General features: G+C 32.7%; 57 protein-coding genes (2 of these 57 only partly in view). 54 read left to right on the top strand and 3 right to left on the bottom strand.

Annotated features, from left to right (window positions below):
• The 12 genes from fmt to CD035_RS11170 form a co-directional block, all read left to right on the top strand.
• Positions 1–629: the 3' portion of a methionyl-tRNA formyltransferase gene (gene fmt / locus CD035_RS11225; protein WP_048542489.1), read on the top strand. The gene continues 304 nt to the left of window position 1, outside the view; only the last 629 of its 933 coding nucleotides appear in the window; its start codon lies beyond the left edge, outside the window; the stop codon is at positions 627–629.
• Entirely contained in the window at positions 626–1936 is a 1311-nt protein-coding gene (gene rsmB, locus CD035_RS11220) for a 16S rRNA (cytosine(967)-C(5))-methyltransferase RsmB (protein ID WP_080964697.1), read from the top strand. The genes fmt and rsmB overlap by 4 nt, the downstream gene beginning before the upstream one ends.
• 1 nt (position 1937) lies before the next feature.
• Positions 1938–3029 carry a dual-specificity RNA methyltransferase RlmN gene (rlmN, locus tag CD035_RS11215; RefSeq protein ID WP_048542778.1) on the top strand — a complete coding sequence of 364 codons (1092 nt, stop codon included), beginning with the start codon at positions 1938–1940 and terminating at the stop codon, positions 3027–3029.
• Positions 3030–3032: 3 nt separating this feature from the next.
• Complete coding sequence (locus tag CD035_RS11210; RefSeq protein WP_025904563.1) at positions 3033–3779, top strand: Stp1/IreP family PP2C-type Ser/Thr phosphatase; 747 nt, start codon at positions 3033–3035, stop codon at positions 3777–3779.
• Positions 3776–5767 carry a Stk1 family PASTA domain-containing Ser/Thr kinase gene (gene pknB / locus CD035_RS11205; protein ID WP_048542492.1) on the top strand — a complete coding sequence of 664 codons (1992 nt, stop codon included), beginning with the start codon at positions 3776–3778 and terminating at the stop codon, positions 5765–5767. The genes CD035_RS11210 and pknB overlap by 4 nt, the downstream gene beginning before the upstream one ends.
• A gap of 130 nt (positions 5768–5897) precedes the next feature.
• Complete coding sequence (locus tag CD035_RS11200) at positions 5898–7094, top strand: hypothetical protein (RefSeq protein WP_048542494.1); 1197 nt, start codon at positions 5898–5900, stop codon at positions 7092–7094.
• Positions 7095–7169: 75 nt separating this feature from the next.
• A complete protein-coding gene (locus tag CD035_RS11195; protein ID WP_048542496.1) occupies positions 7170–8459 on the top strand; it encodes a cytochrome P450 in 1290 nt (429 codons plus the stop codon).
• Positions 8460–8583: 124 nt separating this feature from the next.
• Positions 8584–9264 (top strand): response regulator transcription factor, encoded by a 681-nt coding sequence (locus tag CD035_RS11190; protein ID WP_048542498.1) that lies wholly within the window; start codon positions 8584–8586, stop codon positions 9262–9264.
• Complete coding sequence (locus CD035_RS11185; RefSeq protein ID WP_048542504.1) at positions 9254–10639, top strand: sensor histidine kinase; 1386 nt, start codon at positions 9254–9256, stop codon at positions 10637–10639. The genes CD035_RS11190 and CD035_RS11185 overlap by 11 nt, the downstream gene beginning before the upstream one ends.
• A 58-nt stretch (positions 10640–10697) precedes the next feature.
• Positions 10698–11573, top strand: coding sequence for a ribosome small subunit-dependent GTPase A (gene rsgA, locus CD035_RS11180; protein ID WP_048542506.1), 876 nt, complete (start codon positions 10698–10700; stop codon positions 11571–11573).
• Positions 11573–12220 carry a ribulose-phosphate 3-epimerase gene (rpe, locus tag CD035_RS11175; RefSeq protein ID WP_048542508.1) on the top strand — a complete coding sequence of 216 codons (648 nt, stop codon included), beginning with the start codon at positions 11573–11575 and terminating at the stop codon, positions 12218–12220. The genes rsgA and rpe overlap by 1 nt, the downstream gene beginning before the upstream one ends.
• Before the next feature lie 2 nt (positions 12221–12222).
• Positions 12223–12867 (top strand): thiamine diphosphokinase, encoded by a 645-nt coding sequence (locus tag CD035_RS11170; protein WP_048542510.1) that lies wholly within the window; start codon positions 12223–12225, stop codon positions 12865–12867.
• A 54-nt stretch (positions 12868–12921) separates the two neighbouring features.
• On the opposite strand, the gene rpmB is transcribed toward CD035_RS11170, so the two are convergent.
• On the bottom strand, positions 12922–13110 hold the full coding sequence (rpmB, locus tag CD035_RS11165) for a 50S ribosomal protein L28 (protein ID WP_017000124.1): 189 nt from the start codon (positions 13108–13110) through the stop codon (positions 12922–12924).
• A 311-nt stretch (positions 13111–13421) separates the two neighbouring features.
• Between rpmB and CD035_RS11160 the strand changes: the two genes are divergently transcribed.
• The 23 genes from CD035_RS11160 (at position 13422) to rplS (ending at position 35648) form a co-directional block, all read left to right on the top strand.
• Complete coding sequence (locus tag CD035_RS11160; protein WP_016911554.1) at positions 13422–13796, top strand: Asp23/Gls24 family envelope stress response protein; 375 nt, start codon at positions 13422–13424, stop codon at positions 13794–13796.
• Between the two features lie 15 nt (positions 13797–13811).
• Positions 13812–15470, top strand: a complete 1659-nt coding sequence (gene fakA / locus CD035_RS11155; protein ID WP_048542513.1) for a fatty acid kinase catalytic subunit FakA — start codon at positions 13812–13814, stop codon at positions 15468–15470.
• Positions 15471–15597: 127 nt separating this feature from the next.
• Positions 15598–16263 carry an L-serine ammonia-lyase, iron-sulfur-dependent subunit beta gene (gene sdaAB, locus CD035_RS11150; RefSeq protein ID WP_025904553.1) on the top strand — a complete coding sequence of 222 codons (666 nt, stop codon included), beginning with the start codon at positions 15598–15600 and terminating at the stop codon, positions 16261–16263.
• A gap of 13 nt (positions 16264–16276) precedes the next feature.
• Positions 16277–17146 carry an L-serine ammonia-lyase, iron-sulfur-dependent, subunit alpha gene (gene sdaAA / locus CD035_RS11145; RefSeq protein ID WP_048542515.1) on the top strand — a complete coding sequence of 290 codons (870 nt, stop codon included), beginning with the start codon at positions 16277–16279 and terminating at the stop codon, positions 17144–17146.
• A gap of 143 nt (positions 17147–17289) precedes the next feature.
• Entirely contained in the window at positions 17290–19329 is a 2040-nt protein-coding gene (recG, locus tag CD035_RS11140; protein WP_048542517.1) for an ATP-dependent DNA helicase RecG, read from the top strand.
• 58 nt (positions 19330–19387) lie between these two features.
• Positions 19388–20008, top strand: coding sequence for a class A sortase (locus CD035_RS11135; protein WP_048542520.1), 621 nt, complete (start codon positions 19388–19390; stop codon positions 20006–20008).
• Between the two features lie 896 nt (positions 20009–20904).
• Entirely contained in the window at positions 20905–21474 is a 570-nt protein-coding gene (gene fapR / locus CD035_RS11130) for a transcription factor FapR (RefSeq protein ID WP_025905295.1), read from the top strand.
• Positions 21467–22453, top strand: a complete 987-nt coding sequence (gene plsX, locus CD035_RS11125; RefSeq protein ID WP_048542522.1) for a phosphate acyltransferase PlsX — start codon at positions 21467–21469, stop codon at positions 22451–22453. Before fapR ends, plsX begins: the two co-directional genes overlap by 8 nt.
• Positions 22446–23366 (top strand): ACP S-malonyltransferase, encoded by a 921-nt coding sequence (gene fabD, locus CD035_RS11120; RefSeq protein WP_048542524.1) that lies wholly within the window; start codon positions 22446–22448, stop codon positions 23364–23366. The genes plsX and fabD overlap by 8 nt, the downstream gene beginning before the upstream one ends.
• Positions 23366–24103, top strand: coding sequence for a 3-oxoacyl-[acyl-carrier-protein] reductase (gene fabG / locus CD035_RS11115; protein WP_048542526.1), 738 nt, complete (start codon positions 23366–23368; stop codon positions 24101–24103). Before fabD ends, fabG begins: the two co-directional genes overlap by 1 nt.
• Before the next feature lie 87 nt (positions 24104–24190).
• Positions 24191–24424 carry an acyl carrier protein gene (locus CD035_RS11110; RefSeq protein ID WP_017000113.1) on the top strand — a complete coding sequence of 78 codons (234 nt, stop codon included), beginning with the start codon at positions 24191–24193 and terminating at the stop codon, positions 24422–24424.
• A 319-nt stretch (positions 24425–24743) separates the two neighbouring features.
• Positions 24744–24974, top strand: coding sequence for a hypothetical protein (locus CD035_RS11105; RefSeq protein WP_048542528.1), 231 nt, complete (start codon positions 24744–24746; stop codon positions 24972–24974).
• Between the two features lie 241 nt (positions 24975–25215).
• Positions 25216–25839, top strand: coding sequence for a CHAP domain-containing protein (locus tag CD035_RS11100; RefSeq protein ID WP_048542530.1), 624 nt, complete (start codon positions 25216–25218; stop codon positions 25837–25839).
• Between the two features lie 167 nt (positions 25840–26006).
• Complete coding sequence (gene rnc, locus CD035_RS11095) at positions 26007–26726, top strand: ribonuclease III (protein ID WP_048542532.1); 720 nt, start codon at positions 26007–26009, stop codon at positions 26724–26726.
• A gap of 10 nt (positions 26727–26736) precedes the next feature.
• Positions 26737–30303, top strand: a complete 3567-nt coding sequence (gene smc, locus CD035_RS11090; RefSeq protein ID WP_048542534.1) for a chromosome segregation protein SMC — start codon at positions 26737–26739, stop codon at positions 30301–30303.
• A complete protein-coding gene (gene ftsY / locus CD035_RS11085; protein ID WP_048542538.1) occupies positions 30300–31472 on the top strand; it encodes a signal recognition particle-docking protein FtsY in 1173 nt (390 codons plus the stop codon). Before smc ends, ftsY begins: the two co-directional genes overlap by 4 nt.
• Positions 31459–31794: a putative DNA-binding protein gene (locus CD035_RS11080; protein ID WP_025905303.1), complete on the top strand. Its 336-nt coding sequence runs from the start codon at positions 31459–31461 to the stop codon at positions 31792–31794. Before ftsY ends, CD035_RS11080 begins: the two co-directional genes overlap by 14 nt.
• Before the next feature lie 12 nt (positions 31795–31806).
• Positions 31807–33171, top strand: coding sequence for a signal recognition particle protein (gene ffh, locus CD035_RS11075; RefSeq protein WP_048542539.1), 1365 nt, complete (start codon positions 31807–31809; stop codon positions 33169–33171).
• Positions 33172–33363: 192 nt separating this feature from the next.
• Positions 33364–33639, top strand: a complete 276-nt coding sequence (gene rpsP, locus CD035_RS11070; protein WP_016910739.1) for a 30S ribosomal protein S16 — start codon at positions 33364–33366, stop codon at positions 33637–33639.
• A 13-nt stretch (positions 33640–33652) separates the two neighbouring features.
• Positions 33653–33880: a KH domain-containing protein gene (locus tag CD035_RS11065; RefSeq protein WP_025905305.1), complete on the top strand. Its 228-nt coding sequence runs from the start codon at positions 33653–33655 to the stop codon at positions 33878–33880.
• A 66-nt stretch (positions 33881–33946) separates the two neighbouring features.
• Complete coding sequence (gene rimM / locus CD035_RS11060; protein ID WP_048542542.1) at positions 33947–34447, top strand: ribosome maturation factor RimM; 501 nt, start codon at positions 33947–33949, stop codon at positions 34445–34447.
• Complete coding sequence (trmD, locus tag CD035_RS11055; protein ID WP_048542543.1) at positions 34447–35169, top strand: tRNA (guanosine(37)-N1)-methyltransferase TrmD; 723 nt, start codon at positions 34447–34449, stop codon at positions 35167–35169. The genes rimM and trmD overlap by 1 nt, the downstream gene beginning before the upstream one ends.
• A gap of 128 nt (positions 35170–35297) precedes the next feature.
• On the top strand, positions 35298–35648 hold the full coding sequence (gene rplS / locus CD035_RS11050; RefSeq protein WP_025905308.1) for a 50S ribosomal protein L19: 351 nt from the start codon (positions 35298–35300) through the stop codon (positions 35646–35648).
• Positions 35649–35791: 143 nt separating this feature from the next.
• Here the strand turns inward: rplS and CD035_RS11045 are convergent, their stop codons facing one another.
• Together CD035_RS11045 and CD035_RS11040 are read right to left on the bottom strand one after the other, a co-directional pair.
• Positions 35792–38392 carry a YfhO family protein gene (locus CD035_RS11045; protein ID WP_048542545.1) on the bottom strand — a complete coding sequence of 867 codons (2601 nt, stop codon included), beginning with the start codon at positions 38390–38392 and terminating at the stop codon, positions 35792–35794.
• Positions 38393–38410: 18 nt separating this feature from the next.
• Positions 38411–39340 (bottom strand): glycosyltransferase family 2 protein, encoded by a 930-nt coding sequence (locus CD035_RS11040; protein WP_048542547.1) that lies wholly within the window; start codon positions 39338–39340, stop codon positions 38411–38413.
• A gap of 72 nt (positions 39341–39412) precedes the next feature.
• Here CD035_RS11040 and ylqF point away from each other — a divergent pair, with 72 nt between their 5' ends.
• The 19 genes from ylqF to CD035_RS10945 all read left to right on the top strand — a co-directional run.
• The gene (gene ylqF / locus CD035_RS11035; protein WP_025905311.1) at positions 39413–40297 is read left to right on the top strand and encodes a ribosome biogenesis GTPase YlqF; all 885 of its coding nucleotides are present in this window, start codon (positions 39413–39415) and stop codon (positions 40295–40297) included.
• Entirely contained in the window at positions 40278–41054 is a 777-nt protein-coding gene (locus tag CD035_RS11030; RefSeq protein WP_048542549.1) for a ribonuclease HII, read from the top strand. The genes ylqF and CD035_RS11030 overlap by 20 nt, the downstream gene beginning before the upstream one ends.
• 104 nt (positions 41055–41158) lie before the next feature.
• Complete coding sequence (gene sucC / locus CD035_RS11025; protein ID WP_025905313.1) at positions 41159–42325, top strand: ADP-forming succinate--CoA ligase subunit beta; 1167 nt, start codon at positions 41159–41161, stop codon at positions 42323–42325.
• 17 nt (positions 42326–42342) lie between these two features.
• Complete coding sequence (gene sucD, locus CD035_RS11020) at positions 42343–43251, top strand: succinate--CoA ligase subunit alpha (RefSeq protein ID WP_025905314.1); 909 nt, start codon at positions 42343–42345, stop codon at positions 43249–43251.
• A 178-nt stretch (positions 43252–43429) separates the two neighbouring features.
• A complete protein-coding gene (locus CD035_RS11015) occupies positions 43430–43978 on the top strand; it encodes a nuclease-related domain-containing protein (RefSeq protein ID WP_048542551.1) in 549 nt (182 codons plus the stop codon).
• Between the two features lie 13 nt (positions 43979–43991).
• A complete protein-coding gene (dprA, locus tag CD035_RS11010) occupies positions 43992–44882 on the top strand; it encodes a DNA-processing protein DprA (RefSeq protein ID WP_048542553.1) in 891 nt (296 codons plus the stop codon).
• An 88-nt stretch (positions 44883–44970) separates the two neighbouring features.
• Entirely contained in the window at positions 44971–47043 is a 2073-nt protein-coding gene (gene topA, locus CD035_RS11005; protein ID WP_048542555.1) for a type I DNA topoisomerase, read from the top strand.
• A 185-nt stretch (positions 47044–47228) separates the two neighbouring features.
• The gene (gene trmFO / locus CD035_RS11000; RefSeq protein ID WP_048542557.1) at positions 47229–48533 is read left to right on the top strand and encodes an FADH(2)-oxidizing methylenetetrahydrofolate--tRNA-(uracil(54)-C(5))-methyltransferase TrmFO; all 1305 of its coding nucleotides are present in this window, start codon (positions 47229–47231) and stop codon (positions 48531–48533) included.
• 62 nt (positions 48534–48595) lie between these two features.
• The gene (xerC, locus tag CD035_RS10995; protein ID WP_048542559.1) at positions 48596–49477 is read left to right on the top strand and encodes a tyrosine recombinase XerC; all 882 of its coding nucleotides are present in this window, start codon (positions 48596–48598) and stop codon (positions 49475–49477) included.
• Positions 49478–49490: 13 nt separating this feature from the next.
• Positions 49491–50033: an ATP-dependent protease subunit HslV gene (hslV, locus tag CD035_RS10990; RefSeq protein ID WP_037560086.1), complete on the top strand. Its 543-nt coding sequence runs from the start codon at positions 49491–49493 to the stop codon at positions 50031–50033.
• Positions 50034–50070: 37 nt separating this feature from the next.
• Complete coding sequence (gene hslU, locus CD035_RS10985) at positions 50071–51453, top strand: ATP-dependent protease ATPase subunit HslU (RefSeq protein WP_048542780.1); 1383 nt, start codon at positions 50071–50073, stop codon at positions 51451–51453.
• Positions 51454–51471: 18 nt separating this feature from the next.
• On the top strand, positions 51472–52245 hold the full coding sequence (gene codY / locus CD035_RS10980; RefSeq protein WP_048542564.1) for a GTP-sensing pleiotropic transcriptional regulator CodY: 774 nt from the start codon (positions 51472–51474) through the stop codon (positions 52243–52245).
• A gap of 157 nt (positions 52246–52402) precedes the next feature.
• Complete coding sequence (rpsB, locus tag CD035_RS10975) at positions 52403–53179, top strand: 30S ribosomal protein S2 (RefSeq protein WP_048542565.1); 777 nt, start codon at positions 52403–52405, stop codon at positions 53177–53179.
• 93 nt (positions 53180–53272) lie between these two features.
• Entirely contained in the window at positions 53273–54160 is an 888-nt protein-coding gene (tsf, locus tag CD035_RS10970) for a translation elongation factor Ts (RefSeq protein WP_171992080.1), read from the top strand.
• A gap of 84 nt (positions 54161–54244) precedes the next feature.
• Complete coding sequence (pyrH, locus tag CD035_RS10965) at positions 54245–54967, top strand: UMP kinase (RefSeq protein WP_025905325.1); 723 nt, start codon at positions 54245–54247, stop codon at positions 54965–54967.
• A 17-nt stretch (positions 54968–54984) separates the two neighbouring features.
• Positions 54985–55539, top strand: coding sequence for a ribosome recycling factor (gene frr / locus CD035_RS10960; RefSeq protein WP_025905326.1), 555 nt, complete (start codon positions 54985–54987; stop codon positions 55537–55539).
• Positions 55540–55679: 140 nt separating this feature from the next.
• Positions 55680–56432: an isoprenyl transferase gene (locus tag CD035_RS10955; protein WP_048542569.1), complete on the top strand. Its 753-nt coding sequence runs from the start codon at positions 55680–55682 to the stop codon at positions 56430–56432.
• 11 nt (positions 56433–56443) lie between these two features.
• Positions 56444–57226 (top strand): phosphatidate cytidylyltransferase, encoded by a 783-nt coding sequence (locus CD035_RS10950; protein ID WP_048542570.1) that lies wholly within the window; start codon positions 56444–56446, stop codon positions 57224–57226.
• Between the two features lie 15 nt (positions 57227–57241).
• Positions 57242–57671 carry the 5' portion of a 1-deoxy-D-xylulose-5-phosphate reductoisomerase gene (locus tag CD035_RS10945; RefSeq protein ID WP_048542572.1) on the top strand. 701 nt of this gene lie beyond the right edge of the window, so 430 of the gene's 1131 nt are visible here — the first part of the coding sequence; the start codon lies at positions 57242–57244; its stop codon lies beyond the right edge, outside the window.

Below are 57671 nucleotides of genomic sequence, written 5' to 3'. Positions count from 1 at the left end.
AAGCAGTTAATGTACATGCTTCATTGCTACCTAAATATCGCGGTGGTGCTCCGATTCATTATGCAGTTATGAATGGTGAGAAAAAGACAGGCGTAACAATTATGTATATGGCAGAAAAATTAGATGCAGGTAATATTATTAGCCAAGATGAAATCGACATTAAAGAGAACGACACAGTAGGAGATGTTCATGATCAACTAGCAGTACTCGGTACAGCATTATTGAAACGAACTTTACCTACTATTTTTAATGGAACAAATGATAGCATTCCTCAAGATGAATCACTTGTAAGTTTTGCTTCTAATATTTCAAGAGAAGATGAAAGAATTGACTGGACACAAGATGCTGAATCAATTCATAACCATATAAGAGGGTTATCACCTTGGCCAGTTGCTTATACAACAATGAATGATAAAAATATGAAATTGTGGCGCAGTGAAATTGTAAGAAATGTTAAAGGTAATCCAGGAGAAATTGTTGAAACAACTAAATCAGCTATTATAGTAGCAACAGGTAGTGAAGATGGTGTTGCTTTAACTGAAATACAATTAGCAGGTAAAAAACGTGTGCAAACACGAGATTATTTAAGCGGATTACAATCAAAAATTGATGGGACTAAATTAATATGATGAAAAACAATGTAAGAAACGTTGCATTAACGATTCTAGATGATGTACTGACAGGTGAAGCATATAGTAATCTACAACTTAATGAAGCGATAAAAAACGAAGCTGTATCTAAAAAAGATGTTGGATTATTAACAGAACTTGTATATGGTACTTTACAAAGAAAAATCACTTTAGAATATTTAATTGAGCCTTTTATTAAGACCAAGTTAAAAGGATGGATGAAACGTCTATTAATCATGAGTGCATATCAATATGTATATTTAGATAAAGTTCCAAATCACGCGATTATCAATGAAGCTGTTAATATTGCTAAAGTACGCGGTGATTTACACAATAGTAAAGCAATCAATGCAATTCTTAGAAATTTCATGTCTACACCATTAAGAACTTTAGATGAAATCAAACATGATGATAAAAAACTTTCAATTGAGGGTAGTGTACCTTTATGGTTAACAAAACATTGGATTACACATTTTGGATATGAAAAGACAAGAGAAATGTGTTTACTAAGTTTAACACCGCCAGATACAACCGTAAGAGTGAATACAACACGCATATCTGTTGAAGATGCAGTTGAAAGATTACAAAGTAATGGTTATACTGTCGAAATAGATAAAGACATAGAAAGATGTTTACATGTTAAAGGTGAAGCTATTGTAAATGATAGATTATTTAAAGATGGTTTATTATCTGTACAAGATAAGAGTTCAATGTTTGTAGCAGAAATTTTGAATCCGAAACCGAATAGTACAGTGTTAGATACATGTAGTGCACCAGGTGGTAAGACTTGTCATATCGCTGAAATGATGAATCAAACTGGTCATGTTGATGCATTTGACATTCACCCACATAAAATAGATTTAATTGATTTTAATATCAAAAAATTAAGACTTAAAAATGTAACAGCAGCTGTACATGATGCCACTCAGCCTTTTGATCAAACATATGATTACATCCTTGTAGATGCACCGTGTAGTGGATTTGGTGTCATGAGAAGAAAGCCTGAAATTAAGTATGACAAGACGTCAAAGGATGTTGAATCATTGTGGCACTTACAATTAGAAATTCTTGAAAATGCGAGTAAATCTCTCGCACCTAATGGAGAACTTGTGTACTCAACTTGTACAATCGAACAAATGGAAAATGAAAATGTTGTTTATTCATTCTTAAAAGCAAATCCAGAATTTGAATTCGCACCATTTATAGATCCAAGAACAAATCAAGAAACTAAAACATTACAGCTACTACCTCAAGATTATAATTCAGATGGTTTCTTTATTACTAAAATTAAGAGAAAGGAAAGTTAATATGCCAGCGATACAGAAAAAACGCAATAAATTTATGCCAAACTTCGAAAGACCTTCAATATATTCATTACAATTAGGAGAATTAGAAGATTGGTTGATCGATCAATCAGAACCAAAGTTTAGAGCTAAACAAATTTTTGATTGGTTATATGTTAAAAGAGTAGACGCTTTTAGCGAAATGACAAATCTTTCAAAAGAATTGAGAGAAAAACTTGTACAATCATTTGAAATTACAACGTTAGAAGTAGCTGTTAAACAAGAAAGTAAAGATGGAACAATCAAGTTTCTTTTTGAATTACAAGATGGATACACGATTGAAACAGTATTAATGAGACATGAATATGGGAATTCAGTTTGTGTGACAACTCAAGTAGGTTGTCGTATAGGTTGTACGTTCTGTGCCTCATCAATCGGTGGTTTGAAACGTAACCTTGAAGCGGGTGAAATTGTTGCACAAGTATTAACAGTTCAAAAAGCTTTAGATGCTACGGATGAGCGTGTCAGCCAAGTTGTTATTATGGGTATTGGTGAACCATTTGAGAACTATGATGAAATGATGGGATTCTTAAAAATCATTAATCATGATAAAGGTTTAAACATCGGAGCACGTCATATAACAGTTTCTACATCAGGTATCATCCCTAAAATTTACGATTTTGCTAATGAATCCCTACAAATAAACTTTGCGTTAAGTTTACATGCAGCTGATAATGAAACACGTTCAAGATTGATGCCTATAAACAGAGCTTATGATTTAGATAAATTAATGGAAGCTATTGAATACTATGTCAATAAAACGAATAGAAGAATCACTTTTGAATATGGTTTGTTCGGAGGTGTAAATGACCAAGTTCATCATGCAAAAGCATTGGCAAAACTAATTAAACATTTAAACTGTCACGTGAACTTAATTCCAGTTAACCACGTACCAGAACGTGACTATGTAAAAACATCAAAAGAAGATATCTTTAAATTTGAAAAAGAATTAAAAAGAAACGGGATAAATGCTACAATAAGACGTAATCAAGGTGCAGATATTGATGCTGCATGTGGACAACTAAGAGCAAAAGAGCGAAAAGAAGAAACGAGGTAACAAATCATGGAAGCACGGTTTTTTACAGATGTCGGTCAATTTCGAGAACAAAATGAAGATGCAGGTGGTATCTATACAAATCAAACGGGTCAAGTTTTATTAGTGATTTGTGATGGTATGGGTGGACATGCTGCAGGTGAAGTTGCAAGCCAATTTGTGAATGATTCACTTAAAGCTAGATTCGAAGATGAAAATTATATTGAATATGATCATGCTGAAGATTGGTTACAATCTAACTTAGCTGATATAAACAGACAATTATATAACGAGTCTATGAACAATGAGATGTATAGAGGAATGGGTACAACTTGTGTTTGTGCTTTAGTCTATGAAAAAGACATCGTTGTAGCTAATATAGGTGATTCACGTGCTTATTTGATGAACAGTCGTGAAATGATGCAATTAACAAATGATCATACATTTGTTAATCATCTTGTTACGATTGGAGAAATTACGAAAGAGGAGGCTTTCACGCATCCTCAAAGAAACATTATTACAAAAGTTATGGGAACAGATAAACGTGTTAACCCAGATATTTTTTACTACAATACAAAATTTTATGATTATTTGCTTTTAAATTCAGATGGTTTAACAGATTACTTACATGAAGATGACGTTCAACAAATTGTGATGTCTCATAAAGGTACGGTTGATGATATTGGTGAAACGCTTATCGAAGAAACAATCGAAGTCGAAGGTAAAGATAATATCTCGTTAATATTATATCCATTTGAAGGTGGAAAAATATGATAGGTCGCATAATCGCCGGTCGCTATGAATTTGTGAAGTATCTTGGTGGCGGTGGTATGAGTAACGTCTATTTAGCGAAAGATAAGATCTTGAACCGTGATGTAGCAGTGAAAGTAATCAACATACCGCCTTATGAAAAAGAAAAAGCAGTTGAACGATTCGAACGAGAAGTTCAAAATACGACGATTTTAAGTCATAGTAACGTTGTGAATGTACTTGATGTAGAAGAAGATGATAATTGTTATTACCTTGTTATGGAATATATAGAAGGACCAACATTAAAGGAGTATCTATGTAAAGAAGGTAAGTTATCTGCAGATGAAGCGGTTGAAATGACGCTTCAAATCTTAAAAGGTATCGCACATGCTCATCATCATCGAATTATTCATCGAGATATTAAACCGCAAAACATTCTCATGACTAAAAATGGGACTTTAAAAATATTAGACTTTGGTATCGCAAGGGCATTAAGTGAAACAGCTTTAACAGAAACGAATCATGTTATGGGTTCTGTTCAATATTTATCGCCTGAACAAGCTAAAGGTCAATCAACAGATGAATCATCAGATATTTATTCTATTGGTATTGTATTGTATGAATTATTAACAGGACACCCGCCATTTAATGGGGAAACGCCTGTAAGTGTAGCCATTAAACATATTCAAGAAGAGTTGCCATCTATTAGAAAAGAACGACCATCTATACCTCAAAGTATAGAAAATGTCATTATGAAAGCAACTCGTAAAGAAAAATCACTAAGGTACCGTGATACAAATGAAATGTATTATGACCTTTTAACAGCATTGGACGATGAACGTAAAGATGAATTACCTAGGTATGAGTCTGATTCAGATACTAAAACAATGCCCGTTATAAAAGCTGATGAAGAAGAAAGTGATACAAAGACTGTTCCAATTGCAACGACGCAACAAAATGCTAATGCACAACAACAAAATATGGAAACAAATAAACCTAAACGTAAGCGTAATAAATGGTTAATCGTTTTTGTACCCATTTTACTATTATGTATGTTAGTAGGTGCAATTGGTTTTGCCTTAACGGCTCCTAAATATGTAGACGTGCCTAACTTATTAGGTAAATCACGTGGTGAAGCCTTAGCTTTAATAGATGAAAAAGGTTTAAGTAAAGGTAAAATAACAGAAGCCTATAGTAATAGCTTTAAAGAAGGCGAAGTTATGAAAGTAACACCTAAAGTGGGTAGTAAGGTTAAAGAAATGACTAAAGTTGATTTAGTGATATCTCAAGGTGTTAAGACGTTTACCATAGAAGATTATGTTGGAAAATCAGCAGACAAAACGAAAAAGCAATTAGAAAAACAAGGCTTTGAATCTGTCCGTATAAAAGAACAGTATGATAAAGCGGCGAATGGCACAGTGATTAATCAAAATATCGAACCAGGTTCTAAAGTTGTACCTAAAGATACGATGATTATTTTGACAAAATCAATCGGCGTAAAACAAGAATACGTTAAAGATTATACAGGTGAAGAAATCAGTAAAGCAACTTCTGAACTTGAAGCGCTTGGATTTAAAGTAGAACAATCTGAAGTTGAAAGTGATGAACCAGCAGATACAATCGTTAAACAATCATTTAAAGATGGACAATTGCCAGTCGAATCAACGATTTATTTTGATGTATCTAAAGGTGAAGATAAAGACTCTAACTCAGATAAATCAGACGATAAAGATAAAAAAGATGACAGTGATGATAACGCAAGAGATAAAACATATACACAATCCGTTTATATACCATTTACAGGTTCTGATAGTAAAAAAGGTCAGAAAGTAGAAATCTTTGTTAAAGATAAATCAAATGATATCAAAAAAGTTGCAGATTCCTTTACGATTAAAAAAGATACAACAAGAAACATTAATTTCACGATTCCAAAAGGCGAATCAGCTGAATATCGCGTTGAAGTAGATGGTAAAGAGGTTGAAAGTAACACAATTGATTACGATGATTTCTAAATATATGAAAAGTATATAGCTATTTGAGGGACTGAAACATTAAACAGTGTTTCAGTCTCTATTTTTATACACTATTGATTTAATGTTTAGTTCTTAGTAAAATTTAGAAAATGAGTCTGGGGTGAAAAATATGCTTCCTTATGTGTCTTTATATGAATATGTATATCGTCAAACAGAACATGCTATTGTAGATGCTGATCAAAAGCACGCTATTTATGAAGAGTATAAAAATATTGTGACCTCATCTCATCTGTCTGATCAAGTCTTTATTGAAGTTATGAATAATTTCTTTTATGATATAGGCCTGTTGAGTACGTCTATTAAGGCATTGAAAATTCCTGACAAACAAGTTGGAATTAAGGTAAGAGCTACTAAAGATGCTTTAGTTGTTACGAAAGTGCTGGATGATATACGCTTTGTTGTTGGTGATGAAATTACACAGTTATCAGGGGATTCTATTGAATATTGTAGAATGAGATATCATCGTTTATTAAAAGATGAACCATACCATAGAGAAGAATGGGGACATATTTTAACTTTCCAAAATGAAGTAGAAGTAAAAAGAGCGAATCAAACTTATCACTTTGAATTGAGACATTATCCGGTGAGTACAGAACATACGATTGATGTGACGGTTAAGGATGATGTACCAATATTAGAATTTAACGGTGATATTCGTTTTGAACAAGCTGTTGAAGCGTTATACAAATTATCCAAAATTCAAGAATCATCTAAAAAAGTCATTTTTGATTTTAGAAATGCACAATTTAAAAATTTGAGTATCGCAGAGTTTCTTATGCCTTATTTTTATGAGATTGGCAATCAAGAAACAATATTAACGAAAGACACACAAGTAAAGGTTGAGCGAGAGCGTCATAAGTCGTTATTTAAGCAAAAATTAGAACGTTTGTATAAAGCATGCAGTGAAATGAATGAACAAGCTTTTTATCAAAATATTTTAGATCAACCTGTTGGTGATTGGAAATTCTTTGATGATGATAAAATTGATTTTATCGGATTAAGTCGATTTGAAGAAATTGTGATCTTGATTGATAAAGATACATCTTATGCAGCTGAATGGCTCGTTTATAAAGTAGTAAAATCGGGAATAGTCAATCTTGTCGGAAGACCAACGAGTGGAAATCTAGCGTTTTTTAATATTGTTGATGAAATTATTGATCAACGATTTATACTCAGTTTTCCAGTTGAAAATCTAAATCAATCGATTCAAGATGATGTCGTTTATCCAGATACGCTAATTGAGTGGTCAAAAAGACATGCATTAGTTGACAAAGATATAAAATTTTCAATTGATAATAGTAGTTGATTGATTATTTTCACAGAAAATGAAATAATATGTAAGTATATAAAATTTACAAAAATTCTAGGGGGCATTAACTTTATGGGTAAGCAAATACCAAAAGATAGAGGTCTAGACAGTACATTTAAAGTTTTGAAAGAAGGCTATAAATATGTACCAAATAGACTTGAGAAATTTGATACAAATATTTTTGAATTAAGAGCATTAGGCGGAAGAAGAACAGTTGTAATCAGTGGTAAAGAAGCAGCAGAGCTTTTTTATAATAACGATTTAATTGAAAGACAAGGTACGTTACCAAAACGTGTTGTTAATACTTTATTCGGTAAAGGCGCTATACATACTACTGGTGGTAAAAAACACATAGACCGTAAAGCTCTATTTATGTCATTAATGACTGAAGAAAATTTAGAATATTTGAGAGAACTTACACGTAGTACTTGGTTCATGAATACTGAACGTATGGAAAGAATGGACGAAGTTAACGTTTATAAAGAATCTATTATCTTATTAACTAAAGTTGGATTTAGATGGGCAGGCGTTATCGCATCTCCTGAAGAAATTGAAAGCTGTGCCCAAGATATGGATACAATGATTGATTCATTTAAAAATATCGGTACTGCATTCAAAGGATATAGAGAAGCTAAAAAAGCAAGAGATAGAGTGGAAACATTCCTAGAAAATCAAATTATTGCAGTACGTGAAGGTAAATTAACACCTCCACAAGGTACAGCATTACATGAATTTAGTCACTGGGAAGATTTTGAAGGTAATTTAATGGATTCTAGATTGTGTGCGATCGATTTAATGAACGTTGTGCGTCCTCTAGTCGCGATTAATCGTTTTATTAGTTTCGGTGTGAAAGCATTACATGATTATCCAGGAGAAGCAGAAAAAGTCTTCAATAATGAAAATGACTATGCTTATAAATTTGTACAAGAAGTTAGAAGATTCTATCCATTCGTACCTTATTTACCTGGTAAAGCAGCAGTAGATATCGAATTTGATGGCTATACGATTGAGAAAGATACTTTCTTAGTATTAGATATTTACGGAACATTGCATAGAGACGGCTTATGGGAGAATCCAGAAAGATTCTATCCAAACCGCTTCAGCGATTGGGACGGAAGTCCATTTGATTTAATCCCTCAAGGTGGTGGCGATTATTATACAAACCACCGTTGTGCTGGTGAGTGGATGACAATTATCATCATGGAAGAATCTATGAAATACTTCGCTAGAAACATTTCATATGATATGAAAAAAGACCAAGATCTATCTGTTAATTTAAATAAATTACCAGGTCGTGTCGTAAGTGGTACAATCATTGAAAATGTAAATGCATTAGTAAACCGTAACGTAGAATCAGTTTAATCATGAATTGATTCATTATAATAATATTATTCAGGCTGAAATTTCATTCGAAATTTCAGCCTGAATTCATGTATATATGAAAATTTTCAAAGATATTTGGTATCATAGGTAAAGAGGTGATGACATGGTAACTTGTTTAGTTGTAGATGATGATAAATTTATCTTAAATGATTTGAAGCGAGAAATTGAACGTGAACATATAAATGTTATAACAAGTCTCAGTGGTGAGGAAGCTATAGAAGTTGTAGAGCATAAATATATTGATATTGCTGTTGTAGATATTATGATGCCAGGTATGGACGGCTTTGAATTGTGTCAAATACTTAAGGATAGTTTTGATATTCCAGTTATCATGTTAACGGCAAGAGATGAGTTGAGTGATAAAGAAAATGCATTTCTCGCTGGAACAGATGATTATGTGACAAAACCATTTGAAATTAAAGAGTTAATATTTAGAATAAAAGCTGTTCTACGCAGGTTTAAAATTAATTCATCCAATGAACTTCAAATAGGTAATACACATATCAATAGTGTTGATATGGAAATAACGATTAATCAGAAAACAATGCTTTTACCAAAGAAAGAATTTGCATTACTAGATTATTTAATGCGTAACAAAGATAAAGTATTACAACGAGACAAAATTATTGAAGTTGTATGGGGTATTGATTTCGAAGGAGACGAACGAACGCTTGATGTACATATTAAACGTATTAGAAAGCGATTAGAAAAGTTAGAGAGTGATGTCTTGATTAAAACCGTCAGAGGCGTTGGTTACAAGGCGGTGCTTGCTCATGAGGTTTAAGTCTTTAGCTCAACGAATAACGATTTATACAATAGTTGTGATGCTCGTAAGTGCTATTTTAGGTTTCATTCTTACAAATATTTATTATCATATAGATTTAAAAGAAAAAAATGACCACAAAGTGTTTAATACTTTAAAAGATGTTCAAGATTATATTGATCATGATAATGAAATGTCGTTGGATAATTATTTAAATCACTTAAGCGAGCTACATTATCAAGCTGTATTGTATAATGATAAGTTGAAACCGACTTATTATGGTGATAACTTTAGAAAATATAATTTAGACAACCAAGCTGTTGAAGATGTATTAGACGGTAAAACGTATCATGGTATTAAGAATAGACCGTTTAATATTTTTATTACAGGATTCTTTGATAATGAAACGAGAAACACTGTCGGTATAAAGATTCAACATCAAGGTGCTGAGTATGCGTTATTCTTGAGACCTAGTGTGGGTTCCATGTTAGGCGAATTTAGAATATTTTTAGCGATATTGCTTGTATTGCTTGTCGTAATTTCATTAGTACTCGTGCTCTTCTCAAGTTATTCATTAGCAAACCCAATTAGACGACTTATGAAGACGACTGAATCATTAAGAAAAGGTGACTTTGATGTCGATATCAAAGTAACACGTGACGATGAAATAGGTATATTACAACACCGATTTATTAAGATGAGAGATGAACTTAAACAGCTAGAAATGATGAGACAATCCTTTGTTCAAAATGTATCTCATGAAATTAAATCTCCGCTACAGTCTATTTTAAGTTTATTAAGAGAACTTGAACATGAACAAGATGAATATAAAAGAACACAAATTATAGAAGATATATATGCTAGGGCATATCGTTTGAGTAATTTAACGAAACAATTATTGTTGTTATCTGAGTTAGATAATAGTGAGCATTTATCATTTAATGAAACTGTACATGTTCAAAAAGTCGTTAAAGAAGTCGTTCAAAATCTGAATTTCTTATTAGAAGACAATGAAATTTCAGTTCTATTTGATATGGATGATTTAACTATTAAAGGTAATCATAAATTACTTTATCAAGCACTTTATAATATACTAAATAATGCTATTAAATACTCACCAGAACATAGTATGATACAAATTGATCTAAAAGAACAAAATGAATTTGTACAAGTTTCGATTATTGATGAAGGTTATGGTATGACTGAGAAACAGCTGAAACATATTAAAGATCGATTTTATAAAGGTGATCAATCTCATAATGTACATGTTGATAGTAACGGTCTAGGGTTATCGATTGTTGATTCAATTATTGAACATCATGATGCTCAAATCTTCTTCGAAAGTGAAGTCGATAAAGGGACAGAAGTAACGATTTTGTTTAAGCAACATAAATAATTGATTATTTAAGCAGTATGATTTGGTATAATTAAAATAAAATGAGGTAGGTGTTATATTGAAAACTGGTCGTATTATTAAATCAATAAGTGGAGATTATTCAGTACAAGCTGACGATGGTATATATATTACGAGAGCTCGAGGATTATTCAGAAAGAAGAAGACATCTCCAGTTGTCGGAGATATAGTTGATTTTCAAGTTGAAAATGAAACGGGTGGCTATATTCAACATATTCATGAACGTGAGAATATATTATTAAGACCCCCTGTTTCAAATATTCATAAAGTTATCGTCGTGATGAGTGCATCAGAACCAGCATTTAGTCAACAATTATTAGATAGATTTCTCGTAGTCGTTCATTCATACAATATTACACCTATAATATGTGTAACTAAAAAAGATCTCGCGACTGATGATGAAATTCAACAAATACAAGATAAATTAGCGCAATATCAATCAATTGGATATGAAACATTATTTATAGGTGATGATGATGATGTATCAAATGCGATTAAACCTTTAATTGACGGTATTATCGTGTTAAGTGGACAATCTGGTGTTGGTAAATCCACGATTATGAATAGATTGTTCGACGATTTGAATTTAGAAACGAACAAAATCTCAAAAGCACTTAATCGTGGTAAACATACGACAAGACATGTTGAATTGTATGAGTTAGAGGGTGGTTATTTAGCTGACACACCAGGATTTAGTGCATTAGACTTTTCACATATTGAAAAGGAAGATCTCGCAGATTTATTCCCAGAATTTGAAGCCATTAAATCACAGTGTAAATTTAGAAATTGTACGCACATTAATGAACCTAAATGTGCAGTAAAAGAACTAATTCAAGATAATCATTTTTATCAGTTAAGATATAAGCACTATTTGACATTATTCGAAGAAATTCAAAATAGAAAGGTAAGATATTAATGGTAAAAATAGCACCTTCACTTTTAGCTTGTGATTTTGCAGAATTAAAACAAGAAGTAACACGCGTTAAGGAATCTGGCGCAGACATTTTACATTTTGATGTAATGGATGGTCAGTTTGTACCAAATATATCGATTGGATTACCTATTTTAGAATCATTAAGAAAAGTAACAGATATGACGATTGATACACATTTAATGATCGAGAACCCAGAACAAATGATTGATGCGTTTTGTGAAGCGGGTAGTGACATGGTATCTGTTCATTACGAGGCGACACCACACATTCATAGAGCGATACAACAAATCAAAGCGCATGATAAGTTAGCTGGTGTTGTTATCAATCCTGGAACGCCTGTAGAATCATTATCGCAAATTTTAGGAGACGTGGACTTTGTTCTAATTATGACTGTGAATCCAGGATTTGGTGGTCAAAGCTTCATAGAATCTACGTTAAATAAAATTACTTGGTTAGACGAATATAGAAATGAACATGACTTAAACTTTGAAATTGAAGTTGATGGTGGTGTTAATGAAGAAACAGGTGCGTTATGTAAAGCACAAGGCGCAGACATATTAGTTGCAGGATCTTATTACTTCAAACATGAAGACTACAAAGAACCTGTACACAAATTAAAGGGTGATTAATCGTGAAAGTAAATCTATTATGTAGTATGCGTCATATCAATGAACATATACTTCAAGATGAAAAGCACATTGATTGGATAGGTGTAGATAGAGGCACAATTGAATTAATTAAACATGATATTAAGCCTGTTGCTGCAATAGGAGACTTTGATTCGGTATCAGATGAAGAGTATCAACAAATCATTGAACATATCGATATTGATCCGGTTAAGAAAGAAAAGGATGATACCGACCTTGCATTAGCGGTTAACTTAGCAGTTGAACTCGGATACGAAGAAATTAGAATATATGGTGCGACAGGTGGCAGATTAGATCATTTTATGGGTGCTGTTCAAATATTAACGAAACCAGAATTTCTGGAAGATAATATTCAAATCACGCTCGTAGATAAGCAAAATGAAATTACAGTATTAAAAGCAGGAAATCATCGAATTTCACAAGTAGAAGGTATGAAATATGTGTCCTTTATTCCGTTAAGTACGAATATTAGAATAAAATTAGAAGAATTTAAATATGATTTACCATTTACAACTTTGGCACAAGGCTCAACGTTAACGATTAGTAATGAGTTTAAAGAGGGGCATGAACATCCATTAGTGACAGTTGAACTTGGCAATATATTGATGGTACAAAGTAAAGATAAATAAAAAAAGAGAACCTTCCACACAAAGGTTCTCTTTATTATATGTGACTTATATTCATTAAACGCGTGTAACTTTACCTGATTTAAGCGCACGAGCTGAAACCCATACACGTTTAGGTTTACCGTCAACTAAGATTCTAACTTTTTGTAAATTAGCGTTCCAACGACGTTTGTTAGCATTTAATGCGTGAGAACGGTGGTTACCAGTTCTAGCTTTACGACCTGTTACGAAACATTCTTTAGCCATAAATATCCTCCTTTAATGAAATATAAATACACATTTATTTACGTTTACACACTTTAATAATATAACACGCACTTATAATTTATTCAACGGATTTTTTGTAAATTAGCGAAAAAATAATAACAAATTTCGCAAAAAGTATTTTAAAGTTCAATTTATTTGTTATAATAATATCTTGTGAAAACGTTGTATAAAAAACGTGATTAAAATGATGAATTCTTGCGATGTGAATGTGATATTAAGTATAATTAAACAGAACATATAAAAGTAGTTAATAAAACGAAAAAATTTAAATGTGTAGGAGGGACGTAATCATGACTTTAGAAATTACAAATGAGTATGGAAGTATCGATATTTCAAATGACGTTATTGCAACACTTGCTGGCGGAGCTGCTGTAGAATGTTATGGTATCGTTGGTATGGCAAGTAAACATCAAGTTAGAGATGGCATTGCAGAAATTCTTGGGCGTGATAATTATGCCAAAGGTGTTATTGTATCTCAAAACGAAGGTGTTCTTGATGTAGATATGTATATAATTGTGAGTTATGGTACGAAAATCTCAGAAATAGCAAACAATGTCCAATCTGCTGTTAAATATACTTTAGAACAATCATTAAATTTAAAAGTCAACGCAGTCAACATATATATCCAAGGTGTTAGAGTTATTAATGATGATGAGGAAGCATAGGGAGGCAAATACAGTATGAATAAGATTGACGGCAAATTGTTTGCTGATATGATCGTTCAAGGATCAGATAGTTTATCAAACAATGCAGATTTTGTAGATTCTTTAAATGTGTTTCCTGTACCAGACGGGGATACAGGAACAAATATGAATTTATCAATGTCATCAGGTGCAGCAGAGGTTAAATCTCATAGTAATGCACATATCGGTGAGGTTGGTAAAATATTTTCTAAAGGATTGTTAATGGGAGCAAGAGGTAACTCAGGTGTTATCTTATCTCAATTATTTAGAGGATTCTCAAAATCGATTGAGAATGAACAAGAAATTGATGCTCAACAATTCGCTAAAGCATTCCAATCAGGTGTAAATACAGCATATAAAGCTGTTATGAAACCAGTTGAAGGAACGATTTTAACAGTTGCGAGAGTAGCTGGAGAAGCGGCGGTTAAAGCTGCTGAATCAACAGAAGATGTTATTACAGTTATGGAAGCTGTAATTGAAGAAGGTCAAAAAGCATTAGAAAACACACCAAACCAACTACCAGTACTTAAAGAAGTAGGTGTAGTGGATAGTGGTGGACAAGGTTTAATGTTTGTTTATGAAGGCTTCTTAGCAACATTAAAAGGCGAAAAAATTCAACCAGCTAAAGAAAAAGTAGATACAGATGAATTTATCAATGATGACCACGATTTCGGTGGCGTTATGAATACTGAAGATATCGTCTACGGCTACTGTACAGAAATTATGGTTCGCTTTGGAAAAGATAAAAAAGCATTCGATGAAGAACAATTTAGAGAAGATATGAGTCAATTCGGTGATTCATTACTTGTAATCTCTGACGATGAAATTGCAAAAGTACATGTTCATTCTGAAACACCAGGCGAAGTATTATCATACGGAAGCCAATATGGTGAACTGATTAAAATTAAAATCGAAAACATGCGTGAACAACATAGAGAAGTACTTCGTAAAAGCGCAGATAAAAAGATAAAACAAGAACAGCAACAAGAACAAGAAGCAATTGACACAGCAGTTATTACAATTTCAATGGGTGACGGAATCACGACATTATTTAAATCACTTGGTGCAACACATGTCATCAGTGGTGGTCAAACAATGAATCCTTCAACAGAAGATATCGTAAAAGTTGTAAAACAATCAGGTTGTAAAAATGCAATCATCTTACCAAATAATAAAAATATTATTATGGCAGCTGAACAAGTTGAACATTTAGTTGATATACCTGTAGCTGTTGTAGCATCAAAAACAGTATCTCAAGGTCTGTCAGCAATGTTAAATCTTAACTTAGAGCAATCAATCGAAGAGAATAAAGCGCAAATGGAAGACGCAATGCGTTTTGTTAAATCAGGTTCCGTAACGTATGCTGTTAGAGATACAAATATAGATGGTATTACAATTAAAAAAGGTGAGTTCATGGGTATCCATGAAAGCAGCATTAAAGTAAGTGATGCTGACCACATAACAGCTAGTAAAAAGCTTATCGATGAAATGATTGATGAAGACAGTGAAATTTTAACTATTATTAAAGGTGAAGACGCTACTGATGAAGAAGTCGATCAATTAGTATCATATGTTGAAGAAAACTATGATGAAGTTGAAGTAGAAGTACATCAAGGTGACCAACCAATTTACTCATTCTTATTCTCAGTAGAATAATCTCAAGATAAAAGACAACAATGTTAAACAAAAGCGTTGTTGTCTTTTGTGTTGTAAAACGCTTACAAAACGAACGAAAGTTGTTATAATGGTATGGTGAAATTAAAAGAGAAACGAGTGATTATTGATGAAATATAGAAGTGTCTTTGACATTATTGGTCCAGTAATGGTCGGGCCATCTTCATCACATACTGCTGGTGCAGTAAGAATTGGATTAATAGCTAGAGGTTTATTTGATGGTAAACCAGAACATATTGATATATATTTATATGGGTCTTTCATGGAAACTTATAAAGGACATGGTACAGATGTTGCGTTAGTCGGTGGTATTTTAGGCTATGATACAGATGATGATCGAATCAAAACAAGTCTTCAAGATGCTGAGCAACAACAGATTGATGTAAACTTTATCGAAATGTTTGAAGAGCGATCACATCCAAACACTGCAATTATCAACATGAGAAATAAAGAAATGGAAATCTCAGTAGAAGGTATTTCAATTGGTGGTGGTAAAGTTGAAATCGTTGCGATAAATGGATTTCAAATTGCCATTAGTGGGAATTATCCTGCGTTACTTGTTTTTCATAAGGATACTTTTGGCACGATCGGGAAAGTGACCAATGTCTTTGGTGATTATCGTATTAATGTTGGTAGTATGCAAGTGGCCCGTAAAGAGAAAGGTGAACTTGCATTAATGACGTGTGAATTAGATGATGATATTCCACAAGAAGTCTTAAATAAAATTAAAGAAATTGATGGTGTACAAACAGTCACATTAATGGGGGAATCATAAAAGGAGGGTAATCATGTTTCAAAGTGTAAAAGAACTTATTGAAATTTGTGAAAGAGAAAATAAAAAAATATATGAAGTCATAATTGAACAAGAAATGCGCGTGTCTAAACTCTCTAAAGAAGAAGTTTATCAAAATATGGAACGTAATTTAGATACAATGGAAAAAGCCATTGAACGTGGTATCAATGGTGTAACTTCAACAACTGGTTTAACTGGAATGGATGCTGTACTTTTACAAGATTATTTAGAAAGTGGTCAATCACTTTCAGGTGATTTAATGATTGATGCAGTCAGTAAAGCTGTTGCGACGAACGAAGTGAATGCAGCAATGGGTAAAATATGTGCAACACCAACTGCCGGTTCCGCAGGGGTTGCGCCAGGTGTGTTATTTGCGCTGAAAAAAAGACTAAATCCAACTAGAGAAGATATGTTACATTTCTTATTTACAACAGGTGCATTTGGATTTGTTGTTGCGAATAACGCATCTATATCAGGTGCGGCTGGTGGTTGCCAAGCTGAAGTTGGTTCAGCAGCTGCGATGAGCGCTGCTGCAACAGTAGAAATGGCTGGCGGTACACCTCAACAATCTGCAGAAGCATTTGCAATTAGCTTAAAAAATATGTTAGGACTTGTTTGTGATCCAGTTGCAGGTTTAGTAGAAGTACCTTGTGTTAAGAGAAACGCTGCAGGTGCTTCAAATGCAATTATTTCAGCTGATATGGCTTTAGCAGGTGTGAAATCAAGAATTCCTACTGATGAAGTAATAGAAGCTATGTATAAAATTGGCCAAACAATGCCTTCAGCACTACGTGAAACAGGTCGTGGTGGTCTAGCAGGTACGCCAACAGGTGAAAGATTAAAACAAGAGATATTTGGAAATTAACGAAAATATCAACATAAAGGCTGGGACATAATTTATTGTCCTGGCCTTTATATTTTTGTATAAATCTCATTTCGGTGAATTCGATTGGTTTATATCATATATTTGTTCTATAATTAGAGTATTAATAAATATAGGTGATAAAAATGAATAAGCAACATCTGATATATACAGAGCGAACTTTGCAAGAACTTAAAGGTGTTGGACCAAAAAGTTTACAGTTATTAAATGAATTAAATATCTATACATTAGAAGATTTAGTGTTGTATTTACCAACACGTTACGAAGATGAATCTGTCATTAATTTAAATGAAGCAACTGATGGTGATGTTGTCACTGTTACTGGAGAAGTGTATTCTAGTCCGACTGTTGCATTTTTTGGTAGAAATAAATCTAAATTAACGTGTCACATGCTAATTGATCAAATTGCCGTTAAAGTCACTTTCTTTAATCAACCTTATTTGAAAAAAAGGCTTGTAATGGGTGAATCAGTTACAATCAAAGGTAAATGGGATCAAAAGAAACAAATTATTGCTGGTCAAAAAGTAATGGCTGAAAAAGAAGACGGTGGAAATGCGTTAACACCTATTTATCGATTAAAAGAAGGCTTAAAACAAAAACAACTTAATAAATACATTGAACAAGCATTGCAACTTGTTGAAATTGATGAATGGTTATCACCAAGTTTAATGGATAAGTACAAATTAATGCCATTAAAAGATGTCATTCCAATTTTACATAAACCACTTCAATTTAATCACCTTAAATTAGCACGACGAACATTTTCATTTAATGAATTATTCTTATTTCAGTTAAAGATGAAATGGTTAAGCAAATTAGAAAAAGAGTCTAATAAAATAGAAGGTTTAAATTATGATGTCAATGCGATAAAATCTTTTATCGAAACATTACCATTTGAATTAACAGATGCTCAGAAAAATAGTGTGAATGAAATTTTTAGAGATTTAAAAGCACCTATTAAAATGCATCGATTATTACAAGGTGATGTAGGTTCGGGTAAAACGGTTGTTGCAGCTATCGCGATTTATGCAATGTTTAATGCTGGTAAGCAAAGTGCACTTATGGTTCCGACAGCTATATTAGCTGAACAACATGCGATCAGCTTAGATGAGTTATTTGGTGGACAATTGAATGTCGCTTTATTAACAAGTTCAGTTAAAGGTAAAAAAAGAAAATTATTACTTGAACAGTTAGAAGCAGGAGAAGTTGACGTCATTGTAGGTACGCATGCACTTATACAAGATGACGTGGCATTTAATGACATTGGATTAGTTATCATTGATGAACAACATCGATTTGGTGTAAATCAGCGTAAGAAGTTGCGTGAAAAAGGTGCAGATACAAATGTCTTGTTTATGACAGCAACACCAATACCGAGAACATTGTCTATCTCTGCATTCGGTGAAATGGATGTAACATCGATTAAACAAATGCCTAAAGGTAGAAAAGAAATTTTGACGTCATGGGCAAAACATGAAGAAATTGATCATGTATTAAATCAGCTAAATGGAGAAATATTAAAAGGTCGACAAGCATATGTCATTTGTCCATTAATAGAAGAAAGTGAAGCGTTAGATGTTCAAAATGTGGTCGCAATCTATGAGCAATTACAGTTACGTTTCGGTGCTGATAAAGTTGGACTTGTACATGGTAAAATGAATGCAGATGAAAAAGATGAAATCATGAATAAATTTAGTAATAATGAAATCGCGATATTAGTTTCTACAACTGTAGTTGAAGTTGGAGTGAACGTACCTAATGCAACATTTATGATTATTTATGATGCCGACCGCTTTGGTTTATCTACGTTACATCAATTAAGAGGTCGTGTTGGTAGAAGTCATCATCAAAGTTACTGTACTTTAGTAGCATCACCCAAAACTGAGAGTGGTGTAGAACGTATGCACATTATGACTGAATCCACAGACGGCTTTTATTTATCGGAACGAGATTTGGAAATGAGAGGACCTGGTGACTTCTTTGGCGTTAAACAAAGTGGTTTGCCTGATTTCAGAGTTGCAAATATCGTAGAGGATTATAGAATGTTAGAAGTCGCAAGAGATGAAGCGAGTGAATTAGTTCAATCAGGTGAATTTTTCAAACCTGAATATGATAAATTGAGATTATTAGTACAAGAATCTATGTCAGAACAAAATTTTGATTGACATTGGTACACGTATTGTATAAATTTGAATTACCATATTTTGAGAGTAGGTTAGAAACATGAGATGGTTATATAAAATTATAGGTATCTTATTAATCATGACGGCAATATCTATTTTCTTCTGGAATGATATTAGAACTTATTTTACAGACCGTGTTAATGATAAGGTCATCGAGTCGTATGTAAATCATGATGACAGCGTTAAAATAAATCCAATAGAATCATGGATTACTAAAACAGAAACAGATAACTTAAAAGTAAATGAACATATGGTTGGTTATTTAAAAGTACCAGCAGCAGATATATCAGAGCCAATATTTAAAGGGCCAGCAACAGAACAAAATTTAAAAAATGGTTTGTCATTAGTAGATGAGAATGAACAGTTAAGTGAGCAGAATGTCGCAATAGCAGGACATCGTGTAGAAGGCGCAGGAATAAGATTTAACTATCTCGATCGCGCAAAAGTTGGCGATAAAGTAGAACTCATCACATTAAAAGGTAAAAAAACATATAAAATTAAAAATATTAAAAATGTTAAACCAAATCAAGTGGAAGTATTAGATGAACATAAAGGTAAACCGAATCAATTAACGTTAATAACATGTGATAATTATAATCCAGATACATTATTGTTCGAAGAGCGCATGATATTTACAGCAGTAGAAGAAAATGCAGCATAACTTTGAGAGGGAAGAGCAAAATTTGAAATTTTGCTCTTTTTTTGTTGGAAGAAATGAGTTGGATGAAGTGGATATGAGAGGTCGGAGGGAGGATTCAAGATTTTGGTGTGGAGGATTCGAGATATAGTTGGATGGATTCGTGGAGGGCGAAAGGAGAATTTGAGATATTCTAAAAGATGTGAGTTAAAGAAGTAATAAACTCACATCTTATCAAAAGTTAAATGATTATTTAGAAATGAACATTTTTGATTACATAAAAAATCGACCAAGTCGTAGCTTAACTTCCTAATAAAGCTAAGAGATTAATCAAGTCATGGCTTAAGTCCTACATAAAGCCAAGAAATCGACCAAGTTGTAGCTTAACTTCTTAATAAAGCCAAGAGATAGTTCAAGTCGTAGCTTAACTTCTTAATAAAGCCAAGAGATAGTTCAAGTCGTAGCTTAACTTCCTAATAAAGCTAAGAGATTAATCAAGTCATGGCTTAAGTCCTACATAAAGCCAAGAAATCGACCAAGTCGTAGCTTAACTTCCTAATAAAGCCAAGAGATAGTTCAAGTCGTAGCTTAACTTCTTAATAAAGCTAAGAGATTAATCAAGTCATGGCATAAGTCCTGCATTAAGCCATGAGTTTCTCCAATCCAATCCCCTCGAATCCAAGGTCTAATCTCCCCCAACTCCAACACCTAAACAATCCCAACCTCCCCAATTTCACTCATTCCACCTAGTCTTTACATCTTATTATGTAAGTCTTATGACCAAATTTGTAAATTTCGTTCTTTTTTATTGTATAATTTGTTGAGTATATTGTTATACCCGTGTTAGTATAAGTAAGGTAGGTCATGATAGCAGGTGCTAATTTTAGCTATAAGTACATAATAGAATGGATTTGGATGAAATGAAATTATCAAAAGCAGATCGCCAGAGGGAATTAACAAATCGTTTGAAAGCTGAACCTTTCATAACTGACGAAACTTTAAGTGAATATTTTAAAGTAAGCATCCAAACTATTAGACTGGATAGAATGGAGCTAGGTATTCCAGAATTAAGACGCCGCATCAAAGATGTAGCAACACAAAATCATGATGAAATTAAATCATTACCCATTGAAGATGTCATTGGGGAAATTATAGATATTGAACTAGATAAATCAGCAATATCTATTATAGATATTAAGGAAGAACATGTTTTTACACGTAACGGTATTGCTAGAGGACACTATTTATTTGCCCAAGCTAACTCATTATGTGTAGCATTGATTAATGATGAATTAGCATTAACAACTAAAAGTAATGTTCAATTCAAAAAATCAGTAAAACTAAATGAAAGAGTCATTGCTAAAGCTACTGTGATTCATAAATCGAAACATATAGCTAAAGTAGATGTCACAAGCACTGTTCATGGAGAAACTGTTTTCCAAGGACAATTTGAAATGTATTATTCGAGCGAGGGTGAAAATAATGGTTAAGATTGCGATAGATATGATGGGCGGAGATGACGCGCCAGGTATCGTAATAGAAGCGGTTAAACAAGCAGTTAATGATTTTCCAGATTTAGAGATTTTGTTATATGGTGATGAAAAACAATTTGATTACAAACATGAACGTATCACCTTTTATCATACTGATGAAAAGATAACAATGGATGACGAACCTGTTAGATCAATTAAGAAAAAGAAAAATGCTTCAATGGTTTTAATGGCAAATGCTGTTAAAGAAGGTAAAGCTGAAGCATGTGTATCAGCTGGTAATACTGGTGCGCTAATGAGTAGTGGTTTATTTATTGTCGGCAGAATAAAAGGTATTGAAAGACCCGCATTAGTTGCGACTTTCCCGACAGTGACAGGTAAAGGATTTGTATTTTTAGATATTGGTGCAAACTCAGATGCTAAACCTGAACATCTTGTGCAATATGCTAAAATGGGTGAAATTTATGCCAAACAAATTAGAAGTATTGAAAAACCTTCATTAGCACTTTTGAATATTGGTACTGAAGAATCAAAAGGTAATGCTTTAACGAAAAAGACTTATCAATTACTTAAAGAAGAACAATTTGATAACTTTATTGGAAATGTTGAAGCAAAATCTTTATTGTTAGATGCATGTGATGTCGTTGTATCAGATGGTTATAACGGTAACATGGTGTTAAAAACAATCGAAGGAACAGCGACAGGTATATTTAAAATGTTAAAAGAAGCGATGACTGCTTCAACTAAAAATAAACTTGCTGCACTTACTTTGAAAAAAGATATTAAAAAGATTAGCAATAAAATGGACTATGCAGAATACGGTGGTTCAGTCCTATTAGGATTAAATGGTGTTGTTGTTAAGGCACACGGATCATCAGATCAACGTGCATTCTATAATGCAATTAAACAAGCTAAGCTAGCTGCAGATACTAAAATAGTAGATAAAATGAAGAAAGCAGTAGGTGAAATAAATGAGTAAAGTTGCAATCATGTTCCCTGGTCAAGGGTCACAAAAAGTAGGAATGGCAGAAGATTTATATCAAGAAGAAATTAATGCAACATCAATTCTAGAAAGAGCAAATGAATCTTTATCATTTGATTTACTTGAAATTATGTTTAAAGATCCAGAAGAAATTCTTGGATTAACTGAATATACACAACCAGCATTGTTAACGCATAGTTCAGCTTTAATGAATGCTTTAAAAGATTTAAATTATGACTACGCATTAGGACATAGTTTAGGTGAATATTCAGCATTAGTATCAGAAGGTGTATTAAAGTTTGAAGATGCCGTTCAAATCGTACATAAACGTGGTACATTAATGTCTGAAGCTTTTCCACAAGGTGTAGGTTCTATGGCTGCGGTATTAGGTTTAGACATTGAAAAAGTGAGAGAAATCTGTGAACAATTATCAACAGAGGACAAACTTATTGAACCAGCAAACATCAATTGTCCAGGTCAAATCGTTGTATCTGGTCATGCAGAACTCATTGATAAACTTGCAGCTGAAGGTAAAACACTTGGTGCTAAACGTGTTATGCCATTAAAAGTTTCAGGTCCATTTCATTCTTCAATGATGAAAACTATAGCAGATGATTTTGAAAACTACATTAATCAATTTGAGTGGAAAGATGCTGAACACCCAATTGTACAAAATGTATATGCTAAACCTGAAACAGATCATGAAGTTATTAAAGCGAACATGGTTAAACAATTATTCTCACCAGTTGAATTCAGTCAATCTGTTGAGTATTTAATTGATCAAGGTGTAGATCACTTTATCGAAGTCGGTCCTAACAAAGTATTATCTGGGTTAGTTAAAAAAATTAGTCGTGATGTTAAAATAACATCAATTCAAACAATTGATGATATTAAAGGATGGAATGAATAATGACAAAAACAGCTATCGTTACAGGTGCTTCTAGAGGTATTGGTCGTAAAATTGCATTAGAACTTGGTAAAGAAGGTTACAATGTAGTTGTGAACTATGCAGGAAATAAAGAAAAAGCAGAAGAAGTCGTTTCTGAAATTAAATCATTTGGTGTAGAATCATTTGCATTTCAAGCAAACGTAAGTGAGCAAGATGAAGTAAAAGCTATGATTAAAGAAACAACATCTCAATTTGGTACTATTGATGTATTAGTCAATAATGCAGGTATTACAAGAGATAATTTATTGATGCGTATGAAACAAGACGAATGGGATGACGTGATCAATACAAACTTAAAAGGTGTATTTAACTGTGTTCAAGCAGTAACTAGACCTATGTTAAAACAAAAATCTGGTCGCATCATTAACTTATCAAGTGTTGTAGGTTCACTAGGAAACGCAGGACAAGTGAACTATGTAGCAACTAAATCAGGTGTTGAAGGTATGACAAGAACATTTGCTAGAGAATTAGCATCTAGAGGCATTACTTGTAATGCAGTTGCACCAGGATTTATCGTATCAGATATGACAGATCAATTATCTGATGAATTAAAAGAACAAATGAAGTCACAAATTCCACTTGCACGATTTGGAGAAGATAGTGATATTGCACATACAGTAGCATTTCTTGCAAGTGATAAAGCAAGCTATATTACTGGCCAAACAATTCACGTTAATGGCGGAATGTATATGCAATAAAAGCTACTTTTATAGTAGAATAGGATAGTAAGAGAAATTGCATTTCTTATTATATAAGATTTAAATCATTTAAAGGAGGTGAATGGAATGGCAAGTTTCGACAAAGTTAAAGACATTATTGTAGATCGTCTAGGTGTAGACGCTGAAAAAGTAACGCCTGAAGCTTCATTTAAAGATGATTTAGGTGCTGATTCTTTAGATATCGCTGAATTAGTAATGGAATTAGAAGATGAATTTGATATGGAAATCCCTGATGAGGAAGCAGAAAAAATCAACACAGTTGGTGACGCTGTAAAATATATTGAATCATTAGAAAAATAATTCATATTACAAAAGCCCGTATACTAATGGTTACGGGCTTTTTATTATTATGTAAAAATGAAAAAGAGCTAATCTTCTAAAATTATTGGAGATTTTATATATGATAAGACAAAGTAAAAATATTACGACCTTAATTGGTGGGGCATTTTTGTTTTCTCAACAAGTGTTATAATGAATTTTAATAAAGAGTAGGGGGCGATTTGATGAAAGTTTTTAATGATTTCGCATCAACATGGGATATAGAGGATTCAAGAAAATAAAGATAATACCTATATCTCAATCAAAATTAAAAAAACGATTGATATAGGAGCGCATAAATATGAAGAATATTGATAATCGTAATAAGTTAGAAGAACAGCCATTTACGTTTAATATTACTAAAAAGAAAACGATAAGAATTTTTTATTTTGGTAAGCCAGTAACTATTTTAAAAAATTATAAAGCAGAGCAATTAATTGGTAGAATGGAAGATGTAGATTATGATGAATTTGAAGTTCAACTTTTATTAGCAAAAGCTACTGGTAACTTTAAACGTGGTAACGAAAAATAATAAGCGTAAATGACGATATTTAAGTTATATCCAATAATGGATCTGATTTAAGTTTCAGTTATTTAAATGGATTTGTTAGTTCGGTAAATGATGTTCATAGTAAAGGCCATTATATACTTTTAGTGGTCTTTTTGTAATCAATACTTAATCTTTATAACCTATCCAGTATACTTTATATATGATAAAATGTTTTAATATATTATTTATGAATATATATAATACATATTTATTAGGGGGATGTATGAAGATTAAAAGCAAATTATTGGTAGCAATTGCATTTACGAGCTTGACTGCATTGAATTTGAATTTGCATGCTGACGCTAAAGATGGCGGCGGTAGTGATACATCTAAAGATAAGACACCTAAGATACAGAACGTAGAGGTTGAACATAGAGATTATGATAAGAAATCGAGCAAGGTCCAAAAAGAAGTTGCGAAATCTTCAACGGCTGCCATGAATTATGTTTATTCATTGGAAGGCAAGGGTTGGGATTTTGATGGCTACTACGGTTGGCAATGTTTTGATTTAGTGAATTATTATTGGAATTATTTATATGGTCACGGTTTACACGGTGATTATGCAAAAGATATTCCAACTGCTAATAATTTTAGTGGTGAAGCAACAGTGTACAAAAATACACCATCATTTGTAGCACAACCTGGAGACGTTGTTGTATTTAATGAAGATTTCGGATCAGGTGCCGGACATACAGCGATTGTGTTAAACGGTAATGCGGACGGCAATGTGATGCAATTTACAAGTTTAGATCAAAACTGGTATGGTGGCGGCGCTGACAAGACAGAAGTTGCACAACGTATCACGCATGATTATGAAACTGAAATGTGGTTTATAAGACCAAATTAAGCAATCAATGATGATTACACAAAGTGAAATAGACGTCTGAACAATGCAATTTGTTCAGACGTTTTATATATTGTGTCAATGGATATTGTCGTTTATGATAATATTCTTTTTTTTTTATGAAATATAACGTAAAATAGATAGGAAACATAATATTAGGGAGGACAGGCATGGTTAAAAATAAAGCACAAATCATAGCACAATTTAAAGCTCAATTCGATGCGTTTATGAAAGAAATAGATATCGAATTTGAACAATATGATATTTATGTTCAAGCATTCTCGCATTCAAGTTTTATTAATGACTTTAAATTAGATAAATTAAGTCATAATGAACGTTTAGAATTCTTAGGAGACGCGGTGTTAGAATTGACGGTGTCACAGTTTTTATTTAAGAAATTTCCATTACTTCCAGAAGGTAAGCTCACTAAACTGCGCGCATCAATTGTATGTGAACCATCACTTGTAACATTTGCAATGAGTTTAAATATGAACGAATTACTTTTACTTGGTAAAGGTGAAGAAAAAACAGGTGGTCGTGAACGTCCATCATTAATCGCCGATGCATTCGAATCATTTATTGGTGCTTTGTATTTAGATAAAGGACTTGAAATTGTAGAGCAATTTTTAGAAAAAGTTGTATTTCCACATGTCGTTGATGAAAATTATACTGCAAATCGTGATTATAAAACAGAATTGCAGGAATATATGCATCGTCATAATAAAGGTAATATTACGTATCATTTATTAGATGAAAGTGGTCCAGCACATCACAAGATGTTTACTTCTGAAGTACTATTAAATGGCAAACCTTTAGAAACAGGAAAAGGTAGAACGAAAAAAGAATCAGAACAAAATGCTGCTAAAAAAGCGTTGAATAATGGTCAATAAGGGGTAGTTTATGGTTTATTTAAAATCAATAGATGCATATGGATTTAAATCTTTTGCTGAACATACACATGTAGACTTTGATAATGGTGTGACAGCTATTGTAGGCCCAAACGGTAGTGGTAAAAGTAATATTACGGATGCTATAAAATGGGTTCTCGGTGAGCAATCAGCAAAAAGTTTACGTGGATCTAAGATGGAAGATGTCATCTTTAATGGGTCGAAAGAACGTAAAAAGTGCCAATATGCAGAAGTAAAATTAACATTGGATAATCATTCAAGAAAATTAAATATAGATGAAGATACAATAACAGTTGAACGCCGCTTATATAGAAATGGTGACAGTGAATATTATTTAAATAAAGAACGAACACGCTTAAAATCAGTCCTAGATCTATTTTTAGATTCAGGTCTTGGTAAAGAAGCTTTTAGTATTATTTCTCAAGGTAAAGTTGATGAAGTATTAAATGCTAAACCTAGTGATAGAAGATATCTCATAGAAGAAGCAGCTGGCATATTAAAATATAAAAAACGTAAAAAAGAAGCGACACAAAAATTAGACGAAACAGAACAAAATTTAAATCGTGTTGAAGACATTGTATTCGATTTAGAGGCAAGAGTTGAGCCTCTAAGAGAAGAAGCTGCGATTGCTGAAGAGTATATTGCTTTAAAAGAAGAAATGAAAAAGAGTGATATTACTGTAACGGTATATGATATTGAAAGTTTAAATAAAGATTTTAAAAAGCTTGAACAAGAGATCGAGCATTTTCAATATCAAAAAGAACAAAAAACAAATGAATTAGACGCTATGACATTTGAATTAAATGAAAAGAAAAAATCGAGAGATCAGATTTCTTATCAAATTCAAAATGATAACAAGGCATTAGTTGAAGCGACTGAATCATTAGAAAGATTTACTGGTCAATTAGAAGTCTTAAAAGAACGTCAAAAAAATAGTGATGCGACAAATGAAAGACTAGAAGAAGAAAAGCAAGCTTCTCAAATGAGAATTAACAAAATTACGGAACAAATTAAAGAAATAGATGTGGAATTGAAAGAATTTAAAGATAGATATCAAGCATTAGTGCAAGAAATTAATGGACTTGAAGGTCAATTATCGAATCAAGAAGGTACATTTGAAGAGAAAATTGAACAATTGAAAGATCGTTATTATCAACTCATGACAGAACAATCAGACATTAATAATGATATTAGATTTTTAGAAGACAAATTAGCAACACATCAAGAAAAACAATCAAGATTAGATGGCAGACAAAAAGAAGTATACGAAGAACTTCAACGTGTTTGGGAAGATAAATCGACTTATACCGAAAAGCTACAATCTGTTGAAAAAGAACTTCAAGAAACAACTGAAAAATATAAATCTGATCATAAGTTGTTGAAAAGTAAAGAACAAGCATATAAAGATACGGAGTCAAAACTGTATCAAGCGTACCGTTATACAGAACAAATGAAGACGCGTATTAATACGTTAAAGAGTATGCAAGATGAATACTCTGGATTTTATTCTGGTGTGAAACATGTGCTGAAAGAAAAGTCACTCAATGGTATAGAAGGTGCAGTTGCAGAAATTATCGATACACCCTCTAAATTAACAACAGCAATAGAAATAGCGCTAGGTGCTTCTTTACAACATATCATTGTAAAAGAAGAAAAAGATGCACGATTAGCGATTAAATATTTAAAAGATAAAAAGCTAGGCCGTGCTACATTCTTACCAATGAATGTGGTTAAAAAACGATTTATACCACAATCTGTTATCGAGCAAATTAATGATCAACAAGGTTTCATTACAGTAGCTTCTGAAGGCGTTAAATATGACGAGAAATATCGAAATATTGTAGAGCATTTGTTAGGTAGTACAATTATTGCTAAAGATTTAGAAACTGCCAATCAACTTGCGAGGTTAATTCAGTTCAAGCATAGAATTGTGACACTTGAAGGTGATGTGATTACGCCTGGTGGTGCTATGACCGGTGGTGGCAAAGAAAAGAAAGCAAGTTTGTTATCACAAAAAGATGAACTGAAAACGACTGAAGATAAGTATCAGAACTTTGTGCAACAAACAACTCAAATCGAAGAGAATGTCAAAGCATTAAAACAAGAAGTTCAAAATATCGAACAGTCCTTAACTGAAACACAAGAAAAAGGTACTGAACTAAGAGCTAAAGAGCATGAAGTAACGTTACAATTAGATGCAGTATTAGCTAAAGAAAAACGATTAAAAGACGAAAATGAAACGTTTGAATTTGAGAAGAATGATGGCTATAACTTTGTGAAAGGTCAAGAAACATTACAAGAAAAGCAAAATAAACTTGTAAATATTAAACAAGATATAGAGAAAATTGATAACGAAATCAATCAATTAAATGCATCTCTTTCACATAGTAAAGATAGTGAAAAAACAATTCAAAATACATTAAATGAAAAGCGTTCAAATCTTGCAGTTGAAAAAGAACGAAATCGTTTGAAAGAACAAGACAAGAAACGACTTAAAGAAGATTTAAACGAATATGAACATACGTTAACTAAGATTAATGACCAAATTGAATTAATCAATTCCGATGATTATATGGGTAGTGGTCAATTTGAAAAAGTCGAAAGTCAAATTCAACTGTTTACAGATAAAAAGCAAGAAATAGAAACGAAAATGATGGATAATCAAAATAAATATAAATCTATTCAAGAAGAAATTGAGCAAATTGAGCGCGATACGCAATCTATGCATCAAAGCATTTCTGGTTTAGAAACAGGCTTACAAGATATGGTGAGTAAGCACTCTAAAATAGATATTATGATTGAGCATCAATTGACACACTTAAATGAAACGTATCAATTAACTTTTGAAAAAGCACAATCATTGTATGAAATGCCAGAAGATATTTCAGAAGCAAGAAAAACAGTTAAATTAACAAAAATGTCTATAGATGAACTTGGACATGTAAATTTAAATGCGATTGAACAATTTAAAGAAGTTAATGAAAGATATACATTCTTAAGTGACCAAAGAACAGATTTATTAGAAGCAAAAGAAACATTAGAACAAGTCATATTAGAAATGGATGGCGAAGTATCTACTAGATTTAAAGAAACCTTTGATGAAGTGAATCATCATTTTGGAAATGTGTTTAAATCACTCTTCAATGGTGGACGTGCTGAGTTACAACTTACAGATAAAGATATTTTAGATGCTGGTGTTGAAATTGTCGTACAACCTCCAGGTAAGAATCGACAATACTTATCGCTACTTAGTGGTGGGGAACGTGCGCTATCTGCAATCAGTTTACTCTTTGCAATATTAAAAGCACGTACAGCGCCTTTTGTAATACTAGATGAAGTTGAAGCTGCATTAGATGAACAAAATGTGATAAGATATGCAGAATATTTAGATCAACTTAAATCAGAAACTCAATTTATCGTCATTACACATAGAAAAGGCACAATGTCATACGCGGATAGCTTATATGGTGTTACAATGCAAGAAGCAGGCATTTCTAAACTTGTGAGTGTTAACTTAAAATCAATTAAAGAAGAAGAATTGGAGGCATTACAATCATGAGTTTTTTTAAACGATTAAAGGATAAATTCTCTCCTAGTGAAGAAAAAAACAAAGAAATTGAAAACCAAGAAGAACAACCAGTCCAAGACTTAGAACCTGAGTCTAATGAAAAAGAAAATCCTGAAGCGGTTCAGTTTGACGATGGATTAATGTCATTAGATGAGTTTGAAGAATGGGAATCTGAACAACTTGGTGCTAAGTTCAAACAAGGGTTAGAAAAATCTAGAGAGAACTTCCAAAATAAATTAAATGATTTATTAGCTGTTTACCGTAAAGTTGACGAAGATTTCTTTGAAGCATTAGAAGAAATGTTAATTCAAGCAGATGTTGGATTTAACACAGTTATGGAACTTGTTGATGAATTACGTATGGAAGCTAAACGCCAAAATATTAGTGAAACATCTGAATTAAGAGAAGTCATCGTTGAAAAAATAGTCGAAATATATGTGCAAGATGATGAAGATATTGATCAAATGAATATTGAAAATGACCGATTAAATGTTATATTAATGGTTGGTGTTAATGGTGTCGGTAAAACGACGACAATTGGTAAATTAGCACACCGTTATAAGCAAGAAGGTAAAAAAGTCATGTTAGCAGCTGGAGATACTTTCCGTGCAGGTGCTATTGAACAATTGAAAGTATGGGGAGAACGTGTTGGCGTAGAAGTGATTAGTCAAAAAGAAGGTTCTGACCCAGCAGCAGTTATGTATGATGCTGTAAATGCTGCTAAAAATAGAGGTGCTGATATTTTAATTTGTGATACAGCAGGACGATTACAAAATAAAGCAAACTTGATGAATGAATTACAAAAAGTTAGAAAAGTTATTGATCGTAATGTACCTGGAGCACCACATGAAGTATTATTAGCATTAGATGCTACAACTGGTCAAAACGCATTGTCACAAGCTAAATCATTTAAAGAAGTGACACAAGTTACAGGTATCGTATTAACGAAACTTGACGGAACAGCAAAAGGTGGTATCGTGTTAGCAATACGTAATGAATTACAAATTCCAGTTAAATTTGTAGGACTCGGTGAAAAACTTGATGACTTACAACCATTTGATGCAGAAAGCTATGTTTATGGATTATTTGCAGATATGATAGATGCGAATGAATCTGTTGAAAATACTACTGAAGAAGCTGATCAAAATGACGGAAAATAATGAACTTATAAAAACAATGAGAATGAATTACTTATTTGATTTTTATCAAGGGTTATTAACTGAAAAACAACGCAATTATTTAGAATTATATTATTTACAAGATTATGCACTAAGTGAAATTGCAGAGACATTTCATGTGAGTCGACAAGCAGTATATGATAATATAAAACGAACAGATGAATTATTAGAAGAGTACGAAACGAAATTACAGCTCTTTAAAAAATTTAAAGAAAGACAATCTATTATTGATGAATTAAAAAGATTGTCAGGAGATAATCAAGAACTTAATCAGGCGATAGAACGCTTAGAAATTCTTGAATAGGAGGAGAAATTTATGGCATTTGAAGGGTTATCCGAAAGACTTCAAGCCACGATGCAACGCATCAAAGGTAAGGGTAAAGTTACAGAGCAAGATATTAAAGCAATGATGCGTGAAGTACGATTAGCATTATTAGAAGCAGACGTTAACTTTAAAGTTGTTAAATCTTTTGTAAACACAGTATCTGAGCGTGCGTTAGGTGCAGATGTTATGCAATCTTTAACACCTGGACAACAAGTCATCAAGATTGTTCAAGATGAATTAACAACTTTAATGGGTGGAGAAAATAGTAAAATTAACATGAGCAGTAAACCACCTACTGTTGTGATGATGGTCGGTTTACAAGGTGCAGGTAAAACAACAACTGCAGGTAAATTAGCATTATTAATGAGAAAAAAATATAACAAAAAGCCATTACTTGTCGCATGTGATATTTATAGACCAGCTGCGATTCAACAGTTACAAACGGTTGGTAAGCAAATTGATATACCTGTATATACTGAAGGCGATCAAGTAAGTCCAAAACAAATTACTGAGAATGCGTTGAAATATGCACGAGAAGAACATTTAGACTTTGTTATTATCGATACAGCAGGTCGTCTGCATATTGATGAAGCATTAATGAATGAGCTTGTAGACGTTAAAGAAGTATCTAAACCAGATGAAATTATGCTTGTTGTAGACTCTATGACAGGTCAAGATGCTGTAAATGTTGCAGAATCATTTGATAATACATTAGATATAACAGGTGTAACATTAACTAAATTAGATGGTGACACACGTGGTGGTGCAGCACTTTCGATCCGTTCTGTTACTGAAAAGCCAATTAAATTTATTGGTATGAGTGAAAAGCTAGATGGACTTGAATTGTTCCATCCAGAACGTATGGCATCTAGAATTTTAGGTATGGGTGACGTATTAAGTTTAATTGAAAAAGCCCAACAAGGTGTCGATGAAGAAAAAGCTAAAGAATTAGAAAAGAAAATGAGAACATCTTCATTTACGTTTGATGATTTCTTAGAACAATTAGAACAAGTTAAAGGTTTAGGTTCGTTAGATGATCTGATGAATATGATTCCAGGTGCTAACAAAATGAAAGGCATGAAAAATGCTAACATGGATCCTAAACAAATCGATAATGTTCAAGCGATTATCCGTTCTATGACTTTAGAAGAAAGAAATAATCCTGACATTTTAAATGTTTCTAGAAAACGTCGTATTGCTAAAGGTTCAGGTCGTTCTTTACAAGAAGTAAATAGATTGATCAAGCAATTTGGCGATATGAAGAAAATGATGAAACAATTTACAGGTAGCAATAAAAAAGGTAAAAAAGGTAAGCGAGGCGGAAATCCATTCCAAGGAATGAACTTACCGTTCTAATAGAAGTATGATATAACTTTAATATAGAGCAAAGTGATGGCAGCAATCTTTAAGGGATAATGCCAGCTTTGCTCTCTTATTTTGTATGAAATTTAAATTGGTAAAGAGAAAACACTTTACAAACAATTTATATCCTGTTATAGTATTTACTTGTAGAAAAGAAATTATAAATGAGTAAGGAGTTTTTTAAACATGGCAGTTAAAATTCGTTTAACACGTAAAGGGTCAAAAAGAAACCCATTTTATCGTATAGTAGTAGCAGATGCACGTTCTCCACGTGATGGTCGTATTATCGAACCAATCGGTACTTACAATCCAGTTGCTAAACCAGAAGCAGAAATCAAAGTTGACGAAGAGTTAGCTTTAAAATGGTTAGCTGACGGTGCAAAACCTACTGATACAGTTCGTGATATCTTATCAACTCAAGGTATCATGGAGAAATTCCATAATTCTAAACTTTCTAAGTAAAGCGTAGATTATATTGGAAAAATTAATACAAACAATTATAGTACCGCTCGTAGATTATCCGGAGAACATCAATATATCTAAAGATGAACAAGATTCTAGCATTACGTTCAATATAGACGTTCATGAAGAAGACATTGGCAGAATTATTGGTAAGAAGGGCAGAATGATTAAAGCAATTCGTACAATTGTGTCTGGTTCAATGAACGAGCAAGGCAAGAAAGTGTTTGTAGAAGTTAATTAAGAGTACCTAATTGGTGCTCTTTTTTAATGTTAATAATTAATGAAACAGTTGAGGAGGCACAGCTCAATGAATGTTGAAATAGGCAAAATTGTTAATACACATGGTATTAAAGGTGAAGTGAAAGTATTATCAGATTCTGACTTTACCGATGAACGATTTCATAAAGGTCAACTTATTACAGTTAAGAAAAATAATGAATCATTTTCATATACAATAGCATCACATAGAATGCATAAGAATTTTCATCTTTTAACGTTTGAAGGTATTTATAACATTAATGATATCGAACATTTAAAAGGTTCTAAAATTTACCAAGAACAATCAAATGAAGCGATTGAACTTGAAGAAAATGAATATTATTATTCAGATATTATTGGTTGTACAGTGTTCGTAGATGAAGAAGCGTTAGGTAGAGTAATCGAAATAATGGAGACAGGTGCTAACGATGTATGGGTCGTTAAGGGAGATAAAGAATATTTAATTCCTTATATTGAAGATGTTGTTAAACATGTTGATGTTAATCTGAAGACTATTAAAATTGAACCGTTAGAAGGTTTATTAGACTGATGAAGATTGATTATTTAACACTGTTTCCAGAAATGTATGAAGGTGTACTCAATCATTCCATAATGAAACGAGCACAAGATAAAGAAATTGTTCAATTTAATACAGTGAATTTTAGAGATTTTGCGAATAATAAACATTCACAAGTTGATGATTATCCTTATGGTGGTGGACAAGGTATGGTCCTTAAGCCAGAACCTGTATTCAATGCACTTCGTTCATTAGATAAAGATGAAAACACGCGTGTGATTTTAATGTGTCCACAAGGTGAGCCATTCACTCAAGCGAAAGCGGAGTCTTTATCAGAAAGTGATCATATTATTTTTATTTGTGGTCATTATGAAGGATATGATGAGCGTATTAGAGAACATTGTGTAACGGATGAAATATCAATTGGAGACTTTGTATTAACGGGTGGCGAACTTGCGAGCATGACAATGACAGATGCAATCGTAAGACTATTACCAGGTGTTCTTGGCAATCAAGTATCACATGAAGATGATTCATTTTCATCTGGATTATTAGAACATCCTCAGTACACTAGACCAGCAGATTATGAAGGCTTAAAGGTACCAGATGTATTATTATCTGGGAATCATGCAAACATTGAAAAATGGAGACATGAACAATCATTGTTAAGAACACAACAGAGAAGACCAGATTTGTTAGAAAGTTATCCATTAACAGAAGCGGATAAACGTTTCTTAAATGATAACAAAAAATAGATTGAATCAACTTGTACAATGTGATATATTAATATAAGTGTGTGAGCACAAATTCACTATGATCCGCTGCTAGCATTTATATGAAACAATTACATTGGGCAAGAACATAGTCAGAAGGAGAGAATATAATGAGTAATAATAAGTTAATCGAAGCAGTAACAAAAGACCAATTACGTACGGATATTCCAACATTCCGTGCTGGTGACACTTTAACTGTACACGTACGTATCGTTGAAGGTAGCCGCGAACGTATCCAAGTGTTCGAAGGTGTAGTTATTAAACGTCGTGGTGGCGGAATTTCTGAAACGTTTACAGTTCGTAAAATTTCTTACGGTGTTGGTGTTGAGCGTACATTCCCTGTACACACTCCAAAAATCGAGAAAATCGAAGTTAAACGTCGCGGTAAAGTACGTCGTGCGAAACTTTACTACTTACGTAGCCTACGTGGTAAAGCTGCTCGTATTAAAGAAATTAGATAATATAAACCTTGGCATTGCTTGCTAAGCGTTTAAGTGATTGGGACATATATCCCGATACAAAATAAATAAGCATATCACTGAACTGATTACTCAGTTGTTGGTGATATGCTTATTTTTTATTGACTAATAAGGGTCGAATATATTTAAGTTTGCAGCTTCCTATTCACTTTTCTTGTGAAGACGATACTTAAAATAATTGAAACAAATGAAACCAAAATCATCGTTTTAAAATAGGGTGGTTGATAAGTGATTTCTATATCTTTGTCTTGTTGTTCTACATCAATACCTGACATAATGTGATTGACTTTGTGAATGGCTTTGTCTTTACCGTCTACTTTAGCCTTTAAGCCTTCTCTATACGGTATATTGATGACTGCTGTTCCTTTTTTGTGTTCTTTTAAAGATATATTAATTTTCCCGTTTTTTTCATGGTAAGTATAACGTTTCTCTTTATGAGCTTGCTTCAACGTTTGATAATTTTCACCATATAAACCTTGTAATTGTAATTTATATTTCCCATTCGTTAATGAGATAAATATTTTCCCATCTTTAGGTACTGGCACACGATAAAGTAAATCATCTTGATTCATGCGATATTTTGAATCTTGGAAGAGACGATTATTTGGATAATCATTTACTTGAATTGTAAAGTTTGATTGTGGTAATTCCCGTTCTAAATGTAACATTAAATATAAATCTTGATATTGATTCGTTAACTTTTTAGGTAGCTGAATCGTTAAACCATCTCCATTTCGAGGCACGGTCAACATATTGTGTTGATAATCGGCATCACGTGTTGTAATGGTAGTTTGATTTAAAAGATTCGGTGCTTTGTTTATTTCTGAATTAACTTTATCTTTATCTGTTGTAACAACACCTTTAATCATAGCATGTTCAAGATCTAACGGTTTATGAATATTATTGGCATCATAATATTGATCGGTTACTTTAACTGCAGGTAACGGTTGCTCGTTTTCTAATATTTGATATTTGCCATCGTCTTGAATCAATTTAAAGTTTGCTGGCGATGATTTTTGATATGATTTCTTCATTATATACTTTGTTGACCAAAGGCTGTATAAGTTTGATCTATCTTGCATATCGCTATAACGACTTAACGATTCATTTTGTAGATTAACTTTTGCATCTTCAAAAAGATATTGATTTAAACCGCCATCAAAAATACTAGAGTATAAACTAAGACCTTTAAAATGTTGATACATAGGTGTATTGTCTTGTGTTAATACGCGCCATCCTAATCTTTCATCAGGATTCAATTGTTGATTTAAATGTGATACATGACTTCGTTGTAAACCACTATCAAACGTACTTGCTTGAATAAAGAATTTATTTGCACGTCTTTCATGATCTTCGTGATAGATTTGGTTCTTACTATGATCTTTTGAGACTAAGAAAGAAGTTAACAAAATCATTGTCGCAAATACAAGTGTTAATAAACGTGTAAAACGCTTTATGGTTAATACGAGCAATCCTATTACAAATAGAATAGGTACCATCCAAATCCAACTGACATAATCTTTAGTTACGTAATAACTTGAAAAAATGACGATAAAACCTGGTATGGCGGTGATGATATATTGCTTGATGCTAATCGATTTAAAGTAATATACGTAACTCGCAATTAAACCACTAGAAAAGAATGTTAATAAATAATGCCATCTTTTTTGTGGTGCAGAAAAGCCATTAAAAATACTATCTACATAAGGTATAAAGCTTGCAATCATTAAAATAATCGTAAAAATGCTAAATAATCTATAATAATAATGTTTGTAAAGCTTTATTGTTAAAAGCGCCTGAATGGCTATAAAAAGTACTACAATTAAATAATTGTCATAGAATATATTGTCATGTTTATTAAAGTTAGACAGTAATGGAATCGTTCCATTATAAATTGCACGATTATTCCCAATGAAACTATGGGCAGAGTGGAAGAAAATAAATAAACTACTTCCAAGACCAAGTATACTCGCTACTACAAGTAATTTAAGTTGTTGTATTCTTGGTACGATATCAGCCTTATGTTGAAAAATAAATCGATAGAAAAAGTAAATGAGTCCTGTTAAAAACTGATAGTATGCGAAATAAAAGTTATTGATAAACGTTAGGGCAACGATTACGATAAACATGCCAATCTTTTTATCTTTTAAAAATCTTTCAATACTGAATAATAATAATGGTAATAGCATAAAGACATCGCTAAAGAATGGCCAATATACAGTAAACCTAAAATAAATAGGAGAAACTGCAAATAGAAAAGCTGCAACTATTGAAGCAGTTCGATTTAAGCCAATCTTCTTAACATATAAAAAGGTAAAACTCATAATTAAAAATGACTTTACGATTGATATGACAATGGCATTCTGAGCCCAAAATAACATATGATCCGTATTAAAATGGAAGATAAATGAGCCTAACCAAACAAAAATGACATTGATAATGAACAAAATATTCGTAGAGAAGTAATAGGACAAATCCATAAACATATCTCCACCAAGACCTAAATCAGTTGAATAGAAAAATGTTCCATGTGTCCAATGTTCATATAAATACATTTGAATTGGTAACATTTGTTCGATACCATCATTTGGTCCAGTAAAGATAATACCATCTTTAAAATAGCGATAAAGTATATAAGTATGACCTAAAATGGCTAAAACACCGAAAAGCAAAATGTATTTGTAAATAGCGTTGTTATAAAAAAATGTTTTTATTTTATTTATCATTTGATTCACCTATATGTGTTATTCGTGAAATTTAAGGTTTGTTTGTTGAATAATATATTTTGGTCTATCTTTTGTTTCATAATAAATACGACCAATGTATTCACCTATAACACCTAAACTAAATAATTGAAGGCCCCCTAGGAATAAAATGGCGGAAATAATTGTGAAATAACCGGGTTCTTCGATGCCATGTATCATAATATTTATAAATGTAATTAAAATATATAGAAGACAGATAAACATTGTAATACCACCAAAATAAAAGCATAGTCGAAGCGGTTTATTATTAAAACTAACGATACCATCAATTGCGTAATCGATTAATTTAAAGTTGGAATATTTAGAACGTCCTTGATTTCTATCTAGATGATCATATGTAATAGTTGTCTTATTAAAACCAACCCATTCAAATATACCTTTAGAGAATCGGTTATACTCTGTCATTTTAATGATAGACTCAACAACTTCTTTAGATATTAATCGAAAGTCACCTTCACCACTTTTTAACTTAACATCAATCATATTTCTAGATAATTTATAGAATATTTTAGCTGGAATTCTTTTGAAAAATGACTCTTTGTCGCGATTGCGTAATGCGACAACTTGTTGATAGCCTTCAAGATGTAATTCAATCATTTGTGGGATTATCTCGGGTGGGTGTTGAAGGTCTGAATCCATAATAATAACAGCATCGCCTATACTGTGTTCAAGTCCACAATACATAGCAGATTCTTTGCCGAAATTTTTAGAGAAAGATATGTATTTAACTTGATTGTCTTTTTCTGATAGTGATTGAATTAAATTCAAAGAAGCATCTGTAGAACCATCATCAACAAAAATGATTTCGAATTGATGCGGCAAATTTAAAAAGACGTTTGATACTTTTTCATGTAAAATAGAGATGTTAGTTTCCTCATTATAAAGAGGAACTATAATTGAAATAAACATAACAAACCTCCTATATAGATATGGTTAATATATCATATTTCGATAGTTTAAGATAAGAAAGGATAAATATAAATGACAATTCAATGGTTTCCAGGTCATATGGCCAAAGCGAGACGCGAAGTAACAGAACAATTAAAAATGGTAGATGTGGTATTCGAATTAGTCGATGCACGTATTCCGCTATCTTCAAGAAATCCGATGATTGATGACATTGTTAAACAAAAACCTCGTGTTGTAATACTTAATAAAAAAGACATGTCAAAACAAAGTGAGACAGATAAATGGACACAATACTTTAAAAATCAAGGCTTTTTCCCAGTTCAAATTGATTCGAAACATGGTAAACATTTAGGTGAGCTTATGAAAGCTGCACAAGCTGCCACTAAAGAAAAATTTGATAGAGAAAAACGTAAAGGTCTTCGTCCGAGAGCAATCAGAGCTATGATAGTTGGTATTCCGAATGTAGGTAAATCCACACTTATCAATAAATTAGCCAAAAAATCAATTGCTAAAACAGGTAATACACCAGGTGTGACGAAAAAACAACAATGGATTAAAGTAGGAAAAGAATTAGAATTGTTAGATACACCAGGTATTTTATGGCCGAAATTTGAAGACCAAACGATTGGTAAAAAGCTGAGTTTAACAGGGGCAATTAAAGACAGTATTGTACATTTAGATGAAGTTGCGATATATGGATTAAACTTTTTAATCGATCATGATCCAGAAAAATTAAAACAATTTTATCAAATTGAATTACCTGAAGACGGTGACGTCATTGGTTTGTTTGATCAAATTGGTAAAAGAAGAGGTATGTTAAAACGTGGTAACGAAGTAGATTATGAGTCTGTCACGGAGTTAATCATTAGAGATTTACGTAATGCTAAAATTGGTCATTACTGCTTCGATATATATGAAGAAATGAAGGATGGCATGCATGAAACAGAAGAGCATTAAAGAAATTGTTGAAGAGATTAAACAATATTTAACGATTCAAGAAGTTGAAGCATCACCTTATAACGAAGATGAACGTAAAGGTGTTCAAAGTGCATTAAGTAAGCGAATCAAGCAGTTAGAAAAAATAGAACAACTTCATCATAAATATATTCAAATGAATCAATATGAAAAACAAGTATTAGACTTAAACAAAGATGCTGTTATTTGTGGGATTGATGAAGTAGGGAGAGGTCCACTTGCAGGCCCGGTCGTAGCAAGTGCGGTTATTCTTGAACAAAACCATCAATATTTAGGCATTACAGATTCAAAAGCTTTATCACAAGCTAAACGTTCTTATTTCGAACAAGAAATATATAATCGTGCACGTGCAGTAGGTATTGGCATTGCAACGGTAGAAGAAATTGATGAACTCAATATATATGAAGCAACAAAGGTAGCGATGCAGCGAGCAATAGACCAATTGTTAATCAAACCAGACCACTTATTAATAGATGCGATGAAGTTAGATAATGACATTCCACAAACATCTATTATTAAAGGAGACTTAAATAGTGTCTCAATAGCAGCAGCGAGTGTGATTGCTAAAGAATATCGTGATAAGTTAATGTCTCAATATCATATTGATTATCCTGGATATGATTTTGATAAAAACAAAGGATATGGAACAAAAGCACATTTAGAAGGGCTCGAAAATTATGGTATTACACCGATACACCGTAAAACTTTTGAACCTATCAAATCAAAAGTGAAATATTAGTCTAACAATTCGTAAAATTGGACTCTCCTTGTTTACAATAACGCTTACATTTTCTATAATTGAGAAGTAAGCAAACATTATTGTATGTATTAGGAGGATGGAGAATGAATATCCATGAGTATCAAGGTAAAGAGATTTTTCGCTCTATGGGCGTAGCTGTACCTAATGGTTCAGTGGCTTTTTCACCTGCTGAAGCAGTAGAAAAAGCGAAAGAATTAGATTCAAATGTATATGTTGTTAAAGCGCAAATCCATGCTGGCGGACGTGGTAAAGCTGGTGGCGTTAAAATTGCTAAATCAATTGATGAAGTACGTGAATATGCTAAAGAATTATTAGGCAAAGTACTTGTTACACATCAAACTGGCCCTGAAGGTAAAGAAGTAAAACGTCTTCTTATCGAAGAAGGATGCGATATTCAAAAAGAATATTACATTGGGTTCGTTATTGATAGAGCTACAGACAGAATTACTTTAATGGCTTCAGAAGAAGGCGGAACTGAAATTGAAGAAGTTGCAGCAGCAACTCCTGAAAAAATCTTCAAAGAAGTAATTGATCCTGTTACTGGATTAATGCCTTACCAAGCTAGAAGAATAGCATTTAATATTAACATCCCTAAAGAATCAGTTAACAAAGCTGTTAAATTAATGATGTCTTTATATAATGTGTTTGTAGAAAAAGACTGCTCAATTGTTGAAATTAACCCACTTGTTACAACAGGAAGTGGTGAAGTATTAGCACTTGATGCAAAAGTAAACTTCGATGATAACGCTTTATTCAGACATAAAGATATCGTTGAAATGCGCGATTTAGAAGAAGAAGACGAAAAAGAAATTGAAGCTTCTAAATACGACTTATCTTATATCGCACTTGATGGAAACATCGGTTGTATGGTAAACGGAGCTGGCTTAGCTATGGCTACGATGGATACAATTAATCACTTTGGCGGTAATCCGGCTAACTTCCTTGACGTTGGGGGCGGCGCAACAAAAGAAAAAGTTACTGAAGCATTCAAAATCATCTTAGGTGATTCACAAGTTGAAGGTATCTTTGTAAATATCTTTGGTGGAATCATGAAATGTGATGTCATTGCTGAAGGTATCGTAGCTGCTGCTAAAGAAGTTGAATTAGACATGCCTTTAGTTGTAAGACTTGAAGGTACTAATGTTGAACAAGGTAAACAAATCTTAAAAGAATCTGGTTTAGCAATCGAGCCAGCATCTATCATGGCTGATGGTGCTCAGAAAATTGTTAAATTAGTTCAAGAACGATAAGAAAGGCGGAGAGTTACGTGAGTGTATACATCGATAAAAATACAAAAGTATTAGTTCAAGGTATTACGGGTGCAACAGCACTTTTCCATACTAAACAAATGCTAGAATACGGTACTCAAATCGTTGCTGGGGTAACACCTGGTAAAGGTGGGCAAGTGGTTGAAGGTGTACCAGTATTTAACACTATAGAAGAAGCAGTCGCTGAAACTGGCGCAACTGTTTCAGTTATATATGTACCAGCTCCATTTGCGGCTGATGCAATTATTGAAAGCGCAGATGCTGAATTAGACTTAGCTATTTGTATCACAGAACATATTCCTGTTATTGATATGATTAAAGTTAAGAGATACTTAGAAGGTAAGAAAACACGCTTAGTAGGACCAAACTGTCCTGGTGTGATCACTGCAGATGAATGTAAAATTGGTATTATGCCTGGTTACATCCATAAAAAAGGTCACGTAGGCGTAGTTTCACGTTCAGGTACATTAACATATGAAGCGGTTCATCAATTAACTCAAGCAGGTATCGGTCAAACGACGGCTGTCGGTATTGGTGGGGACCCAGTTAATGGTACAGACTTCATTGATGTATTAAAAGCATTTAATGAAGACGACGAAACATATGCAGTTGTTATGATTGGTGAAATCGGTGGAACAGCTGAAGAAGAAGCAGCTGAATGGATTAAAGCTAACATGACAAAACCAGTAGTAGGATTCATTGGTGGTCAAACAGCACCTCCAGGAAAACGTATGGGTCATGCTGGTGCAATCATTTCAGGTGGTAAAGGTACTGCATCTGAAAAAATCAAAACTTTAAATGACTGTGGTATTGATACAGCAGATACACCATCTGTTATCGCTGAAACACTTATAAACCGTATTAAAAAAGAAGACGGTTTATACGAAAAATGTCTAACAGTTAAATAATAACCATATATATAAGTACAGTGTCTTTCTTCAATAGAAAAGCACTGTGCTTATTTGGTGTTTAAATTTATATAGCCGCTAATGAACTAAATTTTAGTTTGTTAGTGGTTTTTTTCGTGGACAATATTAAATGCATAAACTATAATATATGTAAAATATTAACAAACAGGAGTGAGGCATGAATCACAACTATGAAATAGCATATGTAAATGCACTAACATCAAGATTAAGTGAAGACAGTCATGATTTTGAAATCATGAATAAATTTAAAGGTTATGAAGGCGAACAACTTGAAGAAGATTTTTTAAAGCAACAACATCAAATTGTGTTTAATCATAATCTTGAATTTATATCTTCAAATGCAGTACAAATAGATTTTTTAATCATACATAATAGTCAAATAAGTATATTAGAAGTTAAACACTACTATGGTGATTTCGAAATCTATGACAACTATATAAAGAGTTCTTATAATAAACGTTACACATCACCATTTGTACAATTATACAAAGCTAAAAATACCCTTCAATCAATATTTCAAGAAATAAATCTAAATCTACCAATACATCACTATTTAGTATTTTCAAATCCCACATTTACACTAAGAAACCACATACCAAACCGCTCGCAAGTACTATTGCGCTCTAAATTTTATAAATTTCCAAATATAAGAAACCAAAACAAGATCGTTAGTCGCCCGCCAAAAAATAAAAAATCTATATTATAAGAGGTGTATATTTATGAATGATTATCAACAATCAATTTTAAAATTAGTTTACAGTGGTTTTACGACTAATCAAATTCACAAGATGATTCGTTATGATTCTGAGTTAAATTTTCTTTCATATAGAACTACGTTTATTGATTTTGTACATAAAATTGGTTTAAAAGAGAGAACAATATTAACGATGTATCACAAATATAATGATAGTAATATAGATAAAATACGTGCTTCATTAGAGAAAAGAAATATTCAAATGGTATTTTCTGATGAGGATTGTTATCCAACTTTACTAAAGGAAATTTATGATTATCCACTTGTACTTTTTGGAATGGGTAATATGTCGTTATTGCAAAATAAACAAAAATTGGCTATAGTCGGTTCAAGGAAGGCTACACTATATTCAGAACAAATTTGTGATGCTATTGTGCCAGACCTTGTTAAGTCACATATTACGATTGTTTCTGGTATGGCAATGGGTGCAGATTATTTTGCACATTTAAAAGCGATAGAGTATAGTGGTCAAACTATAGGTGTTGCTGCATTTGGTTTAGATTATCATTATCCTAAAGCGACACAATATATAAGTGAACTGATGCGTAAAGATCATCTCGTCATATCTGAGTATTATCCAACAAGGAAAGTTCAAAAATGGCGTTTTCCAGAAAGAAATCGTATTATTAGTGGATTGTCACAAGGAGTATTAGTAACTGAAGCAAATGAACGTAGTGGTTCTTTAATCACGATAGACTTGGCATTGGAACAAAATAGAAATGTTTATTGTTGCCCGGGCACGATTTTTCAATCTTTAAGCAAAGGTGGCAATAATAGAATAAAAGAAGGTGCTAAGCTCGTACAAAATGCTCAAGATATCATTGAGGATTATTGTATATTTACTGAACAAAAATAAATTTTATAAAATGTTTTAATTGACAAAGCTGAATTTATCAGTTTATCATTTACATTTGTAATCAATAGAATAGCAAGGGGGACTTACTTTGGCAGAAAATCTTGTCATCGTTGAATCGCCCGCAAAAGCAAAAACCATTGAAAAATATTTAGGAAAAAAATATAAAGTCGTTGCATCTATGGGGCATGTTAGAGATTTACCTCGTAGTCAAATGGGCGTAGATGTTGAAAATAATTATGAACCTAGATATATTACGATTCGCGGCAAAGGGCCAGTTGTAAAAGATTTAAAACGCTATGCAAAAAAAGCAAAAAACGTTTATCTCGCAAGTGACCCCGATCGTGAAGGTGAAGCAATTGCGTGGCATTTAGCACATATATTAGATATAGATGAAAATAAAAAATCAAGAGTCGTATTTAACGAAATAACAAAAGATGCAGTAAAAGATAGCTTTAAGCATCCTAGAGAAATTGAACATGAATTAGTTGATGCACAACAAGCGAGACGTGTATTAGATAGACTTGTTGGGTATAACATTTCTCCAGTGTTATGGAAGAAAGTTAAAAAAGGTTTATCAGCAGGTCGTGTACAATCTGTTGCATTAAGACTCGTTATAGATCGTGAAAACGAAATTAATAATTTTAATCCAGAAGAATACTGGACAATCGAAGGTTTATTTAAACATAAAACTAAAACATTTAGTGCGAAGTTTTTACATGAGAAAAGTAAACCCGTTAAATTAAAAAATGAAAAAGACGTACAAAAAATTACAACACAATTAGATGGAGATAAATTTGAAGTTACACAAGTCACTAAGAAAGAAAAATTAAGATATCCTGCGAAATCATTTACAACTTCATCTTTACAACAAGAAGCATCACGTAAGTTGAATTTTAAAGCTAGAAAAACGATGATGTTAGCACAACAATTATACGAAGGTATAGATTTGAAAAAACAAGGTACTGTTGGTTTGATTACTTATATGAGAACGGACTCTACACGTATAGCTGATAGTGCTCAAGCTGAAGCAGCATCATTTATTGAAAAAGAGTACGGTAAAGAGTATTTATCTAAGGCAAAAGCAACAAAAGGTAAACAAGGCGCACAAGATGCCCATGAAGCAGTTAGACCGACAAGTGTGGAACGTACACCAGATCAAATGAAAACATTCTTATCTAGAGATCAATATCGATTATATAAATTGATTTGGGAACGTTTTATGGCAAGTCAAATGGCACCTGCTATTGCTGATACAGTTGCAGCAGATATTACACAAGGCGATTTAAAATTCAGAGCAAATGGTCAAACAATCAAATTTAAAGGTTTCATGAAAGTATATGTTGAAGCTAAGGATGATACTGATGAAGAAAAAGAAGGTAAATTACCACCGTTAGAAAAAGGTGATATCGTTACGGCTGAGAAAATCGATCCAAAGCAACATTTCACTCAACCACCACCACGATACACTGAAGCACGTTTAGTTAAAACTTTAGAAGAATTAAGAATCGGTAGACCTTCAACTTATGCACCTACAATCGATACGATTCAAAAAAGAAACTACGTAAAATTAGACCAGAAACGATTTGTGCCTACAGAGTTAGGAGAAATCGTACATGAGTCAGTTAAAGAATACTTCCCTGAAATTATCGATGTTGACTTTACAGTTAATATGGAAACATTGCTCGATAAAGTAGCAGATGGTGAAATTGAGTGGAAGAAAGTCATAGATATGTTCTATGAAAACTTTAAAATCGATGTAGCAAGAGCAGAAGAAGAAATGGAGAAAATTGAAATTAAAGATGAACCTGCCGGTGAGGATTGCGAATTATGTGGTTCACCAATGGTTTATAAAATGGGCCGATACGGTAAGTTTATGGCTTGTTCAAATTTTCCAGATTGTAGAAATACAAAAGCAATCATTAAAACGATTGGCGTTAAATGTCCTAAGTGTAAAGAGGGAGAAGTTGTCGAACGTAAATCTAAAAAGAACAGAGTGTTCTATGGTTGTTCAAGATACCCAGAATGTGATTATACATCATGGGATAAACCTTTAGATCGTTCATGTCCTAAATGTGAAACAGTACTTGTTGAACGTAAGAAAGGAAAATCAGCTCAAGTTATATGTCCAAATTGTGATTATAAAGAGCAAGAACAAAAATAGTTATCATACAGTGCAAAAAGTTATTTTTAACATAACTTTTTGCACTTGTTTTTTGATTTATTGTTTTAATAGTAAAACGTCACTAATTTTTAAAATTTATCATCACTTTATCATTTGATTAAATTCAGATTTGTTATACAATTCAATATGGAATAAAAAATTCGAAAATCAAGGAGGCATAAATAATGACTTCAATTAATGTTATCGGTGCTGGATTAGCAGGTTCGGAAGCGGCATATCAAATTGCCAAGAGAGGATTCAATGTTAATCTATATGAAATGAGACCGGTAAAACAAACACCAGCGCATCATACAGATAAATTTGCAGAACTTGTATGTTCTAATTCACTAAGAGGTAATCAATTAACAAATGCTGTCGGTGTCTTAAAAGAAGAAATGAGACAATTAGATTCATTAATTATAAAAGCAGCAGATAATGCGCGTGTACCAGCGGGAGGTGCACTAGCTGTCGATCGACATGATTTTGCGGGATATATTACAGACACGCTAAAAAATCATCCGAATATTACAGTAAAGAACGAAGAAATTACAAAGATACCTGATGGGCCAACAATTATTGCAACAGGTCCTTTAACGACAGAAAGTTTAACGAAACAAATTATGAACATTACGGGTGAAGAACAACTGTACTTCTATGACGCAGCTGCACCAATTATTGAAAAAGAATCTATTAACATGGATAAAGTATATTTGAAATCACGCTATGACAAAGGTGATGCAGCATACTTAAATTGTCCAATGACTGAAGAAGAATTCAATACTTTTTATGATGCACTTATAAATGCTGAAGTTGTGCCTTTAAAAGAATTCGAAAAAGAAATTTATTTTGAAGGTTGTATGCCATTTGAAGTTATGGCAGAACGTGGTAAGAAAACTTTATTATTTGGTCCTATGAAGCCTGTAGGTTTAGAAGATCCTAAAACTGGTAAAAGACCATATGCAGTTGTTCAATTAAGACAAGATGATGCAGCTGGAACTTTATATAATATCGTAGGTTTCCAAACACATTTAAAATGGGGCGCGCAAAAAGAAGTTATTTCACTTATACCTGGATTAGAAAATGTTGATATTGTACGTTACGGTGTGATGCATCGAAATACTTTCATTAATTCACCAAATGCTCTTAAAGAAACTTATCAATTAAAATCAAGAGAAGATTTATTCTTTGCTGGTCAAATGACAGGTGTAGAAGGATATGTTGAAAGTGCAGCAAGCGGATTAATTGCAGGTATTAATGCAAGTAAACTCGTTTCAGGTCTTGATCCAATTGTTTTCCCTAGAGAAACAGTAATCGGAAGTATGGCTTATTACATTACACATGCAAATAATAATAAGAACTTCCAACCAATGAATGCGAACTTTGGTTTGTTACCTACATTAGAAAAACGTATTAAAGATAAGAAAGAACGGTATGAAACACTTGCAAATCGTGCATTAAAACATTTAGATTCATTTAAAGTAATGCTTTAGTAAATTATTTTAAGATTTTTTAGAATTGTGATACAATTCAGATAAAATGGGAGGAATGAGTTATGGTACATACAATTGAACAACAGTTTGTTGATATGTTAACTTATGAAAAACATTTTTCCACCCATACTTTAAATGCATATCAACTTGATTTGAATGAATTTAATGATTTTTTACAATCAGAACATTTATCCTTAGAATCATTTGAATATAAAGATGCAAGGAGATACCTTGCGTTTTTGTATGATAAAGGACATAAAAGGACGAGTGTTTCGCGTAAAATTTCTACATTAAGATCTTTATATCAATATTGGATGAGTGTTGATAGTGATATTCAGAATCCATTTATTCAACTTGTACATCCAAAAAAAGAACATCATTTACCAAGCTTTTTCTATGAAGAAGAAATGGAAAAGCTATTTAAGACACTAGATGATGGTAAAAAAACGAATATAAGAGATCGCGTCATACTTGAGTTGCTTTATGCAACAGGTATTCGAGTGTCAGAATTAGTGCATATTCAAATAAGTGATATTGATTTGAATTATGCATTTGTCAAAGTGCTAGGTAAAGGGAATAAAGAACGTATTGTTCCTTTTGGAGAGTATTGTCAAAGTGCAATCGTTGACTATATTGAACAATTTAGAAGTCAGATGCGTTTAGATCATGATTTCTTGATAGTAAACATGAGAGGTAAGCCTATAACTGAACGTGGTGTAAGATATGCACTCAACGAAATCGTAAAGAGAACGCAAGGTGTGTATCATATTCACCCTCATAAATTAAGGCATACTTTTGCAACACATTTGTTGAATCAAGGAGCCGATATGAGAAGTGTTCAAAGTTTACTAGGACATGAAAGTTTATCAACGACAAGTCAATATACACATGTTACAAAAGATCAATTAAGAAAAGTATACTTATCAGCACATCCACGTGCGTAAAGGAGATTTGATAATGAGTTCTTCATTACATGCTACAACTATATTTGCAATAAGACATAATGGTCATTCTGCAATGGCAGGTGACGGTCAAGTTACATTAGGTGAGCAAGTCATCATGAAACAAACAGCAAGAAAAGTTAGAAGATTATATCATGATAAAGTTGTTGCTGGTTTCGCTGGCAGTGTTGCAGACGCATTTACTTTATTCGAAAAATTTGAAGTTAAATTACAAGAATATAGCGGTAATTTAACGAGAGCTGCAGTTGAGCTTGCTCAAGAATGGCGTGGAGATAAAATGTTACGTCAACTTGAAGCGATGCTCATTGTTATGAACGAAACAGATTTATTAGTCGTAAGTGGTACTGGAGAAGTGATTGAGCCAGATGATGGTATCATTGCAATTGGTTCTGGTGGTAATTACGCTTTAAGTGCTGGTAGAGCGCTTAAATCATATGCACCTCATTTATCGGCTAAAGAAATTGCAGAAGCTTCACTTAATACGGCTGCAGATATTTGTGTATTTACAAACCATGAAATAAAAGTTGAAGAAATATAATTGGAGGGGTTTAAGATTGTCACAAAATCAATTAAAAATGACACCGCATGATATCGTTGATCGATTAAATGATCATATCATTGGTCAACAAGATGCTAAGCGTAAAGTAGCAATAGCTTTAAGAAATCGCTATAGACGAAGTTTATTAGATGAACAACTTAGAAACGAAATCATACCTAAAAACATTCTAATGATAGGTCCTACAGGTGTAGGTAAGACTGAAATAGCTAGAAGAATGGCTAGATTAGTTGGTGCACCTTTTGTAAAAGTAGAAGCTACTAAATTTACTGAAGTAGGTTATGTAGGTAGAGATGTTGAAAGTATGATACGTGACCTTGTTGAAGTTGGTCGTCGACTTGTTAAAGAAGAAAAGAAAAAAGGCGTTCTTGATGAGGCAACTCAAAAAGCTAATGAAAAATTAGTGAAATTGCTTGTGCCAAGTATGAAGAAAAAAGCACAAAGTAATAGTAATAATCCATTAGAGTCATTGTTTGGTGGACAATTCCCAAACTTCAATCAACAAGAAGAAGTCGAAGAAACCCCAACCGAAGAAATAAAAACAAAACGTGAAGATATTAAGAAACAATTATTAAACGGTGAACTTGAAGAAGAAATCGTCAAAATAAAAGTAGAACAAGAACAACAAACACTTGGCATGATGGGAATGGAAAACAACCCTCAAATGCAAGATATGCTTAGTCAAATGATGCCTAAGAAAAAAGTTGAAAGAAACTTGCCAGTTAAGTCAGCGCGAAAAATTTTAACAGATGAGATTGCGAATGAATTGATTGACCAAGAGTCCGTTAATGAAGAAGCGATTCAATTAACTGAACAAATGGGCATGGTATTCATCGATGAAATCGATAAAATTGCTGTGAGCAACAGTAACGGTGGTCAAGATGTATCTCGACAAGGTGTACAAAGAGATATCTTACCAATTGTTGAAGGTAGTGTCGTTCAAACGAAATATGGTTCAATTAATACTGAACACATTTTGTTTATTGGTGCAGGTGCGTTCCATATGTCTAAACCAAGTGATTTAATACCTGAGTTACAAGGTAGATTTCCAATTCGTGTTGAATTAGATAGTTTAACAACTGAAGATTTCGTTAAAATATTAAAAGAACCGAAACAATCACTTCTTGATCAATACAAAGCATTGTTGGAAACTGAAATGGTGACAATCAACTTTACAGATGAAGCCATTAATCGTTTAGCTGAAATTGCTTTTCAAGTTAATCAAGAGACAGATAATATCGGAGCAAGAAGGCTGCATACTATACTTGAAAAAATGCTAGAAGATCTTTCTTTCGAAGCATCGAATATGCCAAATGCAGTTGTAGATATAACACCTGAATATGTTAATCAAAAATTAGAATCTATTGCGACAAATAAAGACTTAAGCGCATTTATTCTATAAAAAAGGAGAAAAAATTAAATGAGTTTATTATCAAAGACAAGAGAATTAAATACGTTATTACAAAAGCATAAAGGTATTGCTGTAGATTTTAAAGATATGGCTAAGACTATCAGTGATGTAACGGTGACAAATGTATTCATCGTATCAAGAAGAGGTAAAATTTTAGGTTCAAGCTTAAATGAATTGTTAAGCAATGAACGTATTATCAAAATGTTAGAAGATAGACATATTCCTAAAGAATATACTGATCAATTAATGCATGTAGAACAAACTAAATCAAATATCGGAATTGAAGAAGTATTAACAGTATTCCCACCAGAAAACAAAGAATTATTCGTAGATAGTCAAACAACTATTTTCCCAATTCTTGGTGGTGGTGAACGTTTAGGTACATTAGTTGTTGGACGTGTATCTCAAGATTTCAATGACAATGACTTAGTACTTGGTGAATATGTAGCTACTGTTATTGGTATGGAAATATTAAGAGAAAAACATAATGAAATTGAACAAGAAGCAAGAGACAAAGCTGCAATCAATATGGCAATTAACTCACTTTCATATTCAGAAAGAGAAGCAATTGAACATATCTTTGAAGAACTTGGTGCACCTGAAGGTTTATTAGTTGCTTCAAAAGTTGCCGATAGAGTAGGTATCACAAGATCTGTAATCGTCAATGCATTAAGAAAATTAGAAAGTGCTGGCGTAATTGAATCTCGTTCTTTAGGAATGAAAGGTACATTTATTAGAATTAAAAAAGAAAAATTTTTAGATGAGTTAGGTTTATCTAAATAAAATACTTGATGAACAGTATAAGATATGATATATTTGAAAACGGCTATAAAAGCCAAATTCACACATAATCACGGAAATTATGGATTGGTGCAACTTAAATAAGTTGTTTCTATAATAAGTGTTTATGGCGGAATAAAACCAATTAGGAGGAATTATCATGGCAGTTATCTCAATGAAACAATTGCTTGAAGCAGGTGTTCACTTCGGTCACCAAACACGCCGTTGGAACCCAAAAATGAAAAAATACATTTTCACAGAAAGAAACGGTATCTACATTATCGATTTACAAAAAACAGTTAAAAAAGTTGACGAAGCTTACAACTTTATTAAATCTGTTTCTGAAGAAGGCGGTAAAGTATTATTCGTAGGTACTAAAAAACAAGCACAAGAGTCAGTTAAAGAAGAAGCTGAACGTGCTGGACACTACTACATTAACCAAAGATGGTTAGGTGGTATCTTAACTAACTATAAAACAATCTCTAAACGTGTAAAACGTATTTCTGAAATTGAAAAAATGGAAGAAGACGGTACGTTTGATGTATTACCTAAAAAAGAAGTTGTAGAACTTAAAAAAGAATATAACCGTTTAATCAAATTCTTAGGCGGTATTCGTGATATGAAATCAATGCCTCAAGCATTATTCGTAGTAGACCCTCGTAAAGAGCGTAATGCGATTGCTGAAGCACGTAAATTAAACATTCCAATCGTTGGTATTGTTGATACAAACTGTGATCCAGATGAAATTGACTATGTTATCCCTGCGAACGATGATGCTATTCGTGCTGTTAAATTGTTAACTGGTAAAATGGCTGATGCTATTTTAGAAGGTCAACAAGGCGTTTCAAATGAAGATGTTGCTGAAGAGCAAAACATCGACTTAAACGAAACAGAACAAGCACCTAAAGAAGAATCAACTGAAACTACTGAAGCATAATTTCAAAAAGGTGATAAGGTTCTATAACTTATCACCTTTTTTTAGAAAGATTTAAGATAAACAATATATTATTTAAATAAATGGAGGAATTAGATTATGGCTATTTCAGCTAAACTTGTTAAAGAACTACGTGAAAAAACTGGCGCAGGTATGATGGACTGTAAAAAAGCTTTAACAGAAACTGATGGTGACATCGATAAAGCGGTAGATTACTTACGTGAAAAAGGTATCGCTAAAGCTGCTAAGAAAGCAGACCGTATTGCTGCAGAAGGTACTACTTTTGTTGCATCTAAAGGTAATGATGCAGTAATTCTTGAATTAAACTCAGAAACTGACTTCGTTGCTCGTAACGAAGGTTTCCAAAACTTAGTTAAAGAAATGGCTGATCATATTCTTGATGTTAAACCAGCTGACGTTGATGCATTAAACGCTTCAAAATTAGCTAACGGTCAAACTGTTGAAGAAAAAATGAACGAAGCTATCTCTACTATTGGTGAAAAATTAACTTTACGTAGATTTACATTAAAAACAAAAACTGATAACGATTCATTCGGTGAGTACTTACACATGGGTGGACGTATTGGTGTATTAACTGTTGTTGAAGGTTCAACTAATGAAGAAGCAGCTAAAGACGTTGCTATGCACATCGCTGCATTAAACCCTAAATTTGTTTCTCGTGACCAAGTATCTGATGAAGAATTAGCGCACGAAAAAGAAATTTTAAAACAACAAGCTTTAAATGAAGGTAAACCTGAAAATATCGTTGAAAAAATGGTTGAAGGTAGAATGCGTAAATATTTAGAAGAAATCTGTGCTGTTGACCAAGCATTCGTTAAAAATCCAGACCAAACTGTTGCTGAATTCTTAAAAACAGACGGTGGCGTGCTTGTAGATTTCGTTCGTTACGAAGTTGGGGAAGGTATCGAGAAACGTTCTGATAACTTTGCTGATGAAGTAAAAGGACAAATGAAAGGCAACTAAGATTGCTTTTTAGGAAGAAGACACGCTTTGTGTCTTCTTTCGTTATATATAAAGACCTAATTATAAGCATAGAGAGGGATCAAGATGACTAAGAATTCTAAATATAAACGCGTCGTATTAAAACTAAGTGGTGAAGCTTTAGCGGGAGATTCAGGCTTTGGCATTAACCCAGTCGTAATTAAAAGTATCGCTCAACAAGTGTCAGAAGTTGCTCAAATGGATTGTGAAGTTGCTGTAATCGTTGGTGGCGGAAACATTTGGAGAGGTAAAACTGGAAGCGATTTAGGTATGGATCGTGGAACTGCTGATTATATGGGCATGTTAGCCACTGTAATGAATGCTTTAGCATTACAAGATAGTTTAGAACAATTAGATTGTGATACTCGTGTATTAACTTCAATCGAAATGAAACAAGTTGCTGAACCATATATTAGAAGACGTGCGATTCGTCACTTAGAGAAAAAGAGAGTCGTTATATTTGCAGCGGGAATAGGGAATCCTTACTTCTCTACTGATACGACTGCAGCTTTAAGAGCAGCTGAAGTTGAGGCTGACGTTATCTTAATGGGTAAAAACAATGTTGATGGTGTTTATTCTGCTGACCCTAAAGTAGATCCTAAAGCAGAAAAATACGAAAGATTAACATATATTCAAATGTTACAAGAAGGATTACAAGTTATGGATTCAACTGCTTCATCATTCTGTATGGACAATGATATCCCACTTGTTGTATTCTCAATTATGGAAGAAGGAAATATTAAACGTGCTGTTCAAGGTGAAGAAATCGGTACGATTATTACAAAATAAACTTGAGGTGTAATTCCATGGCAGATGTTATTCAAGAAACGAAGTCAAAAATGAACAAAACTATTGAAAGTTTCAATAGAGATTTAGCTGGAATCAGAACTGGACATGCAAATGCAAATCTTTTAGAAAGAGTAAATGTTGAGTACTACGGTGTTCCAACACCTATTCAACAATTAGCAGGTATCTCAGTACCTGAAGCGCGTTTGTTAGTTGTTCAACCATATGACAAATCATCAGTTGAAGATGTACTTAAAGCAATAAATGCAGCTAATTTAGGTGTTAATCCAACAAGTGATGGTACAGTTATTAGAATTTCAGTACCAGCATTAACTGAAGAACGCAGAAAAGAATTAGTAAAAGAAGCTAAAAAAGAAGCTGAAAATGCTAAAGTTGCAATTCGTAATGTTCGTCGTGATTCAAATGAAGATTTGAAGAAACAAGAAAAAAATGGCGAAATTACAGAAGATGATTTAAGAAATCAAACTGAAGAAGTTCAAAACATTACAAATGATTTCATCAAACAAATAGATGATTTAACGACTCAAAAAGAAAATGACATTTTGGAAGTTTAAAGATAAGAGCTGTACCAAATCAGACTTTGGTACGGTTTTTTCTTTATATATAACAGAAACACTCTTTTTGTGATAAAATGTATTACGATATGTTTAATTAATTTTACATATAAATTCGCGTTTGTTTGATGGAGGACGCTATGATAAAAAAGTTTATAAAGCAAAAACAACAAATAAATAATCAAGACAATGAATTATCGATACCTGAACATATAGCAATTATTATGGATGGAAACGGTAGATGGGCTAAAAATAGAAAAATGCCTCGCATAAAAGGACATTATGAAGGTATGCAAACGGTAAAAAAAATAACACGTAAAGCAAATGATTTAGGTGTGAAATATTTGACTTTATATGCTTTTTCTACGGAAAATTGGTCGAGACCTGAAGATGAAGTGAAATATTTAATGAAATTACCGGTTGATTTTTTAAAGACTTTTCTACCAGAATTGATCGAAAAAAACGTTAAAGTCACAACAATTGGTTTTACTGAAGCTTTGCCTAAGCATACTAAAAATGCAATTGATGAAGCTATCGAAAAAACGAAATATAATACAGGACTCAATCTTGTATTTGCGTTGAACTATGGCGGTAGAGCAGAAATTCTAAATGCTGTAAAAGAACTTTACCATGAAGTTGAAGAAGGCAATTTAACAATTGATGATTTATGTGAAGATAATATAAAGAAATATTTATTCACTTCAGATATTCCAGATCCAGAGTTGCTCATTCGTACATCAGGTGAAGAAAGATTAAGTAATTTTTTAATATGGCAATCATCTTATAGTGAATTTATATTTACTAAGACATTATGGCCAGATTTTGATGAACAATCACTTATAGACTGTTTAAAAATATATCAGTCGAGACAACGAAGATTTGGTGGGCTGTAAAGGAGATAAAAATGAAGACGAGAACAATATCGGCAATTGTTGCTATGGCTGTATTTCTTCCAGTCGTTATATATGGTGGATTACCCGTAATAGCATTAGCGTATTTATTAGCGATTATTGCTTTAAAAGAAATTTTAAATATGAATAATTTATCAATTATTTCTATACCAGGGTTTTTGTCCGTTGTTTCACTATGTATAATATTATTGCCTCAAGAACTCATTAATAACGATATAAGTGTTCAACTTAGACTTCTAATCGTTATGAGTTTCTTAATGTTGAGTTATACAGTAATGTCTAAAAATAGATTTAATTTTATGGATGCCTCTTTCTGTGTCATGTCCGTTACATATATCGGAATTGGCTTTATGTATTTCTATGAGACAAGAGAACATGGCTTACAATTTATCTTATTCGCATTATTATTAGTGTGGTTAACTGATACGGGTGCATATATATTTGGTAGATTATTCGGTAAACATAAACTTTGGCCATTAATTAGTCCGAACAAAACGATTGAAGGATTTATTGGAGGCATTTTCTCAAGTTTAATCGTTGCAGTTATTTTTGGACAATATTTTGATATGGATGTATCATTATGGTTATTAATTCCATTAACGATGTTATTAAGTATGTTTGGACAATTAGGTGACTTAGTAGAATCAGGGCTTAAAAGACATTTCGGTGTGAAAGATTCAGGGAATATTATGCCAGGACATGGTGGTATATTAGATAGATTTGATAGCTTTATCTTTGTATTACCATTGTTAAATCTATTCCTATTTCAATTGTAAATTGGGGTGAAGTCTTTGAAAAATATAGCTATTTTAGGAGCTAGTGGTTCTGTTGGACAGCAAGCATTAGATGTTATAAGAGAACATGCATCACAATTTAATTTAGTTGCATTTTCAGTTGGTAAAAACATTGCTTATGCACAGAATATAATTAAAGAATTTCATCCAGAACTCGTATCTGTTCAAAATGTAGAAGATATAGATAAACTTAAACATTTAAATATTGAAATTGTACATGGGGACGCAGGTTTATTAGCAGTTGCAACTTGTCAAAATACTGATATATTATTAAATTCAATCGTCGGTAGTATAGGTTTACGACCTACTATTGCAGCTATAGAAGCTGGTATAGATATCGGTCTAGCGAATAAAGAAACATTAGTTGCAGCTGGTGAACTTGTGATGTCAAAAGCTAGAGAACATAATGTTAACATTCTACCTGTCG

The sequence above is a fragment of the Mammaliicoccus sciuri genome, from assembly GCF_002901825.1.
GTDB classification, from domain to species: Bacteria; Bacillota; Bacilli; order Staphylococcales; family Staphylococcaceae; genus Mammaliicoccus; species Mammaliicoccus sciuri.
Note: the sequence above shows the minus strand (reverse complement) of the source record. Positions and strands in the feature narration are given on the sequence as shown.

What these genes read in the sequence shown, in the direction of transcription:
- sdaAA (WP_048542515.1), top strand. Translation starts at nt 16,277, where the DNA reads ATGTTTCAAAGTGTAAAAGAACTTATTGAAATTTGTGAAAGAGAAAAT.
- rpmB (WP_017000124.1), bottom strand. Translation starts at nt 13,110, where the DNA reads ATGGCTAAAGAATGTTTCGTAACAGGTCGTAAAGCTAGAACTGGTAAC.
- rlmN (WP_048542778.1), top strand. Translation starts at nt 1,938, where the DNA reads ATGCCAGCGATACAGAAAAAACGCAATAAATTTATGCCAAACTTCGAA.
- hslV (WP_037560086.1), top strand. Translation starts at nt 49,491, where the DNA reads ATGAGTTCTTCATTACATGCTACAACTATATTTGCAATAAGACATAAT.
- rplS (WP_025905308.1), top strand. Translation starts at nt 35,298, where the DNA reads ATGAGTAATAATAAGTTAATCGAAGCAGTAACAAAAGACCAATTACGT.
- CD035_RS11105 (WP_048542528.1), top strand. Translation starts at nt 24,744, where the DNA reads ATGAAGAATATTGATAATCGTAATAAGTTAGAAGAACAGCCATTTACG.
- hslU (WP_048542780.1), top strand. Translation starts at nt 50,071, where the DNA reads ATGACACCGCATGATATCGTTGATCGATTAAATGATCATATCATTGGT.
- recG (WP_048542517.1), top strand. Translation starts at nt 17,290, where the DNA reads ATGAATAAGCAACATCTGATATATACAGAGCGAACTTTGCAAGAACTT.
- CD035_RS11110 (WP_017000113.1), top strand. Translation starts at nt 24,191, where the DNA reads ATGGCAAGTTTCGACAAAGTTAAAGACATTATTGTAGATCGTCTAGGT.
- fakA (WP_048542513.1), top strand. Translation starts at nt 13,812, where the DNA reads ATGAATAAGATTGACGGCAAATTGTTTGCTGATATGATCGTTCAAGGA.
- CD035_RS11080 (WP_025905303.1), top strand. Translation starts at nt 31,459, where the DNA reads ATGACGGAAAATAATGAACTTATAAAAACAATGAGAATGAATTACTTA.
- fapR (WP_025905295.1), top strand. Translation starts at nt 20,905, where the DNA reads ATGAAATTATCAAAAGCAGATCGCCAGAGGGAATTAACAAATCGTTTG.
- CD035_RS11195 (WP_048542496.1), top strand. Translation starts at nt 7,170, where the DNA reads ATGGGTAAGCAAATACCAAAAGATAGAGGTCTAGACAGTACATTTAAA.
- plsX (WP_048542522.1), top strand. Translation starts at nt 21,467, where the DNA reads ATGGTTAAGATTGCGATAGATATGATGGGCGGAGATGACGCGCCAGGT.
- sdaAB (WP_025904553.1), top strand. Translation starts at nt 15,598, where the DNA reads ATGAAATATAGAAGTGTCTTTGACATTATTGGTCCAGTAATGGTCGGG.
- rpe (WP_048542508.1), top strand. Translation starts at nt 11,573, where the DNA reads ATGGTAAAAATAGCACCTTCACTTTTAGCTTGTGATTTTGCAGAATTA.
- smc (WP_048542534.1), top strand. Translation starts at nt 26,737, where the DNA reads ATGGTTTATTTAAAATCAATAGATGCATATGGATTTAAATCTTTTGCT.
- trmD (WP_048542543.1), top strand. Translation starts at nt 34,447, where the DNA reads ATGAAGATTGATTATTTAACACTGTTTCCAGAAATGTATGAAGGTGTA.
- CD035_RS11200 (WP_048542494.1), top strand. Translation starts at nt 5,898, where the DNA reads ATGCTTCCTTATGTGTCTTTATATGAATATGTATATCGTCAAACAGAA.
- CD035_RS10950 (WP_048542570.1), top strand. Translation starts at nt 56,444, where the DNA reads ATGAAGACGAGAACAATATCGGCAATTGTTGCTATGGCTGTATTTCTT.
- codY (WP_048542564.1), top strand. Translation starts at nt 51,472, where the DNA reads ATGAGTTTATTATCAAAGACAAGAGAATTAAATACGTTATTACAAAAG.
- ffh (WP_048542539.1), top strand. Translation starts at nt 31,807, where the DNA reads ATGGCATTTGAAGGGTTATCCGAAAGACTTCAAGCCACGATGCAACGC.
- dprA (WP_048542553.1), top strand. Translation starts at nt 43,992, where the DNA reads ATGAATGATTATCAACAATCAATTTTAAAATTAGTTTACAGTGGTTTT.
- frr (WP_025905326.1), top strand. Translation starts at nt 54,985, where the DNA reads ATGGCAGATGTTATTCAAGAAACGAAGTCAAAAATGAACAAAACTATT.
- CD035_RS10955 (WP_048542569.1), top strand. Translation starts at nt 55,680, where the DNA reads ATGATAAAAAAGTTTATAAAGCAAAAACAACAAATAAATAATCAAGAC.
- pknB (WP_048542492.1), top strand. Translation starts at nt 3,776, where the DNA reads ATGATAGGTCGCATAATCGCCGGTCGCTATGAATTTGTGAAGTATCTT.
- CD035_RS11045 (WP_048542545.1), bottom strand. Translation starts at nt 38,392, where the DNA reads ATGATAAATAAAATAAAAACATTTTTTTATAACAACGCTATTTACAAA.
- fabG (WP_048542526.1), top strand. Translation starts at nt 23,366, where the DNA reads ATGACAAAAACAGCTATCGTTACAGGTGCTTCTAGAGGTATTGGTCGT.
- pyrH (WP_025905325.1), top strand. Translation starts at nt 54,245, where the DNA reads ATGACTAAGAATTCTAAATATAAACGCGTCGTATTAAAACTAAGTGGT.
- rnc (WP_048542532.1), top strand. Translation starts at nt 26,007, where the DNA reads ATGGTTAAAAATAAAGCACAAATCATAGCACAATTTAAAGCTCAATTC.
- trmFO (WP_048542557.1), top strand. Translation starts at nt 47,229, where the DNA reads ATGACTTCAATTAATGTTATCGGTGCTGGATTAGCAGGTTCGGAAGCG.
- CD035_RS11100 (WP_048542530.1), top strand. Translation starts at nt 25,216, where the DNA reads ATGAAGATTAAAAGCAAATTATTGGTAGCAATTGCATTTACGAGCTTG.
- rpsP (WP_016910739.1), top strand. Translation starts at nt 33,364, where the DNA reads ATGGCAGTTAAAATTCGTTTAACACGTAAAGGGTCAAAAAGAAACCCA.
- xerC (WP_048542559.1), top strand. Translation starts at nt 48,596, where the DNA reads ATGGTACATACAATTGAACAACAGTTTGTTGATATGTTAACTTATGAA.
- CD035_RS11160 (WP_016911554.1), top strand. Translation starts at nt 13,422, where the DNA reads ATGACTTTAGAAATTACAAATGAGTATGGAAGTATCGATATTTCAAAT.
- fabD (WP_048542524.1), top strand. Translation starts at nt 22,446, where the DNA reads ATGAGTAAAGTTGCAATCATGTTCCCTGGTCAAGGGTCACAAAAAGTA.
- sucC (WP_025905313.1), top strand. Translation starts at nt 41,159, where the DNA reads ATGAATATCCATGAGTATCAAGGTAAAGAGATTTTTCGCTCTATGGGC.
- rsmB (WP_080964697.1), top strand. Translation starts at nt 626, where the DNA reads ATGATGAAAAACAATGTAAGAAACGTTGCATTAACGATTCTAGATGAT.
- rimM (WP_048542542.1), top strand. Translation starts at nt 33,947, where the DNA reads ATGAATGTTGAAATAGGCAAAATTGTTAATACACATGGTATTAAAGGT.
- ftsY (WP_048542538.1), top strand. Translation starts at nt 30,300, where the DNA reads ATGAGTTTTTTTAAACGATTAAAGGATAAATTCTCTCCTAGTGAAGAA.
- CD035_RS11190 (WP_048542498.1), top strand. Translation starts at nt 8,584, where the DNA reads ATGGTAACTTGTTTAGTTGTAGATGATGATAAATTTATCTTAAATGAT.
- CD035_RS11015 (WP_048542551.1), top strand. Translation starts at nt 43,430, where the DNA reads ATGAATCACAACTATGAAATAGCATATGTAAATGCACTAACATCAAGA.
- ylqF (WP_025905311.1), top strand. Translation starts at nt 39,413, where the DNA reads ATGACAATTCAATGGTTTCCAGGTCATATGGCCAAAGCGAGACGCGAA.
- rpsB (WP_048542565.1), top strand. Translation starts at nt 52,403, where the DNA reads ATGGCAGTTATCTCAATGAAACAATTGCTTGAAGCAGGTGTTCACTTC.
- CD035_RS11030 (WP_048542549.1), top strand. Translation starts at nt 40,278, where the DNA reads ATGAAACAGAAGAGCATTAAAGAAATTGTTGAAGAGATTAAACAATAT.
- CD035_RS11040 (WP_048542547.1), bottom strand. Translation starts at nt 39,340, where the DNA reads ATGTTTATTTCAATTATAGTTCCTCTTTATAATGAGGAAACTAACATC.
- CD035_RS11135 (WP_048542520.1), top strand. Translation starts at nt 19,388, where the DNA reads ATGAGATGGTTATATAAAATTATAGGTATCTTATTAATCATGACGGCA.
- CD035_RS11185 (WP_048542504.1), top strand. Translation starts at nt 9,254, where the DNA reads ATGAGGTTTAAGTCTTTAGCTCAACGAATAACGATTTATACAATAGTT.